The sequence below is a fragment of the Motilimonas thetidivivens genome (genome assembly GCF_046452435.1).
Classification (GTDB): domain Bacteria; phylum Pseudomonadota; class Gammaproteobacteria; order Enterobacterales; family CBDFNC01; genus Motilimonas.
Genome location: NZ_JBKFDK010000010.1, coordinates 57,672 through 115,342 on the forward strand (window position 1 = coordinate 57,672; position 57,671 = coordinate 115,342).

The following is a 57,671-nucleotide window of genomic DNA, read 5'->3' on the forward strand; positions in this document are numbered from 1 at the left end:
TTTCCTTGATACATTTTACGCACTACTAGGTGTGAGCCTTTTACTAAACGTATCTTGATTGGCTTAACCAAACCTGATTCTGCTAGCATGGTTTGGTCGAACAATTGATTTACCCAAGGACCGGTGGCATTGACGATGACCTTGGCATGGCGTGTGATGGCGCATTGCTGGCGTTGATCATATAAGGTTAGCTGCCAGCCTGTGCCACAGGATTTTATCTGAGTGACCGCGCAGTAATTGGCTACTTCTCCTTGATGTTGTCTCACCCTTAGGGCATTGCTTATGACGAGGCGAGCATCATCAACCCAACAATCGCTGTATTCGAACCCGATTTCAAACTCTTCTCTCAAGGGCGATAGGGGCGAAATTGAAATTTGTTGGCTGCGAGGAAAACTGTTGCGCCAATATAGATGGTCATATAAGAACAAACCTAAACGGATCAACCAAGCCGATCTCAGTTGGGGGCGGTGAGGCAGAATAAAGCGCATCGGCGTGATCAAATGGCGCGCTACTTTAGTTAAGACTTCTCTTTCGGCTAAGGCACTGGCTACTAATGCAAAATCGCCTTGCTCTAGGTAGCGCAGGCCACCATGGATAAGTTTTGAGCTGGCCGATGACGTCGCTCCCGCGATGTCTTTCGCATCATATAGGCCAACTTTTAGGCCTCGCCCCGCTGCATCTGCGGCAACCCCAGCCCCATTAATCCCAGCTCCTATGACGATAAGATCCATCGGCTCTCGCTGCGCAGCTAATGGCATAAGGTTAAACTTGGTTATGGATGTCACCATAGCAACTCCTTAATGGTGCAAGTCGCAGCTTAGTTTTCCTGATTAAGCTCGGCCCAAAGTTGGGCGCATTGAATAGCGTTGTGCCAGCCTTTAAGCCTTATTGCCCTTTTTTGTTGATCTTTATGGGGAATAAATACCTGATTGCTTACGTTTAACATTTCTAAGGCTGCAAATGAGGGCCAAAATCCGACAGCGAGTCCGGCTAGATAAGCTGCGCCCAATGCCGTGACTTCGGTTTGATTAGGCTTTAATACCGGAATATTGAGTAAATCGGCTTGAAATTGCATTAAAAAATCATTGCTACTGGCACCGCCATCCACCTTCATTTGTTTCAATGTTAGGTTGGCGTCACTTTGCATGGCGCATAAAACATCATAGGTTTGATAAGCAATGCTCTCAAGCGTTGCCCTGATGATGTGCTCTGCTTTAGTGCCTCGAGTTAGGCCAACTAAGGTGCCTCTGGCATTGGGTTGCCAGTAGGGGGCGCCTAAGCCGGTAAAAGCCGGTACCATATACACGTTATCAGCACTAGCGGCTTGTTTCGCAATGTCTGAGGTCTGAGTCACATCCTCAAATAGCTGCATTTCATCGCGCAGCCACTGCATGGTGGCACCGCCCATAAACACCGATCCTTCTAAAGCGTATTGCGGCTCGCCATTTGGGCCACAGGCTAGGGTGGTTAATAATCCATGATCTGATTGCACCTTGCTGGCACCGGTATGCATCAGCAAAAAGCAGCCCGTGCCATAGGTGTTTTTTAACTGTCCGGCTTTTACGCCAAGATGGCCAAACAGCGCGGCTTGTTGATCGCCAACCATGGCGCATATAGGGATCTTATGTCCTTGATAAACCAATTCGCCAAAGCGGCCAGAAGAAGGCTTCACTTGGGGTAATAAACTGGCCGGGATGGTAAATTTTTCTAGCAGGTAGGGATCCCAAGCTAAGGTATCAATATTAAATAATAAGGTGCGTGAGGCATTGGTATAGTCGGTGGCGTGCACTTGGCCTTGGCTAAGTTGCCAGAGCAGCCAAGTATCTATGGTACCAAAGAGTAAATCGCCTGCTTCGGCTTGCTCACGGGCGTGCTCGACATTATCCAAAATCCATTTGATCTTACTGGCACAAAAATAGGGATCGAGCACTAAACCGGTGTGCTCCTTGATATAGATATCGAGTTCAGGATCTTGCTTTTTAAGCTGCTCGCAAAACACGGTGGTGCGACGGCACTGCCAAACAATCGCATTATATATGGGCTTACCTGTGTGTTTGTTCCATATAACCGTGGTCTCTCTTTGGTTGGTGATGCCAAGTCCTTGGATTTGATTCGCTTTTATATTGGCTTGTTGCAAAGCTGCTGAGAGGGTTTCTAGTTGAGTTTGCAAAATATCATTGGCATCGTGCTCTATCCAACCCGGATGAGGATAAATCTGTTTGATATCTTGTTGCGCCTTGGCCACGATTTGACCTTGATGGTCAAATATCAAGGTGCGAGAGCTGGTGGTCCCTTGGTCAAAAGCAACTAAATAGTTCTTTGCTGTCATAGTTTAAGCTCCCCCTTTAGATGAATATTAGGCAATAAATGACTGGGTGGCTTGTTTATTGTTCGATATTTACTGGTTCAAATTGCGTGACGATGTAACGATGATAATTGAGTAATTGTTGCAGTGTACCTGCTTCAGTCATGTCTTTGATGCTCTGATTGAGCAAGGTCAACAGCTGCTCTTTATGTGGGGATTGTGCAGATATCAAAATATGAAACGGCTCAGGCTCAGTATTTGGCATCACTTGCTCAGCGAGTTCATCTTTAAGGTGAGTGAGGTGATTGAGTACTAAGGTTGCATTGAACACTTCTTGGCGAGCGAGGAAAAAATGACAACGCCCTTGCTCTAGCATTTTTGGTAGCTGAAACATTGCCTTGATTCGATAAATGGATGCAGAAGAAGCAAATCCGAAATTACTATAATTAAATCCACTGATGCCACACACGGTGCCGAGTTTGATTAAGTCGTTAGCTTCTTTAACCTTCACCCCATTGGGAAATGAAGATTTTAAGTAATAGTAACTCGGCGTAAGGTGATAGTAAGGCAACGTTGCGAGGTAAGTGACTTGGCGGCGTGCATTTAAGGAAGCACTCATAGCACCATCAATTTTGCCTTGTTCCACTTCTTTCAGGCAACGTAACCAAGGCAAAGGGATGATTCGAAAATCCAACTTGGCTGGGATAAATACACGCTTTAGTACATCGATATCGTAGCCAACTAACTGGTCGGGTGTTTGCTGGTGCCGCTGTTGATAGTTAAAGGGAGGATATTCAGTCGCTTCAACACAAAAAATAACCTGCGCGGATGCAAGTGGTAATCCAGCAAAATAAAGGCAGGCAATCATCACAAGTCGAGCGAATATGTTCATGGTGTTGTCAACATAGATAGACTGTTAGAAGTATAGCAGTGCGGCTCTATAAGGCTGAAAATTCAACGCGGATTTATCTTCGATAACTTAGGCTAGGAGTCCCTTTACTGGCAAGCTAAGGCTCGCACCCCTTGTTGCGGAGATCCGCCTCAGCCAACGACATTTATCGTTCAAAAATATTCATGGTTTTGTCTTAACTGAATAGCTGCTTGTGCAGGTGGCAGTCTAACTAAAAAGGAATAAAAAGTGACTTTAAATTCACATTTTAGTGGGCGGTGTGAATATTTATTTCGCTTGCTTGAGAGCGATTAAAAATAATCTAATTGATTGAAAATTAAATATTAAAATAAATTAATTTAGCGCTTGAATAATAAATTAATATAAATATTATATCACTTCTGGTTGGCCGTTTTGGTCAATCAGTTATCAACTGAATTTATTGTTTATAGAAGGAGCCAACATGAAATATTCAAATCATATGTCAATGCTGCGCTCTGATCTGTTGTCTGTCACTGCTTTTCGTCAAACCCGAACCGACGTTGTCAAGCAAGGCCAAAGCAAACAATAAATTCACTGCCTAACTTATGGGTCGTGGATAAACGACCCATAATAGCCAATATTATTGTCCTCGTTTTTCCTTCGACCCTTTTAATCCAAAAGGGAACTGAAGCATGTCACAATCTATCTATATTAAACTAGCCAACTTATTGATTAAGCTAGATGCAAGACGTAATGAGAAAAAAGAAAAAGCTATTGCTATCGAAAATTATGCACATTTGAGTGAGCATATACTGAAAGATATCGGTTTAGCTGAGCATGCAAGTCAAAGACACTTATCTCGAAACACACTGCCGGGTCAAGTTGATGATTTTTCAAGTCCAAAATATTTGTCTAGGCATGATTATTTCAGATGACGTTAGCGTGCTGGTGATATTAACATCAGCACGCGATTGATTTCGCTCACTCTGTGCTAAAGGCTTCTTTAACACAGAGTGAGTAAAGAGAGGAATAATTAATGATGGATAATGAGTGTTATTTTTTATTCATCATTTCACGTAAATTAGCAAATGGATTATTGGTTGCTAAATCTTGTTTTAAATCGGCACCGGCTTCTACCGTTGAGCCATATTCACGAGCTTCGGTATATTTCGCGTGTTCATTGTCGTGACAATAAAGACATAATAATTCCCAGTTTGAACCATCATTGGGGTTGTTATTATGGTCATGATCGATATGGTGTACGGTTAATTCGCGTAAATTTGAAAAAGTGAATTCGCGTGCACAGCGGCCACAAATCCAAGGAAAAAGTTTAAGGGCTTTGTCGCGATAGCCCTGCTCAAATTGGGCGTAGTTGTGAGGGATGTTTGCCATGATAGCTCTCGTTCTTAGTTACTTAATGGCACTATAACATGGGCCTGTCAAAATGATGAATAGGCAAAAATGGGCAAAACTAACCCAAGCTGACAGGTTAAATCTTGTATAGTGATTAAATTTTTGTAGGAAGACGACATTGTACAGTGACGATGATGTGAATTCTGCGGTTGACGCAGGGATATTGAGCGCCGAGACGGCGCGAGCTTTTCGTGAACATGTTGCGCTGCGCCAATATAGTAGTCATGCGGATGAGGAGCAGTTTCGACTCATTACTGGGTTTAATGATATTTTTGTGGTTATTGCTTGTGCCCTGTTATTGCTATCAGCGCATTATATAGCCGCGAGTTATGCTGTTGGATTGGGACCTTTACTGGTAGCGTTACTGGCTTGGGGCTTGAGTGAATTTTTTGTGCGTCAGCGTCGTATGGCTTTACCTGCCATTGTACTTATGTTCTGTTTTGTTTGGGGCGCTGCTAGGGCGGCTTTTGAGTGGTTACCGTTTATTGGTTTACCCAATGATTTGAGTCTGCTGGGAGCGGGGGCGCTGCACCGGATGGCTCTTTATGTGGCTCTCAATGTTTCTTTAACTTGTTTTGTTGCGGCGGCTTGTGCATGGCTTCATTGGCGACGCTTTGCTGTGCCTATCACTGTTGCGGCCATCACGGCTGCGTTGGTGGCGCTAGGGCTTAGCCTGATACTCGGTTTTTTTCCAGAAGCCCACGAAATGTGGTTATTGCTTTTGTTGTTGTCTGGTTTAGCTGTTTTTGCTTTCGCTTTGCGTTGGGATTTTTCCGATCCTTTGCGAGAAACGCGTCGGGCTGATGTGGCATTTTGGCTTCACTTACTGGCTGCGCCCTTAATGGTGCATCCGGTATTTGCTCTGATGGGGACATTTAGTGGGGTGAGTGAAAACGCTCAGCCGCTGGTCATTATCGCTGTTTATCTCTTGATAGGTTTGGTGTCGCTAGCCATAGATAGACGTGCGCTGATGGTATCGGCGCTTGGTTATGTTATTTATGCTTTATCGAGCTTACTTTCAAGCCAAGGTGGGATCAGTAGTGGTTTTGCGACAACCGCTTTACTCATAGGGGCTGGACTGTTGTTGCTATCCGCATTTTGGGATCCTTGTCGACGCCTCGCTTTAATCTTGTTGCCTGCTGCTTGGTACCCTAAGTTGCCTCCTTTACGCAGCAGAAACAACGGCTAATGAATTAAATACACTTATAATTAACAATTAAAGGTTTGTGATGAAAATAGATGTAAAAGTAGTGGATTATCAACATCCTCAACAAGGTCAAGATTTGGTTGCTTTACTTAATGCATATGCCCTTGATCCTATGGGAGGCGGCGAGCCGTTAGCTGCGGATGTAGCGGCTAACTTAGTTGCACGCCTTGCTGAGTTGGATCATGCCTTAAGTTTAATTTGCTATGTTGATGGTGAGCCAGCAGGGCTAACCAATGCGTTTTATGGCTTTTCTACCTTTAAGGCTAAGCCGTTAATCAATATTCACGATATTGCGGTTAACCCGGCATTTCGAGGGCTTGGCATCAGTCAACTCATGCTGGACAAGTTAGAGCAGATTGCACGAGAAAAGGGCTGTTGTAAGGTAACGCTTGAGGTATTAGAGGGAAATACCGTTGCGCAAAATGCCTATCGTAAGGCTGGATTTGCTGGTTATGAGTTAGATCCAAAAATGGGGCGGGCTCTATTTTGGCAAAAGAGTTTAAGCGAATAATGGCCACCCTTGTCACTTTTAGTGTCTGTTAATTTCAGCATTAAACCACCTACTTCAGTAGGTGGTTATCACTTCTGTATCGGAATGTCGCTGGATTAGAGGTCTCCGGTTGAACTTTTTTCTTTTTCATTCGTAACAATCAGCTTAATTAATACTTGATATTAGTTTGTTAGTTTTCAATCTAAAGTTAATATTGATTTTTTAGTGCTTTACACTGTAGATATTGAAATTTATGAAGAATATAATCTTTTCTCATGAGTTATCTTTTTGATTTTATTTATTGCTAGGAGTATTTATGTGGCAAATAGCGAAAGTTGCATTAGCCCTCGGTTTGACTGTGGTGCTTAGCGCTTGTGATAAGAGTAGCGCCACACAGGAAACACCACAGGAGCGTCCCCCTGTTGAAGTTGGCATAGTGGATATTGTTGCGGTTGAACAAGATATCAGTGTTGAGCTGCCAGGTCGTAGCCGTGCTTACCTTGTTGCGGAAGTTAGACCACAAGTAAGTGGCATCATTATAGAGCGTTCATTTCAAGAAGGCTCCAATGTTGAAGCTGGGCAATCTCTCTATCAAATTGATTCTGCTACTTATAACGCTGAATTAGTCAGTGCTGAAGCAGATTTAACACGCGCTAATGCAAAACTTGAATCAGCCAAAGCCAAAGCAGCGCGCTACCAAGCGCTGGTAAAAAAGAACTCTATTAGCCAACAAGACTTTGATGAGGCGCAGGCAGATTATAAAGAAGCCTTAGCCGATGTGACGGTTGCGAAAGCGGCCATTAATACCGCTCAAATCAACCTTGAATACACTAAGGTTAAAGCGCCTATTTCGGGTCGCATAGGTAAATCCAATGTGACCGCAGGTGCATTGGTGACAGCCAATCAAACTCAAACCTTAGCAACGATCCAGCAACTCGATCCTATTAATGTGGAAATAGTGCAATCGAGTGCTCAATTGCTGCGTTTAAAAGCCAAGCTTAAAGAGGGGCAGTTAAAGGCGGCTGATAATGCCAGTGTTACCTTAGTGTTAGAAGATGGTAGTACCTATGATCATACAGGAACCTTGCAGTTTGCCGAGGTGAGCGTTGACGAGAATACAGGCTCTGTGACATTACGTGCTGAGTTTCCAAATCCGGAAGGCATTTTATTACCGGGTATGTATGTGCGTGCTTTCTTAAATACAGGCAGCGATCCGCAGGCGATTCTTGTGCCACAAAAAGCCATCACTCGTAACTCGAAAGGCGAAGCGGTTGCCATGGTCGTTGGTGCTGATAATAAGGTGGAGCCTCGCGTTGTTACTACAGCAGAGGCGATAAACAACGAATGGCGTATCACCAGTGGCTTAAATGCTGGCGATAAACTCATTGTTGAAGGGCTACAGAAAATTCGTCCGGGTGCAGTGGTTAATCCAACTTTGATCTCTGATTCAGTAGCTCAATAATAAGGTAATCTCATGGCTCGATTTTTTATTGATCGCCCAATCTTTGCTTGGGTGATCTCGATTTTAATTATGTTAGCCGGTATTTTGGCTATCAAGGGATTACCTGTATCTCAATACCCTAGTATTGCGCCTCCGACTATTGTCATCAGTGCGTTTTATCCGGGGTCTTCGGCAAAAACCATGGAGGACACGGTTACCCAAGTTATCGAACAACGTATGACGGGGTTAGACCATTTACGTTACATCTCGTCTACCAGTGATAGTTTTGGTAACGCGCAAATAACCTTGACCTTTAACGCCGAGGCCGATGCCGATATAGCCCAAGTACAAGTGCAAAATAAGCTTTCTTTGGCAATGCCGTTACTACCTCAAGAGGTACAAAGCCAAGGGGTTGATGTTAATAAATCCAGCTCGGGCTTTTTAATGGTTGCTGCGTTTGTGTCAGCCGATGGCTCGATGGATAAGAACGATGTATCAGACTATGTTGCCTCGAATATCCAAGACCCATTGAGCCGTGTTGCTGGTGTTGGTGAGTTGCAGTTGTTTGGTGCTCAGTATGCGATGCGTATATGGCTAGATCCCCTTAAGCTAACCCAATACAACCTGACCAGCTTAGATATTATGGCCTCAATTCGAGAGCAAAATGCTCAGGTGTCAGCGGGTCAACTGGGCGGCTCTCCATCTTTGCCGGGACAAGAGCTCAATGCCACCGTATCAGCGCAAAGTCGTTTGCAAACCGTGGAGCAATTTGAGCAAATCATCGTTAAAGCGGACTCATCTGGCGCTAAGGTGTTCTTACGCGATGTGGCTCGTGTTGAGCTAGGCGCTGAAAGCTACGCTGTAGAGTCTTACTATAATGGTAAGCCTGCCTCTGGTTTGGCGGTAAAGTTAGCCACCGGTGCTAACGCCCTCGATACTGCCGAGTTGGTAAAAGCCAAGTTAGAAGAAATGAAGCCATTCTTCCCACAAGGCTTAGAAGTAAAATACCCTTATGACACAACGCCTTTCGTGGAGAAATCCATTGAAGGGGTGGTACATACCCTCATTGAAGCTGTGGTACTGGTGTTTATCATCATGTACTTGTTCTTACAAAATTTCAGAGCAACCTTGATCCCAACCATCGCAGTGCCTGTGGTGTTGCTGGGGACCTTTGCTATCTTGTCGGCAACGGGCTTTTCAATTAACACCTTGACCATGTTTGCTATGGTATTGGCAATTGGTCTGTTGGTTGATGATGCCATCGTGGTGGTGGAAAACGTGGAGCGGGTTATGCAAGAAGAAGGCTTACCGCCTTTGGAAGCGACGCGCAAATCCATGGATCAAATCACCGGTGCCTTGGTGGGGATAGGTTTAACCCTATCGGCGGTATTTGTCCCTATGGCCTTTATGACAGGCTCTACGGGGGTTATATATCGTCAGTTCTCAATTACGATTGTTTCTGCAATGGCCTTGTCGGTATTTGTTGCCATGGTTTTAACGCCTGCGCTGTGTGCCACTATGCTCAAGCAAATTCCGAAAGGCCACGGTCATATCCAAACCGGCTTTTTTGGTTGGTTTAACCGCAGTTTTGATAAGTTAACGGCACGTTATGAGTCAACAGTTGCTGGCATCCTCAAACGCTCATTGCGAGTGATGCTGCTATATCTCGCGTTTGTCGGTGTGGTGGCATGGATGTTTTTGCGTATGCCAACCGCATTTTTACCCGACGAAGACCAAGGGGTATTGTTTACCCAAGTGATTTTGCCGACTAACTCGACTCAAGAAAGTACCATCGATGTGCTAAGAAAAATCGACAAGGTATTTCTTGAAGACGAAGCGGCCAGTGTTGAGTCGGTATTTAGTGTTGCGGGTTTTAGTTTTGCCGGTAGTGGTCAAAACATGGGCTTGTCATTTGTAAACTTAAAAGATTGGTCTGAGCGTGAAGCGCCGGGGCTAGATGTTGAGTCTGTAGCGGGACGCGCTATGGCAAGCTTTGCTCAAATCAAAGAAGCATTTGTGTTTGCGTTTGTTCCTCCTGCAGTAATTGAACTAGGCACGGCCAATGGTTTCGATTTTTATCTGCAAGATAAAAACGGTCAAGGTCATGATGCCTTGTTAGCGGCGCGTAACCAATTACTGGGCATGGCGATGCAAAACCCTAACCTAGTGGGCGTGCGCCCCAATGGTCAAGAAGATGCTCCTATGTATGAGATCCATGTTGATCACGCTAAGCTTCGCGCATTGAGCATCAATATCAATGATGTAAACAGTGTATTAGGCACGGCTTGGGGCGGCGCTTATGTTAATGACTTTATTGATCGCGGTCGCGTGAAAAAAGTTTATATGCAAGGTGAAGCTCAGTATCGTATGCAACCTGAGGATTTAGATTCTTGGTATGTACGCAATGCTAATAACGAAATGGTACCGTTTTCTGCGTTTGCCACTGGTCAGTGGGACTTCGGCTCACCTCGCCTTGAGCGCTTTAACGGTTTACCTGCGATGAACATTCAAGGTGGCACGGCGCCAGGCTACAGTACGGGTGATGCCATGGTCATACTTGAAGAAATGGCGCAGCAGTTACCGCCAGGCTTTGGTATTGAATGGAATGGCTTATCTTATGAAGAGCGCCTTTCTGGCAACCAAGCTCCATTCTTATATGCACTGTCAATTCTAGTCGTTTTCTTGGTATTGGCAGCCTTGTATGAGAGTTGGTCGGTGCCATTCTCGGTTGTGTTGGTTGTGCCTTTAGGTATTATCGGGGCGCTGTTTGCGATGCACGGTAGAGGCTTGCCTAATGACGTATTCTTCCAAGTGGGTCTATTAACGACCGTTGGTTTGGCCACGAAGAACGCCATCTTGATTGTAGAATTTGCTAAAGAATTCTATGAAAAAGGCGCTGATTTGATTGAAGCGACATTGCATGCGGTAAGAGTCCGTCTCAGACCTATCCTTATGACGTCGTTAGCCTTCGGTCTTGGTGTTGTGCCGCTGGCTATCAGTACCGGTGTTGGCTCTGGTAGCCAAAACGCCATCGGTACCGCGGTACTAGGCGGTATGATGAGCTCGACCTTCTTAGGTATTTTCTTTGTGCCTTTGTTCTTCGTGATTGTTGAAAAGATCTTCAGTAAACGAGAAAGAGCAAAACGCAAAGCATCTTGATAGCTTTTCACTGTTAAGATAATAACTTTTATTTATGCCCAGCTTTTGCTGGGCTTTTTTGTGGAAAATGAGTTCGACTTTAAGCCGAGCTAGATCATTGTATTAAGTGAATTTGTTTATTTCATCGAATTGCATTTTTCGGTCTATGCTAAAGATATCTTAGTAACAAGAGCGAGAAAGGTGATGACAAAGTTAAATGGCCAGAGTGCCAAGGAGGTAACTTACAGTGCAAACGAACAGCTAGTTTCAACCACAGATCTTCGTGGCGTTATCACTTATGCTAACCCGATCTTTTGTGATGTTGCGGGTTTTTCAGCGCAAGAACTTAATCAAAAAACCATAATATTGTCAGGCACCCCGATATGCCGTCAGCCGCGTTTGCCGATTTATGGGGTAACCTAAAGGCGGGTAAACATTGGCGCGGTATGGTTAAAAACCGCTGTAAAGATGGCGGCTATTATTGGGTTGATGCTTATGTTACCCCCATAGTTGAGAAGGGCAAAGTAACGGGTTATCAGTCTGTGCGTGTTTTACCCACAGATAAAGATAAAGTGGCCGCGGATAAGCTGTACAAAAGGCTCAACGAGGGAAAAAGCCTACCTTGGCATTTATCCGAACATGCGGCGCTTAAGTGGTCATTGGTGGGGCTAATAATATTAGGGTTATTATTGCTGCCACTGAGTTTAACTGGCGCTGCGCTGATGAGCGCGAACCTGCTGCTCTTACTTGTAGGTGGCTTTTTGCTCAAGCCCGAGTTGATAGATACACCGCGTTTTATTGCCCAATTAAAGCAAAGTAATGATAGCGTTTCGCGGTTTGTTTTTTGTGGTTATGGGCCTGTGTCGGTGCTGTCCTTTAGTCTTGGTTTATTAAATGCGAAGGTAAGAACCATACTCGGACGGACGTGTGATTCCGCTAAGCACGTTCAGGCTGTGGCGGACGCTTTGGACAGTACTGCGCAGCAAAGTGCAAAATCGGTGGAGCAACAATCATTTGAGCTGCAGCAAGTGGCGGCAGCGATGAATCAGATGTCGACGGCCACGGCCGAAATAACCCAAAGCACAGTGACCAGTGCTGAAAAAATTCATACCGTGACTCAACATTGCAGCGCCACCTTAATTCAAGTAGATGAAACAAATAAAACCATCAGTGAACTCGCGCAGCAGATGGCCGAGTCTTCTGATTCAGCGCCGGTATTGGTGGCAGAAGCCGATAAGATCAGCGAGCTGATGAATGAGATCTTAGGAATTGCCGATCAAACCAACTTGCTCGCATTAAATGCTTCCATCGAAGCCGCAAGAGCGGGCGAGCAGGGACGGGGTTTTGCAGTTGTCGCAGATGAAGTGAGAAATTTAAGTACCCGAACTCATAATGTCACGGGCCAAATAGGTACCTCAATTCAAGAAATGCAAACCATGTTGCATCAGTGGCAACAGAAAATGGCTTTGGGTGCACAAGCGGCTCAACAAACCCTAGAAACCAGTAAATCCAATATGAAAATGGTGCAAGAAATCGATGAGCAAATGAATATGTTATCGGATTTAGCTATTCAGATTTCAGCCGCAAGTGAGCAGCAAAGTGCCACCATTGAAGAAGTTAATCGCAATATTAATAACCTTAATGATGGTGCCAATGACAATGTGCAACTGGCAAATAAAGTGGCGCAAAACTTGACCGAGTTAAACGCCAGTGCCAACAAGCTGACCCAGTTAGCGGAAACGTTTGGTTAGAAACCTGCGGTTAGCAACCTGTGGTTAGAAACCTTAGCTTAGAAACATTTGTTTAGATTTGCTCTCGTTTGGAAAATTGACTGATGCTAATGGGTAATTTGTTATGGCGTAATAGTAACAAAAAGCCGGCCAATATCAGGTAAAGAGTCGGTTCGACAAGGCCTGATTTTACCGACCAGTAATAGTGAATGGGCACAAGTATGGCAACCAGATACACCCAGTTATGTAAACGTTGCCAGTGACGGCCCATTTTTCGCCTGACATGATTGAAGGAAGTGACGCCCAGTGCAATCAGAATAACCAAGGCCAGTGCCCCTAAGCTGATATAGGGGCGTTTGACTATTTCGCTAAGCAGCAAATCGAATCTACCTGCTAAATCTAACCACCAAAAAATACTGACGTGAACAAGGGCATAAGCTAAAGCCCATAGCCCTAACAGACGCCGAGTTTGCAGCAAAAATCCCCAGCGTAGGGTTTTGGCAATAGGGCTAACGCACAGAGTGATCAGGAGTAAATTAAGCCCGCCTTTACCGGTAAAGTGGGTTAAGTATTGCACCGGATCGCCGCCCAATTGCTGCTGGTAGGTTTGCCAAGCCAGCCAGACGAGGGGCAATAGAGCCAGTGAATGCAGTAATATTTTTATCACTACAAGATGCTTTGCTAGTAAGGCTCTTAGCATAACCACTTTTTCCTTTGTCTTAACATGCTGTATTTTGGCCATTTGTTAGTAAAACTTACTCAAGTCCATCCCTTTATACAGATGAGCAACTTCATCGCCATAGCCATTAAACATTAAGGTATTGATCCGCTCTGCACGAAAGCCATCGGCGATACGGCGTTCAGTGGCTTGACTCCAGCGAGGATGGTCTACATTGGGGTTCACATTGGCATAAAAACCATATTCATTTGGGCCCAAGACTTGCCAAGTGGTGGGCGGCTGCTGTTCGGTCAGGGTTATTTTGACGATGCTTTTGATGCTCTTAAAACCGTATTTCCAAGGGACAACTAAGCGAATGGGAGCACCGTTTTGAACCGGCAGTGTTTTACCATATAAGCCAACTGAAAGCAGCGTAAGCGGGTGCATGGCTTCGGCTATGGTGAGACCTTCACGATAAGGGTAGGGAATACCGCCGCCAAAACCTCGCGAGGCTTGCCCAGGCATACGCTCTGGATCATATAAGGTTTGAAAAGCCACATATTTGGCTTTGGATGTGGGCTCGACACGTTTGAGTAGACTAGCGAGAGAAAACCCAAGCCAAGGGATCACCATGGACCAGGCTTCAACACAGCGAAGTCGGTAAATGCGCTCCTCAATGGCATGTTGTTTAAGGATTGAGTCCATGTCAAAGGTTTGTGGCTTGGCCACTTCACCATCCACTTCTATGGTCCAAGGCTCGGGATTGAAGGCTTTAGCGTAATGGGCTGGGTCGCCCTTGTTGGTGCCAAATTCGTAGAAGTTATTATGGGTAGTGACCTTACTTTCTGGGGTCAGCACTTCACTAAGGTTGTTTGGCACTTTTTTACTGATGCTCAAAGGCTTGGGTTGATAAACGGGCTGTTCAGGGACAATAGGCTCATCTTCAAATAAACCAAAAAAGCCGGCGTTGGCGGTGCTAGGGACGAGTGCACTGCCTGCAATTAACCCCGATGCTTTAATAATCTGGCGGCGATTGAGATAGACAGATTCGGGGGTGATTTCGCTGCTGTAAATTTTGTTCGGCATAATGGACCCTAATTGTGAAAATTGCGCTTGGCTGATAATGAGCCTATTAGCTAATGGTTATCCCAGTGAGGTTAAACAGAGCATGCGTTTACTGCCTCAATATATAACCAGACCGTGGAAGCGCTGATTTACTTTCAGTAAGTGTGGTTTTTTTGTAAACCTAAAGCTGTTTACGTTGGATAGCAAAAAAAGATCCCTTTTGTGGCGTTGATTTTCTGCTAAGCCACTGTCTATTGAATTGGCTTTCAGGTAAAATTTTGCGCCTATTTTGCAAACCAATTCGAGTGAATGCATGTTCGAAGTAAATCCAGTAAATAATTTAATTAAGGAGCTGTCTGAGCGGACCCAGCTTCTTAGGGGGTACCTTTGACTACGAGGCTAAGAAAGAACGCCTTGAAGAAGTCTCCCGTGAGCTAGAAGCGCCAGAAGTTTGGAATGAACCTGAGCGAGCTCAAAACCTAGGTAAAGAGCGCAGCAGCTTAGAAGCTGTGGTTGAAACCATAGATACCATGGAAGCAGGTCTTGAAGATGTAGCCGGTTTAGTTGAGCTTGCCGTTGAAGAAAATGATGAAGAAACCTTCAATGAAGCCAAAGCAGAGCTTGCCGATTTAGAAGCTAAACTTGAAGTGCTTGAGTTCCGCCGTATGTTTTCTGGCGATCACGACGCCAGTGATTGTTACTTGGATTTACAAGCTGGTTCGGGCGGTACCGAAGCACAAGATTGGGCGAGCATGCTACTGCGTATGTATTTACGTTGGGGCGAGGCTCATGGCTTTAAAACCGAACTCATCGAAGTGTCAGAAGGTGATGTGGCGGGTATTAAAAGTGCCACCATACGTTTTGAAGGTGAATATGCCTACGGTTGGTTACGTACCGAAACTGGGGTGCATCGTTTAGTGCGTAAGTCGCCATTTGACTCGGGCGGCCGCCGCCATACCTCGTTTGCTTCGGCGTTTATCTACCCTGAAATTGATGACAATATCGCGGTGGATATTAACCCTGCGGATCTACGTATCGATGTGTATCGAGCATCGGGAGCGGGTGGTCAGCACGTTAACACCACGGAATCTGCGGTGCGTATTACTCACGTGCCAACCAATATTGTGGTGCAGTGTCAAAATGACCGTTCGCAACACAAGAACAAAGATCAAGCGATGAAGCAACTTAAAGCTAAGTTGTATGAACATGAGCTGCAAAAGCAAAATTCGGAAAAGCAAGCCAACGAAGATAACAAATCAGATATCGGTTGGGGCAGCCAAATTCGCTCTTACGTATTAGACGATTCGCGTATTAAAGACTTACGCACAGGCATCGAAAATCGCAATACCCAAGCCGTATTGGATGGCGACTTAGACAAATTCATTGAAGCTAGCTTGAAATCTGGCCTCTAACATAACTTTGAGAAGTAGACATGACTGAACAACTACAAGACGAAAATAAACTGATTGCAGAGCGACGTGGCAAATTAGATCAAATCCGCGAGAACTGCCCAGCTAACGGCCACCCAAACAACTTTAACCGTGAACATTACACGGCTGATTTACAAGCTAAATACGGTGAGCTAAGTAAAGAAGAGTTAGCCGAAGCAGGTCACGAAGTGGCGATTGCTGGCCGAATTATGGCTAAACGTGGCCCTTTCCTTGTGCTGCAAGACATGAAAGGTCGCATTCAAGCTTACGCTGACAAAGGCGTGCAACAAGAGCTAAAAGCTAAGTACGGTCAACTGGATATCGGTGACATCATTGGCGTAAAAGGCCCATTGCATAAATCTGGTAAAGGTGACTTGTACGTTGATATGGCGCAATATCAATTGCTAACCAAATCACTGCGTCCACTGCCTGAGAAATTCCATGGCTTAGCGGACCAAGAAACTAAGTACCGTCAGCGCTACATCGATTTAATGATGAGCCAAGAAACCCGCGATACCTTTAAGATCCGCTCAAAAGTGGTTGAAGGTATCCGCCGCTTCCTAACTGATCGTGATTTCATGGAAGTGGAAACACCTATGCTACAGGTGATCCCAGGTGGCGCGAGCGCGCGTCCATTTGTGACTCATCACAATGCCCTAGATATCGATATGTATCTACGTATCGCACCTGAGCTATACCTAAAGCGTTTGGTGGTGGGCGGTTTTGAGCGTGTGTTTGAAATCAACCGAAACTTTCGTAACGAAGGTCTAAGTGTGCGCCACAACCCTGAATTCACTATGATTGAATTCTACCAGGCCTATGCTGATTACAAAGATCTGATGAACCTAACCGAAGATATGCTGCGCACCCTAGCGCAAGATATCCTAGGCACTACATCGGTTGTTAACACCAAAAAAGATGCCGAAGGCAATGTGGTAGAAGAAGTGGTTTATGAATTTGGCCAACCTTTTGCGCGCATCTCAATGGCTGATGCGGTTATTCAGCACAACCCTGAGTTTGATGAAGCGGTGATCCGTGACCCACAAGGTCACTTTGAGCAGCTAAAAGCGTACGCAAAACAAGTGGGCGTTAAGTTCCCTGAAAACCCAGATGTATGGGGTCCGGGTCGCGTATTGTGTGAGATCTTTGAAGAAACCGCTGAGCATCTGTTGATCCAGCCAACCTTTATCACCGAATACCCATGGGAAGTTTCGCCATTGGCGCGTCGTAACGATGAAAATGATTTCATTACCGATCGCTTTGAGTTCTTCATTGGTGGCCGTGAATTGGCGAATGGTTTCTCTGAGCTTAACGATGCGCAAGACCAAGCCGAGCGTTTCCGCAAGCAAGTGGAAGAAAAAGACGCCGGTGATGATGAAGCCATGCATTATGATGAAGACTACATCACCGCGTTGGAATACGGCTTACCGCCGACCGCAGGTCAAGGTATCGGTATCGATCGTTTAGTGATGATCTTCACCGACAGCCCGTCGATTAAAGACGTGCTATTGTTCCCACATATGCGTCCATTAGCATAAGTTAAAAAGCCTTATCTCAGTCAAGCTGTGGTTTTTCAGCTTGATGTTAAAGGTTGTCGCCCCGAGTAGCGTGTGCTGCTTGGGGTTTTTTGTTTAAGCGAAACTTTGGATGAGCAATACCGTATCAATGCTGCGCACAATTGCGTTGAATATGTCCTTATACGCTCTATTTTTTCATCCCTGAAAACAAAGTTTTGCTACTCATTGATATGATTGCATTGGTGCTCTGCTTGAACCAATCTGAAGTGAAATATTCAAGGTAAGCGTAATGGAAAGTCTGTTTTCGCCCGAGATAGGGTTGGCCATGGCCGTGATCATCATGGGCTCTTTTATTCAATCCGCCACCGGCTTTGGTTTGGCTATTGCTACTGCGCCAATCTTGATTTTTATCTCTATTGATTATGTGCCTGCGCCTATCACCATCATTGGCCTGATTCTGTCGCTGTTTAATGCTTGGCAGTATAGGCAAAACTTTTCCCTACAGGGCTTGCTCTACGCGCTGGTGGGACGGGTGCCGGGCTCCTTGGCAGGCGGTGCCGTGCTACTTTGGGTCAATAGCGCCCAGCTTACCTTACTCATAGGTTTGTCGGTTATTGCCGCTGTGCTGATAAGCTTATTGCCGGTTAGAATACAACCCACGCCTAATCGTTTAGCTATAGCGGGATTTTTCTCCGGTTTGTTTGGCACCAGTGCAGGGATCGGCGGACCGCCCATGGCCTTGTTATTACAACACGCCGAGGCAAATAGCATTCGGGCCAATCTTTCGGCCTTTTTTGTGGTCAGCTCGATTTTGTCGTTATTAGTACAGGGTGGAACAGGCTATTTAAGCTGGCATCACTTTGAACTCACGTTGCCGCTGATCCCAGCTTGTATTGTCGGCTACTACTTAGCGAGAAGAACTAATCATTTGTTGTCAAAGCAGCAAATTCGCTATATGTCGTTAACCCTGTGCAGTGTTTCGGGAGTGTCGGCGGTGTTTAGCTATTGGTATGGTTAGGGAGTGAAATAAATACGACAGCCGCAAGGGCTGTCGCAAAGCTAAACTGGGCATGGATTAATGATGTGAGCAGCAGTGGCCTGGCGCTTTTTTAAAGGCGCTGTCAGTGCCTTCAAACTTGCCTTTGTGCTTTAAAAACTCAATGGCTTCTTGGGCACTCATGCCTTGCACCTTACAGCTGCGATACTTAGCATCTTCGCCAAACGCTTGTTGCAAAGCCGAAGCTAAGGTCTCGTTAGTGTAAGTGGCTTGAGAAGCTTCCATCAGGTTTAAAATATCGTGGACGTGAACGTTGTTACTCATGCTGTTATCCCCAAAATTGCAATAACGGCAAAATCTCACAAACGCGATTTATTCGCAATAGGGGTTTACCTTAGTCATGATTTGGGTCAATTCTAGCTAGAATTTTTGCACATGAGAGTCCGGAAGGGACTTAGCCCCATATTACCAAGGTTTGTGTCATGGCTTTAAATAATGAGGAGGCACTAATTACAGACCTCCTCTTCATCACATCAGAAAATAAACGGATTGGTTTTCTTTTCTTTGCCTATGGTGGATTTAGGTCCGTGGCCGCTGACGAATTCCATATCATCGGGAAGCGCCCATAGCTTGGTTTTGATGGCGGTGATCAGTTGATCGTGATTGCCCATGGGAAAGTCGGTGCGGCCAATCGAGCCTCTAAAGAGCACATCACCAACCAGCGCTTGGTTGCTGTTATGATCAACAAACACCACATGGCCTGGGGTGTGGCCGGGGCAGTGCAGCACTTGAAGCTCGACGTTACCAAAGGTGACTGTGTCGTCTTGCTCTAACCAACGATCTGGGGTGAACTTAGTCACTGGACCAAAACCAAACATTTGGCTTTGCATGGCAAACCCATCAAGCCAGAAAATGTCGTCTTTATGTGGCCCTTCTATGGGGACGTTGAGTTGTGTTGCTAGGTTATGCGTGCCTGCTGCGTGGTCTAAGTGCGCATGAGTGATAAAGATTTTTTCAACTTCCACTTGCTCTTCTTTGATGGCTTGCAAGATTTGGTCGACATCGCCACCGGGATCCACGACGGCGGCTTTATTGCTTGCTTCACAAATCAATAAGGTACAGTTTTGTTGGAATGGGGTAACTGGAATAATTCGAATGCGCATTGTGTCTGTCCTCGTACTTTTGCCGTTATTCTACCTAATATGGGATAAATGAAAATGTTGGATTTACAGTTAGCGGAAAAACAAGCTCAACTTGGCAATCTTGGTTAATTTGCCTGACCAGTCATAAAAATGACATCAATCTTTAGCTAGAGTAGGGATTCATCAACTAAGCTGACAATAAGGCTCCGTGCGATTGAGCTGCCATTGGGTTTAGTTCAGCGCCGTTTATTGGAGCGTAAGGAGAGTGCCTATGGCCAATCGAGATCAATGTAAATACTTCATTCTAGATACTAATGTATTACTACATGAGCCCCTCGCAATTTATTCCTTTCAAGAGCACAACGTAATTATTCCCATGACAGTTTTGGAGGAATTAGACCGCATAAAAGACAGACAAAAGGATGTTAGCCGTGATGCTAGAGTGGCGATCCGCGCTTTAGAAGACATTTTTAAAGATGCGACGCCCGAGGAGATCGTTGAAGGGGTGGCGCTGTCAAAATTAGAAGATACGGAAACGGGCCGTATTAGCATTTTTGCTGATCACAATATGGCCACCAAGCTTGAGGTGTTTACCGAAGATGAGCCAGATAATCGTATCATCAATGTGGCCTTGAGCTTACAGCAAAGCAAGGCGCCAGCGGCGGTAGTACTGGTGACCAAAGACATTAATATGCGCTTAAAGGCCAAAGGTGCAGGCTTAAAATTGGTGGAGGACTATCGCACCGACCAATTAATTGACGACATCAATTTACTGGCCAAAGGTTTTAGGCAGCTTAACGGCAGCTTTTGGGATCAAGTTGAAAATTGCGACACCACCACGGATGGTCGTGATACTTGGCATGAATTAGCGGAAGGTGTGCTAGACAATACCTATATTAACGAATACCTGATTGATGAAACTAAACTGTTTGCGGCGAAAGTGGTTGGCCATGAAGAAGGAAAAGTGAAACTGCTGGATTTAGGTCGAGACAGGCTGTTATCGCGCCACGCTTGGGGTATTCATCCCAAAAATGTATATCAGGGCATGGCGCTAAATGCACTGCTTGATCCTAATATCGATTTAGTGATTTTAACCGGCCCAGCAGGTTGCGGTAAAACCTTACTGGCGATGGCGGCGGCCCTTGAATTAGTGATTGAAAAGGGCATTTATGACAAGGTGATCGTCACCCGAAACACCCCAGATATTGCCGAAAATATTGGCTTTTTGCCCGGTACCGAAGAAGAGAAAATGATGCCTTGGCTCGCTGCGGTCACCGATACCTTGGAGGTGCTACATAAAAATGATGAGTGCCCCAATGGCTCACTTGATTACATTATGGAGCAGGCCAATATTCAGTTTAAATCGGTTAACTTTATGCGCGGGCGCAGCATTCAAAATTCATTTGTATTATTGGATGAATGCCAGAATTTAACTGCCTCGCAATTAAAAACCATTATCACGCGTTGCGGCGAGGGCACTAAGCTTGTTTGCTCTGGCAACTTAGCGCAAATTGACAGTAATTATCTCACCCCAGTGACGTCGGGTTTAACCTATATCGTTGAACGGTTTAAGCACTTTGAGGGCAGTGCCAATATCTACCTAAATGGTGTGGTAAGAAGCCGCTTAGCTTCTTTTGCGGAAGAAAACCTATAACCGCTAGATTCATGCTAGCCCCAAAATTTGGGGCTTTACCTCCCAGGGCAAGCACATGAATGTTGTTTAAGCGATTGGTGGCGTTTTCTTATACGAATATCTGCCGCAAGGATGCGGCAGTTAAGCCATCATGGATGATTTTACGGCGTTTCGTATAAGAAAATGTCACTTTGTCCACTTGGTTGATTGTTTTTTGCACACGCATGCAGTCACCCTGTCTACCTCCCTCTTTTTTTATCCTTCTCGCAAACTTCAGGTATTGTTTTAGATATTTCTTGACCCTAGTGGCGTGGTGATTCACTTTTATTATTAATAGATAAAAGAGCGCATTTTTAAGGAGCTAATGTGATCACGCCCATTAATGACCGCCGCGCGTTTCGTCGTATGGCAATCGAGTCACCCTTGCAAATTAGTTTTAATGGTCAAACTCGGCAAGGGGTTTGTTTGGATTTAAGCGCCACTGGTATGTCGATTGAAGTCGTTGATGCTATTTATCAAGTGGGTGACACTATCGAGGTTCATCTTGGCCAAGGTACGGCTACCGCGCCGCCACTAAGTGGTAAGGCGAATATCATTCGTATTTCAGCTCAAGGTGATAAATATGTGTTGGCGGTTGAGTTAACGGAACTCAAATAAGCCCTTGTCTGTAGCGAACAAAAAAGGGGCAGCTATGCCCCTTATACAATTTGTGTTTGCTGCCTTTACACTTGGTCGTTTACTTCCAATTTCGCTTGCTTTTTCTCTTCGACAGCTTGAGCGCGGTAAATATGGTTGAGTACGTGAACCATGGCTAATGCGGATGATTCAATAATATCGGTGGCAAGACCAATGCCGTGGAACTTACGGCCTTGATAACGAGCAACGATATCCACTTGGCCTAAGGCGTCTTTACCTTGACCTTTAGATGAAATCTTATAGTCATCGATACTAATATCATAACCCGCAATGCGGTTTAGACATTGGTAAACCGCATCAATGGGGCCATTGCCTGTTGCAGCTTCAACCATATGGCCGTTTTCGCCCATGCCCAGTTTTACGGTTGCGGTTGCCAGTACCCCAGAGCCCGATTGTACGCTTAGGTAATCAAGGTGGTAATGCTCCGGCTCTTCGTGAATATTGTTGAAGAACACCAGGGCTTCTAAGTCATAATCAAATACTTGGCCTTTTTTATCGGCGAGTTTCAAAAAGTCTTCATAAAGGTCGTCAAGCTTATAATCTGTGTCAGTGTAACCTAGCTGCTCCATGCGGTGCTTAATCACGTGGCGGCCCGAGCGAGAGGTCAGGTTTAGATTGTTTTGGGTTAGACCGATGCTCTCGGGGGTGATGATTTCATAAGTATTTTTCGACTTAAGTACACCATCTTGGTGAATGCCCGACGAGTGAGAGAAGGCGTTATCCCCCACGATGGCTTTGTTCGGCTGGATTGGCATGTTACATAATTGGCTCACCAACTGGCTGGTACGGTGAATTTCTACCGGCTTAATGTTGGTGTGAAGGCCAAGTTGATCTTGACGTGTGTTTAAGATCATGGCGATTTCTTCTAAAGAACAGTTACCCGCACGTTCACCTATACCATTGATGGTACATTCAATCTGTCTTGCGCCATGTTGAACCGCAGCAATCGAGTTGGCTACTGATAAACCAAGATCGTCGTGACAATGAACCGAAATAACGGCCTGATCAATGTTAGGAACACGGTTAAATAAGGTTTGAATAATACCGCCAAATTCACTTGGCACCGTGTAGCCTACCGTGTCTGGGATATTAACTGTGGTGGCACCGGCTTTGATGGCGGCTTCAACCATACGACATAGGTTATCAATCGGGGTGCGACCTGCGTCTTCACAAGAAAACTCAACATCAGGGGTATATTTTTTGGCATGCTTAACGGCTTTCACCGCCATTTCTAATACATCATCGAAGCCACGGCGCAATTTGCTTTCCACGTGTATGGTGGACGTTGAAATAAAGGTATGAATACGAAAACGCTCGGCAACGCGCAGCGCTTCACCGGCCGCGTCGATGTCTTTAGTCAAGGCTCTGGCAAGGGCACAAGGAATACTGGTAGTGAGTTGGCCGGCAATGGTTTGCACCGATTTAAAATCACCGGGTGATGAAATAGGAAATCCCAGCTCCATAACATCAACACCAAGTCGCTGCAACGCGAGTGCGATTTGCAGTTTCTCTTTTACCGTTAGGCTGGCTGCGAGCGCTTGCTCTCCGTCACGTAACGTGGTGTCGAAAATGATCACTTGATCTGTCATGAATCTTCCCTCGTAAGTTGCCACAGCGAAGTCAAAGGCTGTTGTTGGCTTTATTATAATCTGTTCTATGCGTGTCTGTGGTCTATGTTGCTAAGCCAAAGTGAGTCAAAAGCAGCTCAAACTTTACCTGCTTTGGTTTACCAAGCGCAGCGTAACAACAAGTTAGTCATGGATAGATACGTTTTTTTGGTTACTGAGTCAAGTATCGACGTAGGTGTTATTACCTATAGTAAGGTGTGATGTTCATTTGATAATCTCACATTAATGTGATTTTTGTTCTATTTTTAATGCAAGGCTCATCACTTGATAGGAGATGGTAGGAAATGGCAGCACTTAAGGAACAGTATGTGGCTAAACGTAAACCGGGTCGACCAGAAGGGGCTTCTGACACCCGTGATATGTTATTGCAAAGCGCTCGTCATTGCTTTGTTAATGAAGAGTATCGCAAAGTCACTACTCGCGCGATCGCTGAGCATGCGGGTACAAACTTAGCCATGATCCATTACTATTTCGGTAATAAAGAGAACCTGTACTTGACTATGTTATCGGAAACGTTAAAGCCATTTGACGATGATTTAAGTCGGCGTTTAGCCCAGCCGGAGAAAAACAATTTGGCCTATGTGATCATGGCATTCTATAAAACAATGGCGCGGTTTCCTGAGTTTCCACCGTTATTGATGCGGATCATGCAAAATGAATCTGAGGTAGGACAAAGCTACCTGAAGACCTTTCTAAGCGAAGGTATATTACCTCGTTTTCAACGTATGTTGGCTGATTTGCAGCGACGCGGTCAAATTGACCCAACGATAGATTTGGCAAAACTACAGGTGGTACTCCTAAGTTTAATGGTTCATCCTTTTACCATGCCCCGATATTTTGGTATTCCTTCCGGCAAAGATGCAAACGCTAAAGAGTTTTTGGCATTGGGCGAGTTTGTAGCAAATTTTGCACTGCGAGCAGTGGCCGTTAAATAAGCCTTTTAATGGCATAATTCTATTCAACTTTTTTCCTGTTGCTCAAGCCAAGGCCAAGTGAATTAACTTGGCTTGGTGTGCCCTTCATTGCCTTTTAGCACTGAATTTGAGTTTGCTGGCACTGTGTCATCAATATGCCCTCGTTTCGTCACTTTACTGTCATAGCCTGTTTCTACTATTGAGTAAATTGATAGAAATGTGAGCTGTGGATGAAATTACAAGGCATTGCAGCAATTGATTATGCGCTTTCAAACTATTGCTTAGCGCATCGATTTAACCGTCAAGTAGCATTTTTTTGCAAGGGTATTTCGCGTACCGGTGATGGTCATTTGTATTTTTTAGTTGGTTTACTGCTGTTATGTTTTGAGCCTGATTCGGGAGCCGTTTTTTTCGGCACTTGCTTATTTAGTTTTACGCTTTGGCTGCCTATATACATGTTGTTAAAGCGTTTATTTAAGCGAAACAGACCGACTAATTTACCTTGTTTTATAAAACCCTCAGACCAATACAGTTTGCCTTCTGGCCACAGTGCGGCCGCTTTTTTAATGGCAACCCAGTTGGCTTGGTTTTACCCCTTGTTGTTTGCTTATGTATTTATTTGGGCCAGTGGTGTAGCCATTTCACGTGTGTTACTGGGGGTTCATTTTGTGAGTGATATTTTGGTCGGGGCAGGCTTGGGTGTTGGATTTGCCTATTTAACTTTTTGGCTTACTGGAGCATTTTAATGCGAATTCTTTATGGCGTGCAGGGCACGGGAAATGGGCATATCACTCGGGCACGAAAAATGTCAAAAGCCTTGAGTGACGTTGGCTTAGAGGTAGACTATCTCTTTACTGGGCGAGATCCCCAAGGTTACTTTGATATGGCCCCCTTTGGTCAATATCAAGCTTGTTCTGGGCTTACTTTTAATTCTGCCAATGGCAAAATAAATCCAGTTAAAACCCTATTGCAAAGCCAGCCGCGTCAGTTTTTTCGTGATATTCGCCAGCTTAACGTTCAAGACTATGATTTAGTGATCAATGATTTTGAGCCTGTATCGGCTTGGGCTGCTAAGCGTAAGGGGGTGGCGACAATTGGCTTATCTCACCAAAATGCGTTTCGTTATCCTGTGCCCAAGGTGGACTTCAATATGGCTAATGCGCTGTTGATGAAGTATTTTGCACCTACACAGCATGCAATAGGCGTGCATTGGTATCACTTTGGCAGCCCTATTTTGCCGCCGATTGTGGATATTCTTTCAAGTGATCAGCAAATAGATAATAAAATATTAGTCTATCTTCCTTTTGAATCACTCCCTCAGGTAGTTGATTTATTGAGACGTTTTTCTACCCATCAATTTTACTGCTACCACCCCGATGCAGAAGATCAACAAGTTGAAAATGTCACTATTTGTCGATTGAGTCGCGATAAGTTTCAGCGTGATTTACATGATTGTGCGGGCGTGATTGCTAATGGTGGCTTTGAGCTGCCGTCGGAAGCGATGCAGCTTGGGAAAAAAATGTTATTAAAGCCATTGCGTGGCCAATTTGAGCAACAGTCGAACGTAGCGACCTTAGAAATGATGGGGCTAGCGACTAAAATGAATGGATTAGAGCAAGCGGAAGTGGCGGCTTGGTTACCGAGTGAAAGCGCGGGTAAGGTGCGCTTTCCTGATGTGGCTAAGGCGCTTGCCCTTTGGATAAAGGGTGGCCGCGAGCAAGATTTTCAGCAATTAGTAGATTCGTTATGGTGCGCAACGGTTTTTCCTGAAAATGTGTTAGATCAATTGCCTGAGCAAAGTGCCAATAAATCGGCTTCTTTAGCTTGGGATATCGCTCTACGTGGCTAATCTTTAACTAAACTTTGGCTAATTGAGTGCGGATTATAAGGCTCCTTTCTTGGGCTTAGTTATTAAAATTATCACTAAAGCTTAAAAGGTTATAAGTAGCAAGGTATTGAGGATGGCAAGATGGGCAGTATGTGCCATTCTTTAAGGGTGATACTTTAGTTATATAGGGGTGCTTTATGCAATTTAGTAATGAAAACGGCGAAGTGATGACGTTAGCTGACAATCTAACACTGGAAGAGCTTCGTGATATGGGCGTTAGTATTTCAGTTTCAGAAGAGTTAGACCCAAACCATTCGATTTGGCTATCGGAGCCGGAAGTGCCAGAGCAATAGCAATAGCAATAAAGCTGAGCTCTGCGTTGCAATGGATTTTTTGTATTAGATAAGTGGTTTCGGTTGTGTTTAGCTGAGTTATTGCGAATGAATAGTTATGTGTTATCAGGGCCGTTATACGGCCCTTTGTTTTTTGTCTTTCCAATCACCTGTAAACGCCTAAGTTAGCCATCCCTAATTTGCTCCCTATCGACTTGAACATACATACTTCAGAGTTAGGTGGGTAGATGGGTGGAATTTCGAGCCGATGATAATTAGTTACTTTTTGTAGCTAATTATTAAAAAAGCATAGACGTGTAAAGGAAAAAATTATTACACTGGCGGGCACTATTGCCATTTGATCCTTATCAAAGGCCTCAATCTATTTATTAAGTGAAATCATAAACTCAGACGGGAGGGCTTATGGAAATGTTGTCGGGTGCTGAAATGGTGATCAGATCATTGCAGGACGAGGGCGTTAAGCATATTTTCGGGTATCCAGGTGGATCCGTATTAGATATTTATGATGCGCTATTCCAATGCAGCGATATTGAGCATTTTCTCGTGCGCCATGAGCAAGCCGCAGTCCATATGGCTGATGGTTATACCCGTGCGACAGGCAAAGTTGGCTGTGTGTTAGTGACATCAGGCCCAGGAGCCACTAACTGTATTACCGGTATCGCCACTGCCTACATGGATTCGATTCCGATGGTTGTATTATCGGGACAAGTGCCAACTGGCTTTATCGGTGATGATGCCTTCCAAGAAACCGATATGATTGGTGTATCAAGACCTGTGGTTAAGCACAGTTTCTTGTGTAAAAAAGCCGAAGATATTCCCATTGCCATCAAAAAAGCTTTCTATTTAGCTGCCACCGGTCGCCCTGGTCCAGTCGTAGTCGACTTACCAAAGGATGTACAAAATCCCAAGCTAAAATTCCCGTATCAATATCCTGAATCGGTACACATGCGCTCTTATAACCCCACGTTAAGTGGCCATAAAGGGCAAATAAAACGTGCGGTGAAAGCCTTGATGGCAGCCAAACGTCCAGTTTTATATGTTGGTGGTGGTGCGATTAACGCCGAAGCATCAAAGGATGTTATCCAGTTAGCTGAGCAATGTAATTTACCCGTAGCGACTACCTTAATGGGCTTAGGTGCATTTCCGGGCACCCATAAACAGTCATTGGGCATGCTTGGTATGCATGGTACCTACGAGGCTAATATGGCTATGCATAATTCAGATTTGATTTTTGCGGTGGGGGCACGATTTGATGATCGCGTAACCAACGCAGTAGACAAGTTCTGTCCCAATGCCACCATAATGCATATTGATATAGACCCCACCTCAATTTCTAAAATCATTAATGCGGATATTCCCATTGTTGGCTCGGTTGACGTGGTTTTGCGTCAAATGCAAGAAATGATGAGTGAAATGGATGCCCTTAAGGAGCAAGAAGATTTGTCTCCTTGGTGGCAGTTAATTGATACATGGCGCGCCCGTGAATGTTTGGTATATGAAAAATCGGATACGGTGATCAAGCCACAACAAGTAATTGAAGCGCTTTATAAAGTGACTAAAGGTGATGCCATTATCACGTCAGATGTGGGGCAGCATCAGATGTTTGGCGCCTTGTATTACCCGTTTAAGAAGCCGCGTCAGTGGATCAACTCAGGTGGTCTTGGCACCATGGGCTTTGGTTTTCCTGCTGCAATGGGCTGTAAAGTGGCGCTTCCTGATGAAGAAGTGGCCTGTATTACCGGTGATGGCTCAATTCAAATGAATATCCAAGAGCTATCAACTTGTATGCAATACAACATTCCGGTGAAGATTATTTCGTTGAATAACCGTTCACTCGGCATGGTTAAGCAATGGCAGAAAATGTTCTATGAAGGGCGTCAATCGCATTCTTACATGGACTCGGTGCCTGATTTTGTCAAACTGGCAGAGGCTTACCACCATGTTGGTATTCGCGTAGATAAGCCTGAGGAGCTAGAGCCAGCCCTTGAAAAAGCATTCGCGATGAAAGATCGTTTGGTGTTCCTTGATATCGCGGTTGACCCCGAGGAGCATGTATATCCGATGCAAATCAAATTCGGCAGTATGCAAGATATGTTTTTAAGTAAAACGGAGAGAACCTAATGCGCAGTATCCTGTCTATCTTAATTGAAAACGAAGCCGGCGCATTATCAAGAGTTGTAGGTTTGTTTTCGCAGCGTGGTTACAACATTGAATCGTTAACCGTGGCGGTGACCGACGACCCAACCTTATCGCGTATGACGATTACAACCCATGCTGATGAGCGTAAAATTGAGCAAATCCTAAAACAACTGCATAAGTTAGTGGATGTGTTAAAGGTGTGTGAGCTCACAGATGGCGCCCACATTGAACGTGAATTAATGTTGGTCAAAGTTAAAGCGACGGGCAGTAAACGTGATGAAGTAAAACGTAATGCCGATATCTTCCGTGGCCAAATTGTTGATGTGACTCAAAGCCTTTATACGGTGCAACTTAGCGGCACCACGGAGAAATTAGATGCTTTTATTGCCGCCTTGGGTGAAGCGACCGAGATAGTGGAAGTGGTGCGCTCCGGTGTTTGTGGGATTGCCCGCGGAGAGCGAGCGCTGCGTCCTTAGTAAGGTAAATTAGTTAAGCAAACGTTAGCTAGCAATATTTCCAGCCAAGCCAAAGTGCTTGGCTTTTTTATGTCTAATGAAGTGTGGTTAAATTGGCTTTTATTGTTGGTTAATTTGACCATGTTTTTTATTTGTTGTTTGGGTGGTGAATTCTTTTCTATAATTATCATTGGTTTAGTTGTTTTTTAAAGTTGGCCTGTTTCTTGATATATCAAACTCAATTGATTTATTAAGGTGTTTAATGGAGGTCATATGTTTGAGTTAATAGGTTTGTTATTGGTTATTGGGGCGATGGCGTTAACAGGCTTTACCTTGCTAGGGTGTGTTACTGTTTTAATGATTACCTTGGCATTGATGTTGATCTTTGGTGCAATCGGTGTGCTGATCCAATGGGCTCCTTGGTTGTTGTTAGCTGGATTAATCTACTGGTTAGTGAGCGAGAAACGCTGCAAATCTCTATAACAGGGTGTTTCAAACCTTGAGCTCAACTTGGCTTTAGATTAAATTGATTGTACCGCTATGGTTTTTTAAGGATATTCAATTGAAAAAGTTACTTTCTTTAAGTGTGTTAGGTTTAGTGTTCATGTCAGGTTTGGCGCAAGCGCAGATGATGATCCAAGATGCTTATGTACGCGCCACTCCACCTAATGCACAAAATAGTGCGGCCTTCTTACAGCTGATGAATCATAGCAATGAAGCTGTCTCACTGGTTGCCGCGAGCAGTGATGTGGCAAAAAAGGTCGAGCTGCATAATCACATCATGGCTGATGGTATGATGAAAATGCGCCAAGTTGAGTCCATTGAAGTGGGAGCAATGGAAACCGTTTCGCTGCAACCGGGTGGCTTACATATTATGCTCATGGGCATCAATGCACCCCTTAAAGAAGGTCAGGAGGTGGCATTTACCCTGACTTTTGCTTCAGGCGAAACGGTTTCATTTACCGCGCCAGTTAAGTCAATTAATGGCAAGCCTGCCAAAATGAATCACGACCATTAAGGTAAACCATGGAATATATAACAAGCAAACGCGTGTTGGCTGTACTCGCTATTATTTTTGTCTTGGGTTATGGCGTTTCTGTCTATTGGAGTAGCGAACCCGCCGTAATGGAAGTATCTGAGCTAGTGGCCAAGGCCAAGCAAGATGCTAACAACGAAGGAAAAAAACCTGTAGTGGGGTACACCACGACGACCACATTAATTTTGGTTGCTGAAACCTTATTAGACAAGCCAGGTGGTTACTTTAGTAATGACGTGGTACCGCCTGGACTTTTCATGGACAATATGCCGGCATGGGAGTTAGGTGCGTTAGAGCAAGTTCGTGATTTCTCATTAATTATGCGTAAGGATTTTAGCCGCTCGCAAAGCCAATCGGTTGAAGATAAAGACTTAAAAATTGCTCAGCCTAAGTTTAATATCGATAGTAAGAGCTGGCACTTGCCTAGTGCTGAGGCGGAATACCGTGAAGCGATCGAAGCGTTATATCGTTACCGCGCACGGTTAGCCGATCCTGATCAACCGGATGTGCAGTTTTATGCTCGCGCTGATAACCTTGCTGCTTGGTTAAAGGAAGTGCAAAGTCGCTTAGGTAGCCTATCTCAGAAATTAAGTGCCAGTGTCGGTCGCAACATTATCAATGATGGTTTAGCGGGCGATAGCTCAGCACAGCAATCCACTTATATGCCAGAGGAAGAAGTGGTTAAAACCTCTTGGTTTTTAACCGATGATGTTTTTTATGAAGCGCGCGGAGCCAGCTGGGCTTTACTGCACTTAATGAAAGCCGTTGAGGTTGATTTTAAAGGTGTGCTTGCGAAAAAGAATGCCGAAATCAGTGTTAAACAGATCATTCGAGAGTTGGAAGAAACTCAAGAAACGGTGTGGAGCCCAATGATTTTAAATGGCAGTGGCTTTGGCGTGATGGCTAACCATTCACTGGTGATGGCGAATTATATTTCTCGGGCGAATGCTGCGGTTATCGATTTAACTGAGCTATTAACCAAAGGCTAATTTGTTTCATCATTAACACGCTTTTTCAGCGGCGCCATATTGGGCGCCGCTGTTTTTGGTAGATCTGAAAATTATCAATATATTGCGGGCTATGGATCCCGCATCATGAGATGTTTTGGGTATATAAAATATAAAACTCTTAGGCTTTGCTGGTTTTGAGATTGCCCGACGTGTTTTCCTCGATACAATACGTGGCAAATCATAACCTAAAGAGTATCAAATGAAAAAACACTTAACCGCTGGCCTGCTATTGGTCGCCGTTTCACAGCCTGTATTGGCAGATGATTGGGGGATTTTTGCGGGACTCGATTTAACCAAGCCCGATGTAGATGGCCACCTTAACAGTGATTCTCTTAGCTTAAAAAATGACTGGCGACTCAATGGTTATGTTGCCATTGAACACGGCATTATTATGCTGCCTAATCTCAAACTTTCGTTTGCGGATTTTGATACTAAAGGCAGTTCATCAACCAGTGATGTGACCTTAAACCTAAATAGCTTCGATGCCACCTTATATTATCAAGTGTTTGATAATGGGTTGTTCGAAATTGATTTAGGTGCCAGCCTCAAATTCATCGATGGTGATTTACATACCGTTTCGAATAAGGGATTAAGCAGTACCATACCTTTACTCTATGGTGCAGCTAAATTCCATGTACCCAATACGGGCATAAGTGTCTTTTCTGAGCTATCGGGCGCAGCGGTAACCGATGATAAAGCGTCGGATGCACTTGTAGGCGTGGGATATACCTTGAAGGCAGAGAGCATGCTACCTATCACTTTGCGTGGCGGCTACCGCTATCAAGATATTAAACTTAAGGATGGGGCTAAGCTAAAATCCGACTACAGCGGTGTTTTTGTCGGCTTAGCAGTCAATTTTTAAGTGACTTAAGTTGTTGCTTGTGGGGAGGTTTAGCCTCCCTATATGGACATTATTAGGAATCTTTTTCTTATTCCATTTTATTATAAAAAATCCCTATTTATTCTTTGTTGTTATTCTTCCTAGCCAGTACACTGTCTCGCAATTCATATTGGGATAGTGGAATCAATAGCCATGCTGTTAAAGGAACTCTCTTCGTTAACCAGCCCATTGTCAGATGCACAGCTTAATCAGTTGCGCCAGGCAATCGCTGAGTTAAATCCAAACCAACTTGCTTGGGTCAGTGGATACTTATCAGGAATTAGCCAAGGTGGGGCAGGTGTTGTTGCCACTGCTGGTGCGGTGGCCACGAGTGCTGTTAGTGCAGCCCCTGCTGGCCAGCTTACTGTGCTTTATGGCTCGCAAACCGGTAACTCCAAAGGTGTTGCTGAAGAGCTAGCTGCGAGTGCGCAAGCACAAGGCTTGCCAGTGCAACTAAAATCGATGGCTAACTACAAGCCAAAAGATCTTAAGAGTGAAACCCACCTTATTATCGTTGTGAGTACCAATGGTGAAGGTGAAGCGCCGGATGATGCAGCTGAATTACACGAATTCCTAGGCTCGAAAAAAGCGCCTAAACTAGCTGATCTGAAATACGCCGTATTAGCGCTGGGTGATTCTAGCTATGAGTTCTTCTGTCAAACCGGTAAGGACTTTGACGAGCGTTTAGCAGCTACTGGCGCATCTAGTTTCCTTGAACGTATTGACTGTGATGTTGATTACGAAGGTCCAGCTAAAGAGTGGGGCGATAAAGCCCTTAAACTGGTTGTTGAAACTTTATCCGCAGCTAGTGCTGTTGCAGCGCCGGCAGCCGGTTTTGCGGCTCCTGCGCCGCTAGCGGCTAGCCAATACGATAAGAAAAATCCATATACCGCAACCTTATCAACCAACCAAAAAATTACCGGTAGAAATTCACAAAAAGACGTGCGTCATTTTGAAATTTCTTTAGAAGATTCGGGTATTCAATATCGCGCCGGTGATGCCTTAGGCGTTTGGTTTGAAAACGATCCTGCTTTAGTTGAGCAAGTTTTAGCTCAGGTAGGCCTAACGGGCTCTGAAGAAGTTGATGTTGACGGTAACAAGGTGTCTATCCGCGAAGCGTTAATCAAACACTTCGAGCTAACGCAATCTTACCCTGGTTTTGTGGAGAAGTACGCAGAGCTATCGGGCAGTAAGAAGCTAGCGAAAATTGCAGCCGATAAAGCCGCTGCACGCGAATACGCAAACAGCCACCAGATCCTAGACATTTTAGCCGTGAAGAAAAATGTAGCGGTCACCGCTGAGCAGCTGATTGCTATGTTACGTCGCATTACCCCGCGTTTATACTCTATTGCGTCAAGCCAAGCCGAGGTGGATGAAGAAGTGCACCTAACTGTAGGCATGGTTGAGTTTGAGAATGAACAGGGCGAGCCTCGCAGCGGCGGAGCAACGGGCTTCTTAAAACGCCTAGAAGAGGGTGGTGAAGTGAAGGTGTTTGTTGAGCACAATGATAACTTCCGCCTACCAGCTAACCCTGAAACGCCAGTGATCATGGTTGGGCCAGGTACAGGTGTGGCGCCGTTTAGAGCCTTTATGCAAGAGCGTGATGCTCAAGGTGCGAATGGTAAGAACTGGATGTTCTTTGGTGATCAAACCTTTACTGAAGACTTCCTATACCAAGTTGAATGGCGCAACTATTTAGATTCAGGTTTATTAACCAAAATGCACGTTGCTTTCTCTCGTGACCAAGAAGAGAAAGTCTACGTTCAGCATCGTTTATTAGAAAATGCCAAAGAAGTTTACCAATGGCTGGAAGAAGGCGCGCATTTCTACATTTGTGGTGACGCCAACCGTATGGCCAAAGATGTGAATGATGCCTTGGTGAAAATTGTTCAAGAGCAAGGTAATAAGAGCTTCGAAGAAGCCGAAGAATACGTAAGTGAGTTACGTCGTGCTAAGCGTTATCAGAGGGATGTATACTAATGAGCTATGAGCCTAAACCAAGTCCAGACAACAGCCTAGATGGACGCGCGTTATCAGACAACGAACGCATTAAAACGGAAAGTAATTTCCTACGTGGAACAATAGCCGAAGCCCTTGACGATCAAGTTTACGGTGGCTTTAGCCCAGATGATATTCAGCTAATCAAGTTCCATGGTTTATACCAACAAGATGACCGCGATCTGCGCGCTGAGCGTAAAAAGCAAAAGCTAGATCCTCGTCATAGCTTCTTATTACGTGCTCGTATGCCAGGTGGTATTTGTACCCCTGAGCAATGGCTACAAATTGATAAATATGCGCAAGAGCGCACCATGGTAGGCAGCATTCGTTTGACCACGCGTCAAACCTTCCAATACCACGGTATTTTAAAGCGTAACTTACGTCCGATTTTCCAAGGTCTAGACGAAGTCGGTATCGACTCTATCTTTACCGCGGGTGACGTAAACCGTAATACCCTATGTACTTCTAATCCGGTGGAATCTGAATTCCACGCCGAGATGTACGAGCTGGCAAAACAAACCAGTGAGCACTTTTTACCCAATACCAAGGGGTTTGCTGATCTTTGGTTAAATGGCGAAAAAGTGGCGAGTAACGAAGCAGAAAGTGAGCCTTTGTATTCAAATGTTTACTTGCCGCGTAAGTTCAAAATCGCATTTGTTATGCCGCCGCAAAACGACATCGACGTACACGCCAACGATATCAGCTTTGTGGCTATCGTGCGTGATGGTGAGCTAATTGGTTACAACGTGCTAGTGGGTGCAGGCCTAGGTCATACCCATGGCGACAAGCGCACTCATCCGCGTAAAGCCGATGACTTTGGTTTTATTGCTAAAAAAGACGTGATTGCGATTGCCGAAGCGATTGTGACCGTACAACGCGACTGGGGTAACCGCTGCGACCGTCATTTATCTAAAACCAAATACACTCTTGAGCGTGTTGGCGTTGAAGCATTTAAAGCAGAAGTTGAAGGCCGCAGTGGTATCAAGTTTGCGCCAAGTGAAGATTACAAGTTTGAATATCGCGGCGATCGCATTGGCTGGATCAAAGGTATCGATAACAAGTGGCACCTAACCTTGTTTATCGAAAACGGTCGTATTTTAGACTTCCCAGGCAAGCCACTGAAAACCGGTATGCGTGAAATAGCGAAAGTGCACAAGGGTGATTTTCGTCTAACCGCTAACCAAAACCTGATCATTGCGGGTGTCGCGGAAGAAGATAAAGCGCAGATTGAGCAATTAGCCGTTGAGCATGGTTTAAAAACCGAAGACTTAAGCAAGCAGCGTGAAAACTCGATGGCTTGTGTGTCTTTCCCAACGTGTCCGTTGGCGATGGCCGAAGCTGAACGCTACCTTCCTGGTTTGGTAACTGAAGTTGAAGCCATGCTAGATAAGTATGGTGTTGCCGATGAGCACTTAGTGCTACGTGTAACGGGCTGTCCAAATGGTTGTGGCCGAGCTGCGCTAGCTGAATTTGGCCTAGTCGGTAAAGGTCCAGGTAAGTACAACATACTGCTGGGCGGTAACCGTGAAGGTACGCGTATTCCAAAAATGTATATTGAGAATGCGGATGAAGCCCAAATTCTTGATGAACTTGATGGCTTAATTGGTCGCTGGGCGACGGAGCGTCTACCAAACGAAGGCTTTGGTGATTTTACCATCCGCGTCGGTATTGTCGAAGAAGTTGTAATTGCATCACGGGATTTCTATGCCTAATTTAGACTTAGCTGCACTACTTGAGCTAAACCCAGCCGAGCGCGCTTTAGCGCTTGCTGAGGTCAATGCTCAACTAGACAAAATGACGGCAGTTGAGCGTGTGCAATGGGCTTTTGCCAATCTAGAAGGCGAGTTTGCTCTGTCTTCTAGCTTTGGTATTCAAGCCGCTGTGTTATTGCATATGATCAGCAGCGAACGTCAAGAAACACCGGTTATCTTGACCGACACGGGTTATTTATTCCCAGAGACTTATCAGTTTATTGATGAGCTAACCGAGCGCTTAGGATTAAACCTTAAGGTGTACCGCGCAATGCAAAGCCCAGCTTGGCAAGAAGCGCGTTATGGCAAGCTTTGGGAGCAGGGCGTAGAGGGGATCACCCGCTACAACCAAATCAATAAAGTAGAGCCAATGAAGCGTGCGCTGAAAGAGCTAAAGGTTAAAACTTGGTTCTCGGGTTTACGTCGTAGCCAGTCTTCTAGCCGTGAAGGGCTACCTGTGCTGAGTATTCAAAATGGCTGCTTTAAGTTTTTGCCAATCATAGATTGGACTAACAAAGACGTGCACTACTACCTGAAAGACTTTGATTTGCCTTATCACCCATTATGGGATCAAGGTTATGTTTCGGTAGGGGATGTGCAAACATCTCGTCCACTGGAAGCGGGGATGACGGAAGAAGAAACACGCTTTTTCGGTTTAAAACGTGAATGTGGTCTGCATGAGGTAGATACCGAAGTGGATGGCAGTGGTATCTGACCAAGGTATCTAACTAAGCCATTTTGCCAAAAGCGCCGTGAGGCGCTTTTTTTATGGCTAAAAAAGTGACGGGGAAATAGCGAAAATTTGCTTAATGCTACTAGGCTTATTAAGCGGATGTTTTCATATTGAGCACCAGCGTCCTGATAAAGCCACAAATTATGGTGCCAATAAAGAACAATGCCCACTGAAATTGCCAAGCAATGGCTTCAAAGTGCATGGTTAAGCCAACAAAAAACGCTGCGGCCCCGACTACAAATGACCAGCCTTTTAATTTGCCAAGCTCTAGCAGAAGCATCAGTAACGAAAAAGCCAGCCAATGCCACTGATTTACATGGTGTAGCAGGTCGGTCACAGGTAAAATCCTTACATTCTTAGTGGATATCAGATTATAAAAAATAGTGTTTTTATTCCATTAAGGAATAAAGAAGTCATTTATATTATTTTACGGGATATAGATCTCAAATTATAGTTGCAGGCCTAAGTAGTAAGGACGTCAATATGGATTATTTGCCCATTTTCACAAAACTTGAACAGCGTTTATGCCTTGTGATTGGTGGTGGAAGTGTTGCTTTGAGAAAAGTGCACTATTTATTGAAAGCAAAGGCAAATGTAGTCGTTCATTCGAGCGAATTTTGCGCCGAGCTAACTGCAATAACAGATCCTAATTTGACCTTAATCCGCCAAGCATATCAAAGTGACAGCTTAACCGGCGCTTGGTTGGTGATAGCGGCAACAAACGATGCTAAGGTGAACCTGCAGGTTGCCAAAGATGCCGACGAAAAAGGCATTTTTGCTAATGTTGTTGATGCACCCGATGCTGGCAGTTTTATTTTACCTTCGGTGGTTGATCGTTCACCGGTAGTGGTCGCCGTCTCAAGTGGTGGTACGACCCCGGTATTAGCACGCTTGATCCGCGCCAAACTAGAAGCCTTACTGCCTAATCATTTAGGTCCCTTAGCGCGCCTTGCTGGTGAATTTAGAGCTAAAGTACAGCAAGTGCTGCCGACGGTTGAGGGGCGTCGCCGTTATTGGGAACAAATTTTCAATGCAGGCGCGGTTGCGGGGTTACTTACTAAAGGTAAGGAAAATCAAGCTCGTGAGCTAATGAATGAGCAATTAGCCGACTTTAATGTCACGGGTGAGGTTGCTTTAGTCGGGGCAGGTCCAGGCGATCCATCATTGATCACCTTAAAAGCGCTGCAATTAATGCAACAAGCCGATGTGGTGCTTTATGACCAACTGGTTTCACAAGAGACCTTGGCCTTAGTGCGCCGAGATGCTCAGTTGGTCAATGTAGGTAAAGAAGCGGGCCGCCATAGCGTGATCCAAGAAACCACCAATGAGCTGTTGGTGAAGTATGCCAAGCAAGGCAATAAAGTAGTGCGCTTAAAAGGCGGCGATCCGTTTATCTTTGGTCGCGGCGGTGAAGAATTAGAAGTGCTGGTAGAGCACGGCATTGATTTTCAGGTCGTGCCGGGGGTGACCGCAGCATCAGGGTGTGCTAGTTATGCCGGTATCCCACTAACTCATAGAGATTATGCGCAGTCGGTGACGTTTGTGACTGGGCATTGTAAAGAGCAAGGCCAGCCAATAGATTGGTCTAGCCTTGCCCGCGAGCATCAAACCACGGTGTTTTACATGGGGTTGTTGCAAGCAGAAAAAATTTGCCAAAACTTAACGTTGAATGGCCGTAGCCCAGCTACGCCTGTGGCTATCGTGTCAAAAGGGACGCGGGTCGATCAACACGTTATTACCGGGCAACTTGAACAGCTACCAGAAATGGCGAAGACGGTGCAACCACCTGCTTTGATCATCGTTGGTGAAGTTGTGAGTTTAGCTGACAAGCTAAGTTGGTTTGGTGAGCAATCGCCTAATGCCGACGCCCAAACTTTAGTTAATCTTGCCTAACGGAGTAGAAAATGGACCAACAAAGGTTAACACACCTTAAACAGTTGGAAGCTGAGAGTATCCACATTATTCGTGAAGTGGCTGCCGAGTTCGACAACCCTGTGATGATGTACTCAATCGGTAAAGACTCATCTGTGATGCTGCATCTTGCCCGTAAAGCATTTTATCCAGGTAAGATCCCGTTTCCTTTACTGCATGTGGATACCACATGGAAGTTTAGAGAGATGATTGAATTTCGCGATCGCACGGCGGAAAAATACGGTTTTGACCTGCTTGTTCATAAAAACCCAGAAGGGTTAGCGATGAACATCAATCCGTTTGTACACGGCAGTTCAAAACACACCGACATCATGAAAACCCAAGGTCTTAAGCAAGCGTTAAATCAGTATAAGTTTGATGCGGCATTTGGCGGTGCACGTCGTGATGAAGAAAAATCACGTGCTAAAGAGCGTGTTTACTCGTTCCGTGATAAGAACCACCGTTGGGATCCAAAGAACCAACGCCCTGAACTTTGGCGCACCTATAACGGCCAAGTGAACAAGGGCGAAAGTATTCGTGTATTCCCGCTATCTAACTGGACTGAGCTAGATATTTGGCAGTACATCTACCTTGAGAACATTGAAATCGTACCTTTATACCTTGCGGCTGAACGCCCTGTTGTTGAGCGCGATGGCACCTTGATCATGGTTGATGATGAGCGTATGCCACTTGAGCCTGGTGAAGTACCTGAAATGAAGAAAGTGCGTTTTCGTACTTTAGGTTGTTACCCATTGACAGGGGCAATTGAATCAGAGGCAGGTTCGTTAACAGAAATCATCGAAGAAATGTTGCTGGCCAAAACCAGTGAGCGTCAAGGTCGTTTGATCGACAGTGACCAAGCCGCCTCGATGGAGCTGAAAAAACGCGAAGGTTATTTCTAAGGGATCAGAACATGAATACGGTAATTGCAGAAGAAATTGGTAGCGTTGGTATTGAAGAGTACTTAAACCAACAACAGCACAAAAGTTTATTGCGTTTATTAACTTGTGGTAGCGTGGATGACGGTAAAAGTACCCTAATCGGTCGTCTACTGCACGACAGCGCGCAGATTTATGAAGATCAGCTTGCATCATTGCATTCTGATAGCCAAAAAATGGGCACCACAGGTGAAGAGCTAGATCTGGCACTATTGGTTGATGGTCTTGCCGCTGAGCGTGAGCAAGGTATCACCATTGATGTTGCGTATCGTTATTTCTCAACGGCTAAGCGTAAGTTCATTATTGCTGACACCCCAGGCCATGAACAATACACTCGTAACATGGCAACGGGTGCCTCTACCTGTGAGCTAGCGGTTATCCTAGTGGATGCGCGTTACGGCGTGTTAACGCAAACTAAACGACATAGCTTTATTGCGTCACTACTGGGCATTAAACATTTTGTTGTGGCGATCAACAAGATGGACTTGGTTGAGTTTTCTGAAGCGCGTTATGAAGAAATCAAGAATGATTATCTTGAGTTTGCTAAAGGCTTAGGCGAGCGCGACATTAAATTTGTGCCGCTTTCTGCCCTAAAAGGCGACAACGTGGTTTCTAAGAGCCCAGCGATGCCTTGGTATCAAGGCGAGCCATTACTGAGCATCCTAGAGCAAGTTCAAGTTCAAGGTGAATTGCTAGCACAAGATTTCCGTTTCCCAGTGCAATATGTTAACCGTCCAAACCTGAACTTCCGTGGTTTTGCCGGTACCATTTCAAGTGGTGAAATTGCTAAAGGTGATGCGATCACTGCGCTACCATCAGGAAAAAAATCAAAAGTTAAATCTATTGTGACGTTCGATGGCGAGCTAGACAGTGCATTTGCTGGCCAAGCGGTAACCCTAACGTTGGAAGACGAAATTGATATTAGTCGCGGCGATGTTATCGTTAAAACGGGCGCAGAGGCTCAGCTAAGTAACGCATTTGAAGCGAACTTGGTATGGATGGCGGATGATGCCATGGTGCCTGGACGTCAGTATGACTTTAAACTTGCTAGCAAGAAAACAGCAGGCTTTGTTGAAAGCATCAACTATAAAGTTGATGTAAACACCCTAGAGCAGTCGTCAGCGACGCAGCTAGAGCTCAACGAAATTGCATCTTGTGTGGTACAGCTTGAAGAGCAAGTTGCATTCGATCTATATCAAGATGTACGTGACACCGGTGGGTTTATCGTGATTGACCGTTTAACTAACGTGACGGTGGGTGCGGGTATGATCACTAAGTCGGCCGATGCTAAGGCAAGCAATCACGAATTCAGTGAATTTGAACTTGAATTCAATGCCTTGGTTCGCAAGCACTTCCCACATTGGCAAGCGCTTGATATTAGTAAGCTAGCGGAGTAATGGAAGATGACGCTAGACCAGATAGGGATATTAGGTGTTTTAGCTGTACTGATAACGCTACTCATCGCGTCTAAGTTAAAACCAGCTCTGCTGTTTGGCGTCACCGTTATCGTTTGCTACTTAGCCGGAATGATCGAATTACCGAGCATGATGGCTAATTTTTCCAACTCCTCTTTATTGGTGTTGGTGTTGCTGATGATGATATCAGCGGCGATAGAAAAAACACGGCTGATCTCTTGGATCAGCCAGCAACTGTCTACGGGCAGCTTGCTACAAGTGTTACTTAAAATGGGTGTGTCGACGGCATTTTTGTCGTCGTTCACCAATAATACTGCGGTGGTGGCCTCTTTGATTGGCGCCATCAAACGCAACGGTAACCATCCACCTTCTCGTTTATTAATTCCGCTTTCTTATTTTGCAATATTTGGTGGTACGTTAACCTTAATCGGCACATCGACTAACTTGATCGTTAATAGCTTTGTGATGGATGCCGGTTTACCCAGTTTAGGCTTTTTCGATTTTACCTTGATTGGGGTTGTGGTGTTTGCTGTTGGCTTAGTGATGTTGATTCTATTAAGTCCTTCTTTGCCTGATACGCAAGCAGAAGCGCCCGAAGAGGCCGATTATTTTCTTGAAGCCAAAGTGAATGCTGGCTCACCTCTTATTGGTCGCACGGTTGCCGAAAACAAGCTGCGTAACCTGCAACAGCTTTACCTAGCGGAAATAATCCGCGGCGGTAAACGAATTTGTCCTGTTTCCCCTGACGATGTGCTAGCAGAAAATGACATCTTGTTGTTTTGTGGTGCTGTGCATAGTGTGGGTATCTTACAAGACTTTCCTGGCCTGGATTTATTTGCTGAAAATCAGCTAAAAGGCCAAAACTTGGTCGAAGTGATCGTCAGCCACAGCGCAGAGATCAAAGGTAAGAGCATTAAAGAGTGTCATTTTCGTGAAGAATTTGACGCCGTGGTGGTGGCGATCCGCCGCGGTCATACGCCATTGCAAGGCGGTTTAGGTAATATTATTTTACGCGAGGGCGACACCCTAGTATTAGCGCCGGGCCGGGACTTTTATAAAGTTAAGCGTTTAAACCGTGAATTCGTGGTGGTCAGTGGCGTTGATGCCAGCACCCGTTTAGACAAGTATCGTAGTGGCGGTGTGATGCTCGGGTTCGCCGCTGTCATTGGCCTAGCTGTATTTGAAATGGTGCCGCTATTAAAAGGTTTATTGGTGCTACTCATTGGCTGTGTGGTGTCTGGCTCTATTACTTGGAACGAAGTTAAACGACGTTTTCCTTTTGATATTTGGGTCGTGGTGGGCTCAGCCTTGACCTTAGCTCAACTACTAACGAGTAGCGGCTTAGCTGAGATGATGGGCGATTTTGTACACACCTATTTTGCTGATTGGGGATTAATTGGTGCCTTGATTGCGGTGTACTTATTTACCTTGCTGCTAACCGAATTGATCACTAACAATGCCGCGGCGGCACTGGCGTTTCCCGTTGCCTACAGTATTCCCGTCGGTTATGGCGTTGATCCGAGTGCTTTTATTATGGCGGTGATTTTTGCGGCCAGTTGTAGCTTTGTCTCGCCTTATGGCTATCAAACAAATTTAATGGTGTACAGTGCGGGTAACTATCAGCTGAAGGATTATTTGCGTATCGGTATTCCGATTTCCATTGTGTATTCCGTGACCGCACTGTCGATGATCATTTGGCTTTTCCCGTTTTAACGATTTAATACAAGGATGCCCATGGCAGATGAAAATGTAGTATGGCATGAACATGCCATCGATAAGCAAGCTCGCAGCGAGCAGAAAAAACAAAAAGCGTGCGTGTTGTGGTTCACAGGTTTAAGTGGCGCGGGTAAATCCACGGTTGCTGGGGCAGTTGAGCAACGCTTACACCAATTGGGTGTGCATACTTATTTGCTCGACGGTGATAATGTGCGTCACGGTTTATGTGGTGATTTAGGCTTTTCTGACGACGATCGCAAAGAAAATATTCGCCGTGTCGGTGAGGTCGCTAAGCTTATGGTGGATGCTGGGTTAATTGTCCTTACTGCGTTTATTTCTCCACATCGCGCTGAGCGCGAAATGGTGCGTGAATTGTTGCCGCAAGGGGAATTCAACGAAGTCTATGTTGATGTGCCACTCGACATTTGTGAGCAACGCGATCCTAAAGGTTTGTATAAGAAAGCCAGAGCGGGTGAAATCACCAACTTTACGGGGATTGATTCTGTTTACGAAGCGCCGCAAAACCCAGAAATTACCGTAGAGAATGGCGAGCGACCTTTGTCTGAAGCCGTAGAACAAATTATTCAATACCTGGAGCAACATGGCTACATTAATCGATAAACCTATTGCGGATGTCTGTGACATTGCGGTGGCTGCAGGCGCTGCCATTATGGATATCTATCAGCGTGATTTTGCGGTGCAAACCAAATCGGATGAGTCTCCATTAACGGAAGCAGACTTAGCCGCTCATCAAATCATCGTAAAAGGGTTGCAAGCCTTGACGCCCGATATTCCCATTTTGTCAGAGGAAGCGGCAGACATCAGTTGGCAAACTCGCCAGCAGTGGAACACGTTTTGGTTGGTTGACCCGCTCGATGGCACTAAGGAGTTCATCAAGAAAAACGGTGAATTCACGGTCAATATTGCACTTATCCACGACAACAAACCGGTACTAGGCGTTGTTTACGCACCTGTGTTAGATAAGCTGTATTTTGCTGATGAGCAAGGCGCATTTTTAACTCATCAAGGCGCCACCCGCCAACTTCAAGTGATCGCCCCCGCGGCTGGTGAAACCATTAAGGTGGTGGGCAGCCGCTCACATCCAAGCCCTGATTTAGCGGCTTATCTTGAGCGCTTTAATGATTATGAAATGGTGCCGGTAGGCAGCTCTCTTAAATTTTGTATGGTGGCTGAAGGGATAGCGCATGTTTATCCTCGTCTTGGCCCAACCATGAACTGGGATACAGGGGCAGGCCATTGCGTTGCTGAACAAGCTGGCGCAACGGTTTGTCAACTTGATGGTTCACCTTTGCTGTACAACCATCAAGAATCGCTGCTCAACCCTTACTTTGAAGTGAAGTAGTTTAGCCAAAGTGGTTTAAGCTAAAACAGCTCAGGCACAAAATTTTGGCTATCAATAGGCGCACGAAGGTATTTTTCTTGCGCCTTTTTGTTTAAGGGCGGTAGCACCACTTCTTTTGCTGGCAATGGATGATAGTCAATATGGCTGAGCAAATGACTGATGCAATTAAGCCTTGCCCGCTTCTTATCATCTGAGTTAACGACCCACCAAGGATTAGACGTGGTGTCGGTATAAGCAAACATCTCATCTTTGGCTTCAGAATATGCTGCCCAGCGGCTACGCGATTCCAGATCCATGGGACTAAATTTCCAGCGTTTCAAAGGATTGTTAATCCGCTCCAGAAAACGTTTTTCTTGCTCTTCGTCTGAAACCGAAAACCAATATTTAATTAAAATGATGCCAGATTGGGTGAGCATGCGCTCGAATTTAGGACATGAGTGTAAAAACTCTAGGTACTGCTCCTCGCTACAAAAGCCCATCACCCGTTCGACTCCGGCTCGGTTGTACCAGCTGCGATCAAATAATACGATTTCACCGCCTGCAGGTAAATGAGCCACATAGCGCTGAAAATACCATTGACTTTTTTCTCTATCATTAGGGGCGGGCAGGGCGGCAATGCGACATACCCTAGGGTTAAGCTTTTCCGTGATCCGTTTGATCACTCCGCCTTTACCCGCAGCATCTCGGCCTTCAAAAATAACCACCACTTTAAGTTGTTTCGCTACCACCCATTGCTGCAACGTGACTAACTCACTTTGTAAGTTCAATAAGGCTTGTAGGTATTTTTTGTTACTGAGCTTAGCCATATTTTCGCTCCTAAATCCTGCTGCTGTTTACATTTGTACGTTTGCCCTGATTTAAAGCCAATTGATATGTTGTGTGCCAAACTTGCCCTAGTTAACAAGCTGTTCTTTGTAAACTATAGTGTAAATAATCGATGTAATGGTTTTGCCTAAGTTTAACTAGCACATAGTTAAGTTGGAGGAGCGCGTGTGTAATGTGTTTGGTTGGGGTTGTTTAATTTATATTTTAGCCTTTGCTGAGGTAAGCCATGCTCAGACCGTTTTTTCATGGATAGATGAAAAAGGCGTGATCCACTATACCGATAAGCCCCCACGTCCTGAAGATAGGTTGCAGCGACGTTTTATGGAGTTTGAAATAAGTATCGACACCGAGCCATCCCCCAGCGCTGTTCAGCTGCCAAAGATATACCAACCTCAAGCGGATTTAGAGGCTGTATTTTCATTACATGAATCGCTATCACCGAGTTGCCGTTGGATAGCTAAACGTATTGCCTTATTGGAAGCGTTAATGGAGCAACATGCCAGTGAATATGATCATATTCTGAAATTGGAAGTGAATAAGCGCCAACAGGATTGGTTGCAACAGGGGTGTTTCGCTTCCTTTAAGTAGGCTTGAGTTAAATCAACGCAGAAAAAAGACAAAAAAAACCCTGCTACTGAGCAGGGTTGAAAAACAAGGAATAGTCACACAAGTATTTCTACTTGTTGCATCAAGCGCGCAAATCCTATGTTGCCTAATGGAGTTTATCTTTGCACACTTCCAAAGTGCTCGTATTGGCTTGCTAATCAATACGTCGATAAATAATGCGCGCATACTAATGTGATAGATCTCACAATGCAAGGCAAAAGTGTAACTAAACCACAAAATATTCTGAAAACAGGCTCATTTAAGCTATCTGTTTAATGTAACTTGCTCAAATCTCATGCTTTTTAATGAAATAAAATTACACTCAAATTTCCTCATTATCATGTAACTCTTCCAATTCAAGTAAGTTGATGGCCACCGCGACAAAATCCGTGTCGGTGATGATGCCGATTAACTTGCCATTTTTGACCACAGGTAAACAACCAAATTTGTGTTGCTGTATATACAGTGCAGCGGCCTTAACGCTCGCCTTTGGATCGACGGTGGTCAGGTTCTTCGTCATCACTTTATCGAGCTCTATCGACGACCAAAGCGAGTGCTCGCCGGTTTCTTTGATCACGGATGATTGTTTAGCGGCCAGTAAATCCCGCTCAGAAATCAAACCAACTAATTTGTCTTGCTCCAGAATAGGAATATGACGAATGCGTTTTTCTGCCATTAATTCAGCAGCTTGAGAAAGAGTGTCTTGGGGGCTTAGGGTGTATAGACTCGAGGTCATAATATCGGCAACGGTGATCATAATTAACCCTCCTACATAGTTACTTTAAATCTAGTCAATGCAGTGTAATTTGCTGTTGATCAGCGTCATATTTATGAAACTAATCACTGTTATTTCAGCTATTTTTGGTTGTTTCAAAGGCGGAAACTAATTGACAGTAAAATGACCATTTTTTAGCCAGAAAATGCACGTAAATGCCTAAGCTTAAGCAATGACATTGTCGGAGTGACGTTATGGCTGCGCTGAACCGTTTACCCTATCTTGCTATCGTTAAGGCATTATGTTTGTGTTTGCTATTTATAATGCAGGCAGCCCAAGCAGGCCCAAGAATTGTTGGTGGCAGTGCAGTAGATGAGCTAACTGTCGGTATTGCGAGCTTGCAAGTGTGGCGAAATAATGTGTTATATCACATTTGTGGAGCCAGTGTGTTGTCGCCCCATTGGCTACTCACCGCAGCCCATTGCGTTAATGCAGAAGGCCAAGATAACAACCGAGATGGCATTGAAGATAGCCAGATTGAGGTCTTCTTTAATGCCACCGAACTCAGTGCTTCAACCGACTATAACCGTAGAGTAAAGGTTAATCGGATAATTATTCATCCTGAATTTGACGCCGTACGGCTTAATCATGATATTGCATTGCTTCATGTTATTGACCCCATCACTAGTCAATATAATCGCTTAGGAACGGGCAATTTAAGTCAGTTTAGTTATGGCAATGCCTACTTCACCGCTTTTGGTTGGGGCGCCGATAATCAAGCGGGCGATCATTACCCTAACTTTCTTAAACAAGTTAGCCTTGACTATCAACCTTGCCCTTATAGCCCATTACCCGATTCGGTATTTTGTGCTGGAGGGCAGGAGCTACAAGACACTTGCTTTGGTGATTCTGGCGGCCCCGTGATGATACAAACAGCCGAAGGCGACAAACAGTTTGGTATTGTTAGTTTTGGTGCCGCCGATGCTTGTGGTTTAAAAGGGTTACCTGCCGCGTTTACTTACGTGCCTGAGTATCTTGATTGGATTGCACAACAACAAGCTTCCTTGTTATGGGGAAATGCCCCGCTGTTTAGTCATAGCGATGCAACAACAGAAGGCCAACCTGTGATGTTAACCAATACCTCAGATCAAGCTGTGGTGATTACGGATATTGAGATATCACCTGCGGGAGTCTTGCAGGCCGACCAAGGCTGTATTGGTAAAACATTAGCCGCGCAACAGAGCTGCAGTGTAACCTTGACCATGATTGGCGATATTCTTCAAGTTCACCAAATGACGTTGGCGGCTTACGGTGATAATGGCGCGATAGCCAACCTCACTTTTAGCATCGCAGCTTATGCCGATAATCGTGTTGCTACCCCATCTGGTGGCGGTGGTGGGAGTTTGGCTTGGTGTTGCTTCATTTGGCTAATGATAGTGTATTATTGCCGCCAACAAGTAAGGTGCTAGTGAGATGAGATTAATTTGCCAACGGATAAAGCTTGTTAATGAGTGATGCCTAATCGATATTAGGCTCATGGGCTTTCCTTGAGCGGCTCATCTGCTGATTTCCCTGTCACAATACTTGATATTCAAAGGGGGCAAGCCTAGACTAGCTGCCTTCTTTTATCTTGGTATGCAGTAATGAAAGTAGCCGATTTTTCTTTTGAACTACCCAATGAGTTAATCGCTCGTTACCCTAATCCAGAGCGTACATCTAGTCGATTGCTTAGCCTTGACGGTAATACGGGTGAAATTGCACATAAGCAATTTACCGATATTATTGATTTATTGTCGCCGGGTGACTTACTTGTGTTTAATGATACACGGGTGATCCCAGCGAGAATGTTCGGCCAAAAAGAATCCGGTGGTAAGTTAGAAGTACTGGTGGAGCGTATTTTAGACGAAAAACATTTTTTGGCTCATGTGCGCTGCTCTAAGTCACCTAAGCCGGGTAATAAACTGATTCTTGAAGGTAGCGTGAATGCGGTGATGGTACAACGTCACGATGCCTTGTTTGAAATTGCACTAGATGACTCGCGCACGGTACTTGAAGTGCTTGAAAGCATTGGTCATATGCCATTGCCGCCTTACATAGATCGCCCCGATGAAGATTCCGATAAAGAACGTTATCAAACGGTTTATAATAAGAAACCGGGAGCGGTTGCTGCGCCAACAGCGGGCTTACATTTTGATCAAGTGTTACTTGATAAGCTCAAAGCCAAGGGCATAGAGCAAGCGTTTGTTACCTTACACGTTGGTGCCGGCACCTTTCAGCCTGTGAAAGTCGATAATGTACTTGAGCATCAGATGCACTCGGAATATGCTGAAGTGCCAGACGAAGTGGTTGCGCAAATAAATGCGACACGCGCTCGAGGTGGCCGTGTAATTGCGGTGGGGACGACGTCTGTACGCTCATTAGAAAGTGCCGCGCAAGCCACCCTTGCACAAGGAAAACCCCTTGCGCCCTTTTTTGATGACACCCAGATCTTTATCTATCCAGGTTATCAATTTCAATTAGTGGACGCGATGATCACTAATTTCCATTTACCTGAATCAACTTTGATCATGTTGGTATCCGCTTTTGCTGGGTTTGAGCATATAATGCCTGCCTACGCTAGCGCGATAGAGCATAAATACCGTTTCTTTAGCTACGGTGATGCCATGTTCTTAACGCGCAAAGACAATGCGTAAAACAAACGCGACAGATACGGTGACTGCATAAGTCACCTTCTTTTACACCCAAATTCGGTTGGACTGTTTTTCTGACTTGAAGAGGTATTAATGAAATACGAACTATTAAACACCGATGGCCGTGCTCGTCGTGGCCGCTTGGTTTTTGAACGTGGTACGGTAGAAACACCGGCCTTTATGCCAGTAGGCACCTACGGTACTGTGAAGGGGATGACGCCAGAAGAAGTGGCAGCGACCGGCGCTGAAATCTTATTAGGCAATACCTTTCACCTTTGGTTACGTCCGGGTCAAGCCGTGATGCGCAAGCACGGTGATTTACATGACTTTATGAACTGGCAAGGTCCGATCCTAACGGATTCGGGTGGTTTTCAGGTATTTAGCTTAGGCGATATCCGTAAGATCACCGAGGAAGGCGTGCATTTTCGTAACCCTGTGAATGGCGAAAAGATTTTCTTAAGTCCAGAAGGGTCAATGGATATTCAGTACGACTTAGGCTCGGATATTGTGATGATATTCGATGAATGTACGCCTTATCCGGCGACGGAAGCCGAAGCGGAAAAATCGATGCAGTTGTCATTGCGTTGGGCGAAACGAAGCCGTGCACAATTTGATGCCAAACAAAACCCGAATGCACTGTTTGGTATTATCCAAGGTGGGGTTTACGAGCATTTACGTGATGTGTCTTTGGATGGCTTATTGCAAATTGGTTTTGATGGCTATGCCATTGGTGGCCTTGCCGTAGGCGAGCCTAAAGAAGACATGCACCGAATTCTTGAGCACATCGCGCCTAAAATTCCTGCCGATAAACCGCGCTATTTAATGGGCGTAGGTAAACCCGAAGATTTGGTTGAAGGCGTTCGCCGCGGCGTAGATATGTTTGATTGCGTGATGCCAACAAGAAATGCCCGTAATGGTCATTTGTTTACATCCGAAGGTGTGGTAAAAATTCGCAACGCTAAACACCGCGAAGATATCAATACACTGGATCCTGAATGTGATTGTTACACTTGTAAAAATTATTCTCGGGCCTATTTATATCATTTAGATAAGTGTAATGAGATTTTGGGCGCGCGTTTGAATACCATCCATAACTTACGTTATTACCAACGTTTGATGGAAGGTTTGCGCAATGCTATCGCGCAGGGTAAATTAGACGACTTTGTGACAGAGTTTTACGGCAAGATCGGTAAACCGGTTCCGCCTTTAGAAGAAAAATAATTTTTACGTTAAGTACGAGGATATATAATGAGCTTTTTGATTGCTAATGCTTACGCAACTCCAGCTGCCGGCGCCGAAGGTGGTGGTATGTCGATGATTTTCATGCTGGTTGTGTTTGCGGCTATTTTTTACTTTATGATTTTTCGCCCGCAAAACAAACGCGTGAAAGAGCATAAAAATCTAATGTCATCACTTGCAAAGGGAGATGAGGTGTTGACATCGGGTGGTCTAGTTGGCCGTATCGTTAAAGTTACTGACGAAAACGACTACATCACGATTGAGCTTAATGAGAGCAATCAAGTTGTTATTAAAAAAGACTACGTTAGCGCAGTGCTACCAAAGGGTACGCTAAAGTCTTTATAAGTCTACAAGGACGTTTACAGTGTTAAACAAATATCCGTTGTGGAAGTACATTATGGTGATCGCTGTGATCACCATAGGTTTACTTTACGCAACTCCTAACCTTTACGGCGAGGATCCTGCCGTACAAGTCTCCGGTAAGCGTGGTGCAGAAGTTGAGCTCGCGACTGCTGGTCAAATCAATGATGCTCTTGAACAAGCTAATATTCAGGTTAAAAGCAGCTCGCTAGAAGAAGGGCGTTTACTGGTGCGTTTGGTAAACCGTGACGACCAACTAAAAGCGAAGGAGCTTATTTCTGACCTGCTTGGTGCACAATTTACTACCGCATTGAACTTAGCGCCGGCAACGCCAGAATGGCTACAAGCCATCGGTGCGGGTCCACTAAAACTAGGTCTTGATTTACGTGGTGGTGTTCACTTCTTAATGGAAGTGGATATGGATGCGGCGATTGCTAAAGCCAAAGAGCAAATGGTCAGCGATTTTCGCTCTGAGCTGCGCGAAGAGAAAATCCGCTATCGCGGCGTACGTGAAGAAGCGAAAAGCAATGGCGTTGTTATTCGATTTGCGGATGAGCAAACGCGCAATGAAGCTGAAGCGTTTTTAAAGCCGAAGTATCCAGGTTTTATTTTCGAAGATGATGAAAGCGAAGGTGTTTACTTACTTAGCGTTGTCATGAGTGAAGACAAGCTTAAGGAAACCAAAAACTACGCCCTTGAGCAAAACATCACCATTATTCGTAACCGTGTAAACCAACTTGGTGTGGCGGAGCCGCAAGTTCAACGTCAAGGTGCTGATCGCATCGTAGTTGAGCTGCCAGGTGTGCAAGATACTGCGCAAGCGAAAGAAATTTTGGGTGCCACGGCGATGTTGGAATTTCGTTTAGTTGACGAAAAAACCGACGTGCGTGATGCTGTTGAAGGCCGTTTACCTGCGACTTCTCAGGTCTATAAAAACCGTGATGGCCAGCCGTTTGTGTTGCAAAAGCAAATTATGCTAACGGGCGATCATATTGTGGGCGCGCGTTCAAGCATGGACGAATACAGCCGCCCACAAGTTAATATCGACTTGGACTCACAAGGTGGCTCAAAAATGTCACGTGTAACCAAAAATAACATAGGCAAGCCCATGGCAACCCTATTTATTGAATGGTTGCCAACCGGACAAGAAGATGAAAATGGCAAGCGCAAATTGGTTAAACACGAAGAAATCATTAACGTGGCCACCATTCAAGCGCAGTTGGGTCGTAGTTTCCGTATTACAGGGATAGATAACCCGGCGGAAGCGCATAACCTAGCCTTGTTACTTCGTGCGGGTGCCTTGATTGCGCCAATCCAGATTGTGGAAGAGCGTACAATCGGTCCAAGCATGGGTCAGCAAAACATAGATAACGGTATGGCAGCGATGATTTACGGTATGTTAGCCGTGGTTATCTTTATGGCTGTTTACTACCGTGCCTTTGGTTTAGTTGCTAACACCGCCTTGTTTGTGAACATCATCATGATCGTGGGCATTATGTCTATGGTACCGGGGGCAACGTTAACCTTGCCTGGTATCGCGGGTATTGTATTAACCGTTGGTATGGCGGTGGATGCGAACGTACTTATCTTTGAGCGTATCCGTGAGGAGCTATTAGAAGGTAAAAGCATTCAAAAAGCCATTAATGAAGGTTATGGAAATGCATTTTCGACCATTGCCGATGCTAATATCACCACTTTGATCACGGCGTTTATTCTATTTGCTGTGGGCACAGGTCCGGTGAAAGGCTTTGCTGTTACCCTGATGATAGGTATAGCGACATCCATGTTTACCTCGATTGTAGGTACGCGTGCCATTGTTAACTTGCTATGGGGCGGTAAACGTCTCAAGAAGCTGTCAATTTAACGGGAAGTATCAACTATGTTTCAAATATTAAAACCTGGCGATACTATCCGCTTTATGCGCTTCTCTAAGCCGGCCTCTTTGCTGTCTTTGATTTTGGTTATCGCCTCTATCGGTATTATTGCCGTTAAAGGCTTTAACTGGGGTCTAGACTTCACAGGCGGAACCTTGATTGAAGTGGGGTTTGAACACCCAGCTGACCTAAAACAAGTTCGTGAAGTACTCTCAGCTAAGGGCTTTGATGATGCGATTGTGCAACATTTTGGTAGCTCTAAAGAGGTGATGGTTCGCGTCGCGCCGCGTGAAGGCGTGAAAGGCGAAGTGATTGGCCAACAAATCCTTGATGCATTGCAGGAGTCGATCGAAGCGGGCGTAGACATGCGCCGTATTGAATTCGTTGGCCCCAACGTGGGAGCTGAGTTGGCTGAAAACGGTGGTCTTGCCATTATTGTCGCGCTTGCCTGTATTCTTTTATATGTTAGCATGCGTTTTGAATGGCGTTTAGCGTTAGGCTCTGTTGCGGCGTTAGGTCATGACGTGATCTTAACTCTGGGTGTTTTCTCACTGTTTCAACTTGAGTTTGACTTAACCGTACTTGCTGCCGTGCTGGCGGTTGTCGGTTACTCGTTAAACGATACCATCGTTGTATTTGACCGGATCCGTGAAAACTTCCGCCGTGTCCGCAAAGGTGGCCCAGAAGAAATCGTCGATATCTCACTGACGCAAACATTAAGCCGTACCATGATCACATCGGGTACCACTTTGTTTGTGTTAATCGCTTTGTTTTTGAAAGGCGGTGCGATGATCCATGGTTTTGCAACTGCACTACTCGTGGGGATTTTCGTGGGTACTTATTCTTCAATCTATGTGGCCAGTGCCTTAGCTGTAAGACTGGGTATCTCGCGTGAACACATGATCCCAGTTGAAGTAGAAAAAGAAGGGGCAGATCAAGAAGCTGTACTGTAACAGCTTGTCGTTCACCCATGACAAAAACCCGCTTCGGCGGGTTTTTTTGTCGCTAAATCAGGGTATATTAAGTTAACCTGAGCTTTGGATAAGCCATATAGTATTTATTTGAAATATCTTTACCAAAGCTGAAGTTAAGTGAGCTAATGTTATTAAAATAAGGAAAAGAGATGCAACACAGCCAACGCTTCTTAGATCTTGTGGATGCCTCGCGTAAGCGCATTAAAGAAACCGATGTGCAAACCGTTAAGCAGTGGTTAGAGCAAAAACGTGACTTTGTTTTGATTGATAACCGTGAAGAAAGCGAGTGGGCCAAAGGGCACATTCCAAATGCGATATATCTCGGTCGCGGTATTTTGGAGCGAGATATTGAGCAACGCTGCCCTGATCTTAATACCGAGATTGTGGTTTACTGTGGCGGCGGTTTTCGCTCTGCGCTTTCGGTCGATAACCTGCAACAAATGGGGTACACCAAGGTGATCAGTATGGACGGTGGCTTTCGTGGTTGGAAAGAAGCAGGTTATGAAATAACCGAATAACTTACCTGAGTGGATCATTCGAGCCAATTTCATTTAGTCCACTGAAACGAAATTTGGCCAAAAAAAAGGCGATGTAATATCGCCTTTGTGGTTTGTTAAGTGACTAAATGCTTAGCGACTCATTGACTCTGTTAGGTGAGGGCGAATTTTGCTTAGTAATTGCTTAACTACTTTTGGACCGCCTACCACTAAGTTGCCTGATTTTAGGTATTCATGATTTCCCGAGAAATCGGTCACGATAGCACCGGCTTCTTTAGCGATTAATTCACCAGCGGCGAAATCCCAAGGTTTTAGGCCTAATTCCCAGTAACCGTCATAACGGCCCGCTGCAACATAAGCTAAGTCTAATGCTGCAGAGCCACTACGGCGCATGTCGGCAACATCGGTAAACAGATCAGCAAAAATATTGAAGTAAGCTTCGCTGTGGTGCTTTTGTTTAAATGGGAAACCCGTGGCCAGTAATGTGCCCTTAATTTCTTTGGCATGCGTAGTACGAATGCGGTAACCATTAAGTTGAGCACCAGCACCACGAGTTGCGCTGAATAGTTCATTGTTGATGGGATCAAAAACAACAGCTTGCTCGGTTCTACCTTTCACGCGTAGCGCGATAGATACGGCAAAGTGTGGAATGCCACGAACAAAGTTGGTCGTGCCATCTAGTGGATCGATCACCCATTGGTAGTCATTATCGCTACCTGCTAACTCTCCGCTTTCTTCTGCGACGATAGAATGTTCAGGATAAGATTTGCGGATCGTATTGATAATGGCTAGCTCAGCTTCTTTATCAACATTGGTTACAAAGTCGTTAGACCCTTTTTGTTCCACTTCAACTTTTTCAAGTTGCTCATAAGCTTTTGCAATAACATTACCTGCGTTACGCGCTGCGCGTACCGCGATATTTAGCATAGGATGCATATCGGATTCACCACTAGATGTTAAAGAACGTTGTATAAATTTACGGCGGCGGATCATAACAACCAGACTCGACATAGTAAAGTAATAAAAGACGTTTTTTACAGCTGCTGCTGTGGTAGAATCCGCATTTTTGGAATTATCGTCGAGCAGTTTGATGTTAGAAAATGTACGTGTTGTATTAATTGGTACTTCTCACCCCGGTAATATTGGTAGCGCCGCAAGAGCGATGAAAACCATGGGCATTCATGATCTTGTACTGGTAACACCGGACTGCGAAGTCGATAGTCATGCGGTGGCTTTATCTGCAGGAGCTGCTGATGTGGTTGAAAATATTACAATATACGATTGCTTAGAAGACGCGATAGCGGACTGTCAATTAGTGGTCGGAGCCAGTGCGCGTTCACGCACCTTAAATTGGCCTATGCTTGGGCCAAGAGAAATGGCTGAAAAAGTAGTGGTGGAAGGTCAAGATAAGCGCGTGGCTATGGTGTTTGGTCGTGAACGCACCGGCTTAACCAACGAAGAGCTACAGCGTTGTCATTTTCACGTCAATATTCCGGCTAACCCAGAGTATTCTTCACTCAACTTGGCCATGGCGGTACAAACCTTATGCTATGAAGTGCGCATGACTTTGTTAGCGCAAAAGCAGTGGCCAAAGCAGGAGCAGGAATACCCACTAACGGCGGAGCTTGAGCGTTTTTATCAGCATTTAGAAACGACCTTAACTCAGGTGGAATTTATTATTGCCTCACATCCTGGGCAGGTCATGAATAAATTACGCCGATTCTTCAATCGCGCCAGACCTGAGTCTCAAGAGCTTAATATTTTGCGCGGTATGTTGACCTCGGTCGATAAAGCACTTCAGGGCATCAAGAGACCACAGAAAAAGGCTCGAAATCAGCCGAATAATACCTGACTAAATTAGTTGGTTTTATACTTGACTAAATTAGTCTGGTATTTGATAATGGTCGCATGTTTACAACTGAGACATGCAATGAGACTGACTTCTAAAGGGCGCTATGCTGTGACTGCAATGCTAGATGTAGCCCTACATACAGGTAAAGGCCCAGTGCCATTAGCAGAGATTTCTGAGCGACAAGGTATTTCCTTGTCTTATTTAGAACAGCTCTTTTCAAAGCTACGTAAAGAAGGGTTAGTATCCAGTGTTAGAGGCCCAGGTGGCGGCTATCTACTGGGTAAAAATGGCGAAACTATCTCCATTGGCATGATTATTAATGCAGTTAATGAATCGGTCGATGCACGTAAATGCTTGGGGTCGGGTACCTGTCAAGATGGCGTGCAGTGCTTAACCCATTCATTATGGAATCAGCTCAGTGATCGCATCAGCGAATTTTTAGATGGCATCACCTTGTTCGAATTAGTGAACAATGCCGAGGTGAGACAAATCGCTGTCGCGCAAGATAACAAAATGAAATCGGCCAGTGCCCCAACGATTAAAGAAAATGCACTGGTTAATAAATTAGAACAATTGGAAGTGAATTTTCGCTTATAGCAAAGTGTCTAGCACTGTCGAAGATGTGCTTATATGGAGAACAAAATGAAGTTGCCAATTTATCTGGACTATTCTGCAACCACACCAGTTGACCCTCGGGTTGCGCAGAAGATGATGCAATACTTAACGCTTGATGGCAATTTTGGTAATCCGGCCTCGCGCTCTCACCGTTTTGGCTGGCAAGCCGAAGAGGCGGTTGATATCGCTCGTAATGAGATTGCAGAATTGGTTAATGCAGACCCACGTGAAATCGTATTTACTTCTGGTGCGACGGAAGCGAATAACCTTGCAATCAAAGGTATTGCTGGATTTTACGGTAAAAAAGGCAAGCATATCATTACCTCAAAAACCGAGCATAAAGCCGTACTTGACCCTTGTCGTCAATTAGAGCGTGACGGTTTTGAAGTTACCTACCTTGAGCCAGACAGTGAAGGCATAATTTCACTTGATAAAATTAAGCAAGCGCTGCGTGAAGACACCATCTTAGTGAGCATCATGCACGTAAATAACGAAATCGGCGTGATCCAAGACATTGCTGCTATTGGTGAGCTATGTCGTGAGAATAAAGTCTATTTCCACGTTGATGCGGTGCAAAGTGTGGGTAAATTGCCAATCGATTTACAAACCTTGAAAGTCGATTTAATGTCTTTTTCTGCTCATAAGATCTATGGCCCTAAAGGCATCGGCGCACTTTACGTTCGTCGTAAACCACGTATCCGTCTTGAAGCGCAAATGCACGGTGGTGGCCATGAGCGCGGCATGCGCAGTGGTACCTTACCGACTCACCAAATCGTGGGTATGGGCGAAGCTTTCCGTATTGCCAAACAAGAAATGGCCGAAGAAGGCGAACGTATTCTCGCGCTGCGTGAGCGTTTATGGAACGGCGTGAAAGACATGGAAGAGGTTTACCTAAATGGCTCAATGGAGCACCGCGTTGCCGGTAATCTGAATGTCAGCTTTAACTATGTTGAAGGTGAATCCCTAGTGATGGCGCTGAAGGATCTGGCTGTTTCTTCTGGTAGTGCTTGTACATCGGCAAGTCTTGAACCGTCATACGTATTGCGTGCATTAGGCCGTGATGATGAGTTAGCGCACAGCTCGATTCGTTTCAGTATTGGTCGTTTTACCACGGCTGAAGAAATCGACTATGCCATTGAAATTATAAATAAAAATATCGGTCGTTTACGTGAAATGTCGCCACTTTGGGACATGTTCAAAGAAGGTATTGATTTGAGCAAGGTTGAGTGGGCACACCACTAATCATTCAGATAACCTTAGGTAAACAATCTTAAGCACGGGAGTAATAGCAAATGGCTTACAGCGATAAAGTAATAGATCACTACGAGAACCCGCGTAATGTTGGTTCTTTTGAAAAAAATGACCCACAAGTAGCAACAGGTTTAGTTGGCGCACCAGCATGTGGTGACGTAATGAAGCTGCAATTAAAAATCAGCGACGAAGGTATCATTGAAGATGCTAAGTTCAAAACCTATGGCTGTGGTAGTGCCATTGCATCGAGTTCACTGGTAACAGAGTGGGTAAAAGGTAAGTCGCTAGAAGAAGCGGCAGCAATTAAAAATACCGATATTTCTGCTGAATTAGCTCTACCACCTGTTAAAATCCATTGCTCGATTCTTGCAG

At 45.0% G+C, this 57,671-nt stretch carries 56 protein-coding genes (2 of these 56 cut by a window edge); 43 read left to right on the forward strand and 13 right to left on the reverse strand.

Annotation, left to right across the window (positions count from 1 at the left end):
* The 3 genes in view from glpD to ACK8OT_RS09495 are tightly spaced (at most 55 nt apart) and all read right to left on the reverse strand, a layout consistent with a single transcriptional unit that may run on beyond the window.
* Positions 1 to 788: the 5' portion of a glycerol-3-phosphate dehydrogenase gene (gene glpD / locus ACK8OT_RS09485; RefSeq protein WP_410196269.1), read on the reverse strand. The gene continues 772 nt to the left of window position 1, outside the view; the window shows 788 of its 1,560 coding nt (coding positions 1–788); the start codon lies at positions 786 to 788; the stop codon falls past the left edge of the window.
* A gap of 29 nt (positions 789 to 817) precedes the next feature.
* Positions 818 to 2,329, reverse strand: a complete 1,512-nt coding sequence (gene glpK / locus ACK8OT_RS09490; RefSeq protein WP_410196270.1) for a glycerol kinase GlpK — start codon at positions 2,327 to 2,329, stop codon at positions 818 to 820.
* 55 nt (positions 2,330 to 2,384) lie between these two features.
* Entirely contained in the window at positions 2,385 to 3,197 is an 813-nt protein-coding gene (locus tag ACK8OT_RS09495; RefSeq protein ID WP_410196271.1) for a substrate-binding periplasmic protein, read from the reverse strand.
* Positions 3,198 to 3,868: 671 nt separating this feature from the next.
* Here ACK8OT_RS09495 and ACK8OT_RS09500 point away from each other — a divergent pair.
* The gene (locus ACK8OT_RS09500; protein WP_410196272.1) at positions 3,869 to 4,111 is read left to right on the forward strand and encodes a hypothetical protein; all 243 of its coding nucleotides are present in this window, start codon (positions 3,869 to 3,871) and stop codon (positions 4,109 to 4,111) included.
* Between the two features lie 118 nt (positions 4,112 to 4,229).
* On the opposite strand, the gene ACK8OT_RS09505 is transcribed toward ACK8OT_RS09500, so the two are convergent.
* Positions 4,230 to 4,568 carry a YajD family HNH nuclease gene (locus ACK8OT_RS09505; protein ID WP_410196273.1) on the reverse strand — a complete coding sequence of 113 codons (339 nt, stop codon included), beginning with the start codon at positions 4,566 to 4,568 and terminating at the stop codon, positions 4,230 to 4,232.
* Positions 4,569 to 4,707: 139 nt separating this feature from the next.
* Here ACK8OT_RS09505 and ACK8OT_RS09510 point away from each other — a divergent pair, with 139 nt between their 5' ends.
* The 6 genes from ACK8OT_RS09510 to ACK8OT_RS09535 all read left to right on the forward strand — a co-directional run bounded on the left by ACK8OT_RS09510 (position 4,708) and on the right by ACK8OT_RS09535 (position 12,616).
* On the forward strand, positions 4,708 to 5,778 hold the full coding sequence (locus ACK8OT_RS09510) for a hypothetical protein (RefSeq protein ID WP_410196274.1): 1,071 nt from the start codon (positions 4,708 to 4,710) through the stop codon (positions 5,776 to 5,778).
* A 40-nt stretch (positions 5,779 to 5,818) separates the two neighbouring features.
* Positions 5,819 to 6,307, forward strand: coding sequence for a GNAT family N-acetyltransferase (locus ACK8OT_RS09515; protein ID WP_410196275.1), 489 nt, complete (start codon positions 5,819 to 5,821; stop codon positions 6,305 to 6,307).
* A gap of 295 nt (positions 6,308 to 6,602) precedes the next feature.
* Positions 6,603 to 7,748: an efflux RND transporter periplasmic adaptor subunit gene (locus ACK8OT_RS09520; RefSeq protein WP_410196276.1), complete on the forward strand. Its 1,146-nt coding sequence runs from the start codon at positions 6,603 to 6,605 to the stop codon at positions 7,746 to 7,748.
* A gap of 12 nt (positions 7,749 to 7,760) precedes the next feature.
* Positions 7,761 to 10,886, forward strand: a complete 3,126-nt coding sequence (locus tag ACK8OT_RS09525; RefSeq protein WP_410196277.1) for an efflux RND transporter permease subunit — start codon at positions 7,761 to 7,763, stop codon at positions 10,884 to 10,886.
* A 183-nt stretch (positions 10,887 to 11,069) separates the two neighbouring features.
* Entirely contained in the window at positions 11,070 to 11,288 is a 219-nt protein-coding gene (locus ACK8OT_RS09530; RefSeq protein ID WP_410196278.1) for a PAS domain-containing protein, read from the forward strand.
* On the forward strand, positions 11,249 to 12,616 hold the full coding sequence (locus ACK8OT_RS09535) for a methyl-accepting chemotaxis protein (protein ID WP_410196279.1): 1,368 nt from the start codon (positions 11,249 to 11,251) through the stop codon (positions 12,614 to 12,616). Before ACK8OT_RS09530 ends, ACK8OT_RS09535 begins: the two co-directional genes overlap by 40 nt.
* A gap of 52 nt (positions 12,617 to 12,668) precedes the next feature.
* Here the strand turns inward: ACK8OT_RS09535 and msrQ are convergent, their stop codons facing one another.
* Positions 12,669 to 13,295 (reverse strand): protein-methionine-sulfoxide reductase heme-binding subunit MsrQ, encoded by a 627-nt coding sequence (msrQ, locus tag ACK8OT_RS09540; RefSeq protein ID WP_410196280.1) that lies wholly within the window; start codon positions 13,293 to 13,295, stop codon positions 12,669 to 12,671.
* Positions 13,296 to 13,340: 45 nt separating this feature from the next.
* Positions 13,341 to 14,339 carry a protein-methionine-sulfoxide reductase catalytic subunit MsrP gene (msrP, locus tag ACK8OT_RS09545; protein ID WP_410196281.1) on the reverse strand — a complete coding sequence of 333 codons (999 nt, stop codon included), beginning with the start codon at positions 14,337 to 14,339 and terminating at the stop codon, positions 13,341 to 13,343.
* Positions 14,340 to 14,631: 292 nt separating this feature from the next.
* On the opposite strand from msrP, the gene prfB reads away from it, so the two are divergent.
* The 3 genes from prfB (at position 14,632) to ACK8OT_RS09560 (ending at position 18,283) form a co-directional block, all read left to right on the forward strand.
* A protein-coding gene (gene prfB, locus ACK8OT_RS09550) for a peptide chain release factor 2 (protein WP_410196282.1) occupies positions 14,632 to 15,730 on the forward strand; the annotation gives its coding sequence in 2 pieces (ribosomal slippage) (positions 14,632 to 14,706 and positions 14,708 to 15,730; 1,098 coding nt in all).
* 20 nt (positions 15,731 to 15,750) lie between these two features.
* The gene (gene lysS / locus ACK8OT_RS09555; RefSeq protein ID WP_410196283.1) at positions 15,751 to 17,286 is read left to right on the forward strand and encodes a lysine--tRNA ligase; all 1,536 of its coding nucleotides are present in this window, start codon (positions 15,751 to 15,753) and stop codon (positions 17,284 to 17,286) included.
* Positions 17,287 to 17,554: 268 nt separating this feature from the next.
* Complete coding sequence (locus tag ACK8OT_RS09560; protein WP_410196284.1) at positions 17,555 to 18,283, forward strand: sulfite exporter TauE/SafE family protein; 729 nt, start codon at positions 17,555 to 17,557, stop codon at positions 18,281 to 18,283.
* Positions 18,284 to 18,340: 57 nt separating this feature from the next.
* Here the strand turns inward: ACK8OT_RS09560 and ACK8OT_RS09565 are convergent, their stop codons facing one another.
* Both ACK8OT_RS09565 and ACK8OT_RS09570 read right to left on the reverse strand, forming a co-directional pair.
* Positions 18,341 to 18,586 (reverse strand): YecH family metal-binding protein, encoded by a 246-nt coding sequence (locus tag ACK8OT_RS09565; RefSeq protein ID WP_410196285.1) that lies wholly within the window; start codon positions 18,584 to 18,586, stop codon positions 18,341 to 18,343.
* Positions 18,587 to 18,795: 209 nt separating this feature from the next.
* A complete protein-coding gene (locus ACK8OT_RS09570) occupies positions 18,796 to 19,425 on the reverse strand; it encodes an MBL fold metallo-hydrolase (protein WP_410196286.1) in 630 nt (209 codons plus the stop codon).
* Positions 19,426 to 19,675: 250 nt separating this feature from the next.
* Between ACK8OT_RS09570 and ACK8OT_RS09575 the strand changes: the two genes are divergently transcribed.
* Both ACK8OT_RS09575 and ACK8OT_RS09580 read left to right on the forward strand, forming a co-directional pair.
* On the forward strand, positions 19,676 to 21,058 hold the full coding sequence (locus tag ACK8OT_RS09575; protein ID WP_410196287.1) for a PhoH family protein: 1,383 nt from the start codon (positions 19,676 to 19,678) through the stop codon (positions 21,056 to 21,058).
* 345 nt (positions 21,059 to 21,403) lie between these two features.
* A complete protein-coding gene (locus ACK8OT_RS09580) occupies positions 21,404 to 21,694 on the forward strand; it encodes a PilZ domain-containing protein (RefSeq protein WP_410196288.1) in 291 nt (96 codons plus the stop codon).
* Between the two features lie 65 nt (positions 21,695 to 21,759).
* Here ACK8OT_RS09580 and leuA read toward each other — a convergent pair whose 3' ends face one another.
* Complete coding sequence (leuA, locus tag ACK8OT_RS09585) at positions 21,760 to 23,322, reverse strand: 2-isopropylmalate synthase (protein WP_410196289.1); 1,563 nt, start codon at positions 23,320 to 23,322, stop codon at positions 21,760 to 21,762.
* 323 nt (positions 23,323 to 23,645) lie between these two features.
* Here leuA and ACK8OT_RS09590 point away from each other — a divergent pair, with 323 nt between their 5' ends.
* The 13 genes from ACK8OT_RS09590 (at position 23,646) to ACK8OT_RS09650 (ending at position 36,440) form a co-directional block, all read left to right on the forward strand.
* The gene (locus ACK8OT_RS09590; RefSeq protein WP_410196290.1) at positions 23,646 to 24,296 is read left to right on the forward strand and encodes a TetR/AcrR family transcriptional regulator; all 651 of its coding nucleotides are present in this window, start codon (positions 23,646 to 23,648) and stop codon (positions 24,294 to 24,296) included.
* Between the two features lie 209 nt (positions 24,297 to 24,505).
* Positions 24,506 to 25,021 (forward strand): phosphatase PAP2 family protein, encoded by a 516-nt coding sequence (locus ACK8OT_RS09595; protein ID WP_410196291.1) that lies wholly within the window; start codon positions 24,506 to 24,508, stop codon positions 25,019 to 25,021.
* A complete protein-coding gene (locus tag ACK8OT_RS09600) occupies positions 25,021 to 26,124 on the forward strand; it encodes an MJ1255/VC2487 family glycosyltransferase (protein WP_410196292.1) in 1,104 nt (367 codons plus the stop codon). Before ACK8OT_RS09595 ends, ACK8OT_RS09600 begins: the two co-directional genes overlap by 1 nt.
* 176 nt (positions 26,125 to 26,300) lie before the next feature.
* Complete coding sequence (locus ACK8OT_RS09605) at positions 26,301 to 26,456, forward strand: hypothetical protein (protein ID WP_410196293.1); 156 nt, start codon at positions 26,301 to 26,303, stop codon at positions 26,454 to 26,456.
* 402 nt (positions 26,457 to 26,858) lie between these two features.
* Positions 26,859 to 28,577, forward strand: a complete 1,719-nt coding sequence (locus ACK8OT_RS09610) for an acetolactate synthase 3 large subunit (RefSeq protein WP_410196294.1) — start codon at positions 26,859 to 26,861, stop codon at positions 28,575 to 28,577.
* Complete coding sequence (ilvN, locus tag ACK8OT_RS09615) at positions 28,577 to 29,071, forward strand: acetolactate synthase small subunit (protein ID WP_410196295.1); 495 nt, start codon at positions 28,577 to 28,579, stop codon at positions 29,069 to 29,071. The genes ACK8OT_RS09610 and ilvN overlap by 1 nt, the downstream gene beginning before the upstream one ends.
* A 252-nt stretch (positions 29,072 to 29,323) precedes the next feature.
* Positions 29,324 to 29,533, forward strand: coding sequence for an envelope stress response protein PspG (locus tag ACK8OT_RS09620; RefSeq protein WP_410196296.1), 210 nt, complete (start codon positions 29,324 to 29,326; stop codon positions 29,531 to 29,533).
* A gap of 79 nt (positions 29,534 to 29,612) precedes the next feature.
* Entirely contained in the window at positions 29,613 to 30,068 is a 456-nt protein-coding gene (locus ACK8OT_RS09625; RefSeq protein WP_410196297.1) for a copper chaperone PCu(A)C, read from the forward strand.
* Between the two features lie 8 nt (positions 30,069 to 30,076).
* The gene (locus tag ACK8OT_RS09630) at positions 30,077 to 31,075 is read left to right on the forward strand and encodes a DUF2333 family protein (protein WP_410196298.1); all 999 of its coding nucleotides are present in this window, start codon (positions 30,077 to 30,079) and stop codon (positions 31,073 to 31,075) included.
* A 220-nt stretch (positions 31,076 to 31,295) separates the two neighbouring features.
* Complete coding sequence (locus tag ACK8OT_RS09635) at positions 31,296 to 31,958, forward strand: TIGR04219 family outer membrane beta-barrel protein (protein ID WP_410196299.1); 663 nt, start codon at positions 31,296 to 31,298, stop codon at positions 31,956 to 31,958.
* 171 nt (positions 31,959 to 32,129) lie between these two features.
* Complete coding sequence (locus ACK8OT_RS09640; protein WP_410196300.1) at positions 32,130 to 33,956, forward strand: assimilatory sulfite reductase (NADPH) flavoprotein subunit; 1,827 nt, start codon at positions 32,130 to 32,132, stop codon at positions 33,954 to 33,956.
* The gene (gene cysI / locus ACK8OT_RS09645) at positions 33,956 to 35,686 is read left to right on the forward strand and encodes an assimilatory sulfite reductase (NADPH) hemoprotein subunit (RefSeq protein ID WP_410196301.1); all 1,731 of its coding nucleotides are present in this window, start codon (positions 33,956 to 33,958) and stop codon (positions 35,684 to 35,686) included. The genes ACK8OT_RS09640 and cysI overlap by 1 nt, the downstream gene beginning before the upstream one ends.
* Positions 35,679 to 36,440, forward strand: coding sequence for a phosphoadenylyl-sulfate reductase (locus tag ACK8OT_RS09650; RefSeq protein WP_410196302.1), 762 nt, complete (start codon positions 35,679 to 35,681; stop codon positions 36,438 to 36,440). The genes cysI and ACK8OT_RS09650 overlap by 8 nt, the downstream gene beginning before the upstream one ends.
* A gap of 109 nt (positions 36,441 to 36,549) precedes the next feature.
* Here ACK8OT_RS09650 and ACK8OT_RS09655 read toward each other — a convergent pair whose 3' ends face one another.
* On the reverse strand, positions 36,550 to 36,795 hold the full coding sequence (locus tag ACK8OT_RS09655) for a hypothetical protein (protein WP_410196303.1): 246 nt from the start codon (positions 36,793 to 36,795) through the stop codon (positions 36,550 to 36,552).
* 146 nt (positions 36,796 to 36,941) lie between these two features.
* Here ACK8OT_RS09655 and cysG point away from each other — a divergent pair, with 146 nt between their 5' ends.
* From cysG to cysQ, 6 genes are read left to right on the forward strand one after another with little or no spacing between them, the layout of a single operon-like run.
* Entirely contained in the window at positions 36,942 to 38,351 is a 1,410-nt protein-coding gene (gene cysG / locus ACK8OT_RS09660; protein WP_410196304.1) for a siroheme synthase CysG, read from the forward strand.
* 11 nt (positions 38,352 to 38,362) lie between these two features.
* Entirely contained in the window at positions 38,363 to 39,271 is a 909-nt protein-coding gene (gene cysD, locus ACK8OT_RS09665) for a sulfate adenylyltransferase subunit CysD (protein ID WP_410196305.1), read from the forward strand.
* Between the two features lie 11 nt (positions 39,272 to 39,282).
* Positions 39,283 to 40,704: a sulfate adenylyltransferase subunit CysN gene (gene cysN / locus ACK8OT_RS09670; RefSeq protein ID WP_410196306.1), complete on the forward strand. Its 1,422-nt coding sequence runs from the start codon at positions 39,283 to 39,285 to the stop codon at positions 40,702 to 40,704.
* A 6-nt stretch (positions 40,705 to 40,710) separates the two neighbouring features.
* The gene (locus tag ACK8OT_RS09675; protein WP_410196307.1) at positions 40,711 to 42,435 is read left to right on the forward strand and encodes an SLC13 family permease; all 1,725 of its coding nucleotides are present in this window, start codon (positions 40,711 to 40,713) and stop codon (positions 42,433 to 42,435) included.
* A gap of 21 nt (positions 42,436 to 42,456) precedes the next feature.
* Positions 42,457 to 43,059, forward strand: coding sequence for an adenylyl-sulfate kinase (gene cysC / locus ACK8OT_RS09680; RefSeq protein WP_410196308.1), 603 nt, complete (start codon positions 42,457 to 42,459; stop codon positions 43,057 to 43,059).
* Positions 43,040 to 43,801, forward strand: a complete 762-nt coding sequence (cysQ, locus tag ACK8OT_RS09685) for a 3'(2'),5'-bisphosphate nucleotidase CysQ (RefSeq protein WP_410196309.1) — start codon at positions 43,040 to 43,042, stop codon at positions 43,799 to 43,801. Before cysC ends, cysQ begins: the two co-directional genes overlap by 20 nt.
* Positions 43,802 to 43,821: 20 nt before the next feature.
* Here cysQ and ppk2 read toward each other — a convergent pair whose 3' ends face one another.
* On the reverse strand, positions 43,822 to 44,607 hold the full coding sequence (gene ppk2, locus ACK8OT_RS09690; protein ID WP_410196310.1) for a polyphosphate kinase 2: 786 nt from the start codon (positions 44,605 to 44,607) through the stop codon (positions 43,822 to 43,824).
* 184 nt (positions 44,608 to 44,791) lie between these two features.
* On the opposite strand from ppk2, the gene ACK8OT_RS09695 reads away from it, so the two are divergent.
* Positions 44,792 to 45,214: a DUF4124 domain-containing protein gene (locus ACK8OT_RS09695; RefSeq protein ID WP_410196311.1), complete on the forward strand. Its 423-nt coding sequence runs from the start codon at positions 44,792 to 44,794 to the stop codon at positions 45,212 to 45,214.
* Between the two features lie 340 nt (positions 45,215 to 45,554).
* Here the strand turns inward: ACK8OT_RS09695 and ACK8OT_RS09700 are convergent, their stop codons facing one another.
* On the reverse strand, positions 45,555 to 45,989 hold the full coding sequence (locus ACK8OT_RS09700) for a CBS domain-containing protein (RefSeq protein ID WP_410196312.1): 435 nt from the start codon (positions 45,987 to 45,989) through the stop codon (positions 45,555 to 45,557).
* Between the two features lie 212 nt (positions 45,990 to 46,201).
* On the opposite strand from ACK8OT_RS09700, the gene ACK8OT_RS09705 reads away from it, so the two are divergent.
* From ACK8OT_RS09705 to ACK8OT_RS09735, 7 genes are all read left to right on the forward strand, one after another.
* Positions 46,202 to 47,416 carry a S1 family peptidase gene (locus ACK8OT_RS09705; protein WP_410196313.1) on the forward strand — a complete coding sequence of 405 codons (1,215 nt, stop codon included), beginning with the start codon at positions 46,202 to 46,204 and terminating at the stop codon, positions 47,414 to 47,416.
* Between the two features lie 174 nt (positions 47,417 to 47,590).
* Complete coding sequence (queA, locus tag ACK8OT_RS09710; protein ID WP_410196314.1) at positions 47,591 to 48,640, forward strand: tRNA preQ1(34) S-adenosylmethionine ribosyltransferase-isomerase QueA; 1,050 nt, start codon at positions 47,591 to 47,593, stop codon at positions 48,638 to 48,640.
* Between the two features lie 90 nt (positions 48,641 to 48,730).
* A complete protein-coding gene (gene tgt, locus ACK8OT_RS09715; protein ID WP_410196315.1) occupies positions 48,731 to 49,858 on the forward strand; it encodes a tRNA guanosine(34) transglycosylase Tgt in 1,128 nt (375 codons plus the stop codon).
* 27 nt (positions 49,859 to 49,885) lie between these two features.
* Positions 49,886 to 50,221: a preprotein translocase subunit YajC gene (yajC, locus tag ACK8OT_RS09720; protein ID WP_410196316.1), complete on the forward strand. Its 336-nt coding sequence runs from the start codon at positions 49,886 to 49,888 to the stop codon at positions 50,219 to 50,221.
* A gap of 19 nt (positions 50,222 to 50,240) precedes the next feature.
* On the forward strand, positions 50,241 to 52,100 hold the full coding sequence (gene secD / locus ACK8OT_RS09725; protein ID WP_410196317.1) for a protein translocase subunit SecD: 1,860 nt from the start codon (positions 50,241 to 50,243) through the stop codon (positions 52,098 to 52,100).
* A gap of 15 nt (positions 52,101 to 52,115) precedes the next feature.
* Positions 52,116 to 53,063, forward strand: a complete 948-nt coding sequence (secF, locus tag ACK8OT_RS09730; protein ID WP_410196318.1) for a protein translocase subunit SecF — start codon at positions 52,116 to 52,118, stop codon at positions 53,061 to 53,063.
* 170 nt (positions 53,064 to 53,233) lie between these two features.
* Positions 53,234 to 53,602, forward strand: a complete 369-nt coding sequence (locus ACK8OT_RS09735) for a rhodanese-like domain-containing protein (protein WP_410196319.1) — start codon at positions 53,234 to 53,236, stop codon at positions 53,600 to 53,602.
* Between the two features lie 111 nt (positions 53,603 to 53,713).
* Here the strand turns inward: ACK8OT_RS09735 and suhB are convergent, their stop codons facing one another.
* Complete coding sequence (gene suhB, locus ACK8OT_RS09740) at positions 53,714 to 54,517, reverse strand: inositol-1-monophosphatase (protein ID WP_410196320.1); 804 nt, start codon at positions 54,515 to 54,517, stop codon at positions 53,714 to 53,716.
* Between the two features lie 154 nt (positions 54,518 to 54,671).
* On the opposite strand from suhB, the gene trmJ reads away from it, so the two are divergent.
* From trmJ to iscU, 4 genes are all read left to right on the forward strand, one after another.
* Entirely contained in the window at positions 54,672 to 55,433 is a 762-nt protein-coding gene (gene trmJ, locus ACK8OT_RS09745) for a tRNA (cytosine(32)/uridine(32)-2'-O)-methyltransferase TrmJ (RefSeq protein ID WP_410196321.1), read from the forward strand.
* Positions 55,434 to 55,511: 78 nt separating this feature from the next.
* Positions 55,512 to 56,030 (forward strand): Fe-S cluster assembly transcriptional regulator IscR, encoded by a 519-nt coding sequence (gene iscR, locus ACK8OT_RS09750; protein ID WP_410196322.1) that lies wholly within the window; start codon positions 55,512 to 55,514, stop codon positions 56,028 to 56,030.
* A 45-nt stretch (positions 56,031 to 56,075) separates the two neighbouring features.
* Complete coding sequence (locus tag ACK8OT_RS09755; RefSeq protein WP_410196323.1) at positions 56,076 to 57,290, forward strand: IscS subfamily cysteine desulfurase; 1,215 nt, start codon at positions 56,076 to 56,078, stop codon at positions 57,288 to 57,290.
* Positions 57,291 to 57,340: 50 nt separating this feature from the next.
* Positions 57,341 to 57,671, forward strand: the 5' portion of a protein-coding gene (gene iscU / locus ACK8OT_RS09760; RefSeq protein WP_410196324.1) for a Fe-S cluster assembly scaffold IscU. It continues 50 nt past the right edge of the window; 331 of the gene's 381 nt are visible here — the first part of the coding sequence; the start codon lies at positions 57,341 to 57,343; the stop codon falls past the right edge of the window.

Coding starts and splice junctions, on each gene's coding strand:
- ACK8OT_RS09600 (WP_410196292.1), top strand. CDS start 25,021: ATGCGAATTCTTTATGGCGTGCAGGGCACGGGAAATGGGCATATCACT.
- ACK8OT_RS09570 (WP_410196286.1), bottom strand. CDS start 19,425: ATGCGCATTCGAATTATTCCAGTTACCCCATTCCAACAAAACTGTACC.
- glpK (WP_410196270.1), bottom strand. CDS start 2,329: ATGACAGCAAAGAACTATTTAGTTGCTTTTGACCAAGGGACCACCAGC.
- ACK8OT_RS09675 (WP_410196307.1), top strand. CDS start 40,711: ATGACGCTAGACCAGATAGGGATATTAGGTGTTTTAGCTGTACTGATA.
- ACK8OT_RS09640 (WP_410196300.1), top strand. CDS start 32,130: ATGCTGTTAAAGGAACTCTCTTCGTTAACCAGCCCATTGTCAGATGCA.
- cysD (WP_410196305.1), top strand. CDS start 38,363: ATGGACCAACAAAGGTTAACACACCTTAAACAGTTGGAAGCTGAGAGT.
- cysN (WP_410196306.1), top strand. CDS start 39,283: ATGAATACGGTAATTGCAGAAGAAATTGGTAGCGTTGGTATTGAAGAG.
- ACK8OT_RS09565 (WP_410196285.1), bottom strand. CDS start 18,586: ATGAGTAACAACGTTCACGTCCACGATATTTTAAACCTGATGGAAGCT.
- trmJ (WP_410196321.1), top strand. CDS start 54,672: ATGTTAGAAAATGTACGTGTTGTATTAATTGGTACTTCTCACCCCGGT.
- leuA (WP_410196289.1), bottom strand. CDS start 23,322: ATGACAGATCAAGTGATCATTTTCGACACCACGTTACGTGACGGAGAG.
- ACK8OT_RS09575 (WP_410196287.1), top strand. CDS start 19,676: ATGGCCAATCGAGATCAATGTAAATACTTCATTCTAGATACTAATGTA.
- suhB (WP_410196320.1), bottom strand. CDS start 54,517: ATGCATCCTATGCTAAATATCGCGGTACGCGCAGCGCGTAACGCAGGT.
- ACK8OT_RS09755 (WP_410196323.1), top strand. CDS start 56,076: ATGAAGTTGCCAATTTATCTGGACTATTCTGCAACCACACCAGTTGAC.
- ACK8OT_RS09700 (WP_410196312.1), bottom strand. CDS start 45,989: ATGATCACCGTTGCCGATATTATGACCTCGAGTCTATACACCCTAAGC.
- cysQ (WP_410196309.1), top strand. CDS start 43,040: ATGGCTACATTAATCGATAAACCTATTGCGGATGTCTGTGACATTGCG.
- yajC (WP_410196316.1), top strand. CDS start 49,886: ATGAGCTTTTTGATTGCTAATGCTTACGCAACTCCAGCTGCCGGCGCC.
- ppk2 (WP_410196310.1), bottom strand. CDS start 44,607: ATGGCTAAGCTCAGTAACAAAAAATACCTACAAGCCTTATTGAACTTA.
- ACK8OT_RS09515 (WP_410196275.1), top strand. CDS start 5,819: ATGAAAATAGATGTAAAAGTAGTGGATTATCAACATCCTCAACAAGGT.
- msrQ (WP_410196280.1), bottom strand. CDS start 13,295: ATGCTAAGAGCCTTACTAGCAAAGCATCTTGTAGTGATAAAAATATTA.
- cysC (WP_410196308.1), top strand. CDS start 42,457: ATGGCAGATGAAAATGTAGTATGGCATGAACATGCCATCGATAAGCAA.
- ACK8OT_RS09705 (WP_410196313.1), top strand. CDS start 46,202: ATGGCTGCGCTGAACCGTTTACCCTATCTTGCTATCGTTAAGGCATTA.
- iscR (WP_410196322.1), top strand. CDS start 55,512: ATGAGACTGACTTCTAAAGGGCGCTATGCTGTGACTGCAATGCTAGAT.
- ACK8OT_RS09520 (WP_410196276.1), top strand. CDS start 6,603: ATGTGGCAAATAGCGAAAGTTGCATTAGCCCTCGGTTTGACTGTGGTG.
- ACK8OT_RS09525 (WP_410196277.1), top strand. CDS start 7,761: ATGGCTCGATTTTTTATTGATCGCCCAATCTTTGCTTGGGTGATCTCG.
- ACK8OT_RS09560 (WP_410196284.1), top strand. CDS start 17,555: ATGGAAAGTCTGTTTTCGCCCGAGATAGGGTTGGCCATGGCCGTGATC.
- ACK8OT_RS09610 (WP_410196294.1), top strand. CDS start 26,859: ATGGAAATGTTGTCGGGTGCTGAAATGGTGATCAGATCATTGCAGGAC.
- ACK8OT_RS09630 (WP_410196298.1), top strand. CDS start 30,077: ATGGAATATATAACAAGCAAACGCGTGTTGGCTGTACTCGCTATTATT.
- ACK8OT_RS09620 (WP_410196296.1), top strand. CDS start 29,324: ATGTTTGAGTTAATAGGTTTGTTATTGGTTATTGGGGCGATGGCGTTA.
- ACK8OT_RS09500 (WP_410196272.1), top strand. CDS start 3,869: ATGTCACAATCTATCTATATTAAACTAGCCAACTTATTGATTAAGCTA.
- cysI (WP_410196301.1), top strand. CDS start 33,956: ATGAGCTATGAGCCTAAACCAAGTCCAGACAACAGCCTAGATGGACGC.
- queA (WP_410196314.1), top strand. CDS start 47,591: ATGAAAGTAGCCGATTTTTCTTTTGAACTACCCAATGAGTTAATCGCT.
- lysS (WP_410196283.1), top strand. CDS start 15,751: ATGACTGAACAACTACAAGACGAAAATAAACTGATTGCAGAGCGACGT.
- ilvN (WP_410196295.1), top strand. CDS start 28,577: ATGCGCAGTATCCTGTCTATCTTAATTGAAAACGAAGCCGGCGCATTA.
- cysG (WP_410196304.1), top strand. CDS start 36,942: ATGGATTATTTGCCCATTTTCACAAAACTTGAACAGCGTTTATGCCTT.
- ACK8OT_RS09595 (WP_410196291.1), top strand. CDS start 24,506: ATGAAATTACAAGGCATTGCAGCAATTGATTATGCGCTTTCAAACTAT.
- ACK8OT_RS09590 (WP_410196290.1), top strand. CDS start 23,646: ATGGCAGCACTTAAGGAACAGTATGTGGCTAAACGTAAACCGGGTCGA.
- msrP (WP_410196281.1), bottom strand. CDS start 14,339: ATGCCGAACAAAATTTACAGCAGCGAAATCACCCCCGAATCTGTCTAT.
- ACK8OT_RS09735 (WP_410196319.1), top strand. CDS start 53,234: ATGCAACACAGCCAACGCTTCTTAGATCTTGTGGATGCCTCGCGTAAG.
- ACK8OT_RS09605 (WP_410196293.1), top strand. CDS start 26,301: ATGCAATTTAGTAATGAAAACGGCGAAGTGATGACGTTAGCTGACAAT.
- ACK8OT_RS09530 (WP_410196278.1), top strand. CDS start 11,070: ATGACAAAGTTAAATGGCCAGAGTGCCAAGGAGGTAACTTACAGTGCA.
- ACK8OT_RS09505 (WP_410196273.1), bottom strand. CDS start 4,568: ATGGCAAACATCCCTCACAACTACGCCCAATTTGAGCAGGGCTATCGC.
- tgt (WP_410196315.1), top strand. CDS start 48,731: ATGAAATACGAACTATTAAACACCGATGGCCGTGCTCGTCGTGGCCGC.
- ACK8OT_RS09495 (WP_410196271.1), bottom strand. CDS start 3,197: ATGAACATATTCGCTCGACTTGTGATGATTGCCTGCCTTTATTTTGCT.
- ACK8OT_RS09635 (WP_410196299.1), top strand. CDS start 31,296: ATGAAAAAACACTTAACCGCTGGCCTGCTATTGGTCGCCGTTTCACAG.
- ACK8OT_RS09650 (WP_410196302.1), top strand. CDS start 35,679: ATGCCTAATTTAGACTTAGCTGCACTACTTGAGCTAAACCCAGCCGAG.
- ACK8OT_RS09535 (WP_410196279.1), top strand. CDS start 11,249: ATGCCGTCAGCCGCGTTTGCCGATTTATGGGGTAACCTAAAGGCGGGT.
- secF (WP_410196318.1), top strand. CDS start 52,116: ATGTTTCAAATATTAAAACCTGGCGATACTATCCGCTTTATGCGCTTC.